This is a genomic window from Janthinobacterium silvisoli (genome assembly GCF_014200725.1).
Lineage (GTDB): Bacteria > Pseudomonadota > Gammaproteobacteria > Burkholderiales > Burkholderiaceae_D > Janthinobacterium.
Window position 1 is genome coordinate 573322 of sequence record NZ_JACHCL010000001.1, and the last position, 57671, is coordinate 630992.

Here is a 57671-nt window from a genome sequence, read left to right on the forward strand (position 1 = left end):
AAAAAATTCGCCGACCTGTGCGAAGCGAACGGCCAGAGCGACGTGCTGACCAAAACAGCCAACGTAGCCGGCGCCACCCTGTCCAATCCACCCGCCAGCTTCCAGTGCAAGTCGGCAGTGGGCAGCAGCCTTGGCGACATGAAGACGGTCGTGATCGGCCCGAACGGCACGCTCTACCTGACCGATGGCCACCATACCTTCACCAGCTTCTGGGATGCCGACAATGGCCAGAACCACCAGCTGAAAGTGTGGGTCAAGGTGACCGACAACTTCAGCAATCTCAGTGAATACGATTTCTGGGCGCAGATGAAGAAGGCCAACAAGGTCTGGCTGAAAGATGGCAGCAACAAGGCCATCGCCACCAGCCAGCTGCCGGCCGCCATCGGCCTGAAATCGCTGGGCAACGACGCTTACCGCTCGCTGGTCTACTTCACGCGCGACGCCGGCTACATCGTGCCAACGCCATCGACGGAATTTCTGGAGTTTTACTGGGGCGACTGGCTGCGCAACAAGCCGGTGGTCGATATGTCCAAAGTCGATACCAGCGATGTAACGAGCTATATGGCCGCCATTACGACGGCCTCGAAAGCCATGGCAGCGCTGCAAAAGACCGATATCGTCAGCAGCGGCATGACGGCAGCCAGTCTGGGCTGGAGCGGCGTTTTCAACCAGGCCGCGCTGGATGACCTGGTCACGCCGACGGGCAAGCTGACCTACGCCATCGCATACAAGAAATCGCTGGCAAAATAAAATCCGGCGCTGCTATGTAAAAAAGCCCGCTTATCGTGACGATAAGCGGGCTTTTTTGATTGATTCAGCAGCTTAGGCGATACGTTCGCCATTGGCCGGATCAAACATCGCTGCCTTCGACAGGTTGAACGACAGCTGCATCGATTGGCCAGGCTTGACGGCTTCGCGCGGATGCGTGCGGCAAGTCACGGCTGCGCCATTCAAACGCGTCGTCAGCAAGGTATCGGGACCGGTCGGTTCGACCAGGTCGACCAGGCAGCCCAGTTCCTGGCCCACGTCGCCATGCGCGCTGCTGGTGTCGGTGATCTGCTCCGGGCGCACGCCCAGGATCACGTCGCGGCCCACATAGGCGCGCAGCTTTTCAGCTTCGAATGGCAGCTTCAGGCGCAGGTTGTTACCCGCGTTTTCAATGCCGACAAATACTTCGCTGCCTTCGATCACAGGTTTCACCGTGATGAAATTCATCGATGGCGAACCGATGAAGCCTGCCACAAACAGATTGGCCGGATTGTCGTAGATGTCTTGCGGCGTGCCCAGTTGCTGCACCACCCCATCCTTCATCACGGCGATCAGGTCGCCCATGGTCATCGCTTCGATCTGGTCATGCGTGACGTAGACGATGGTGGCCTTCAGGCGCTGGTGCAGCAGCTTGATTTCGGCGCGCATTTCCACACGCAGCTTGGCGTCCAGGTTCGACAGCGGTTCATCGAACAGGAACAGCGAAGGCTTGCGCGAAATGGCACGCCCCATGGCTACGCGCTGACGCTGGCCGCCCGACAATTGCGCAGGGCGGCGGTCCAGCAAATGCGTGATCTGCAGGGTTTCAGCGACGCGGGCAACGATTTCTTCCTGCTCGTGCTTGGGCACCTTCTTCACGTTCAGGCCGAAGGCGATATTCTCGCGCACCGTCATCGACGGATACAGCGCGTAGGACTGGAACACCATGGCGATGTCGCGGTCCTTCGGTGGCAAGTCATTGACGACCTTGCCGTCGATCAGGATCTCGCCCGAAGTGACGCTTTCCAGGCCTGCCACCATATTGAGCAGGGTCGATTTGCCGGAGCCGGAGCCGCCGACGAGGATCAGAAACTGGCCATCCTTGATCTCGATGTCGATGCCTTTCAAGACTTCGACGCCGTTGGTGTACACCTTGCGGATGCTGCGTATCGATAAACTGGACATGTAGTATTTCCTTAACCTTTGACTGCGCCCGCGGTCAGGCCGCGCACAAAATAACGGCCTGCGACCATGTAGACCAGCAGGGTAGGCAGCGCGGCAATCACCGCGGCCGCCATGTTGACGTTGTATTCCTTCACGCCGGTAGACGTGTTGACCAGGTTGTTCAAGCCCACCGTGATCGGTTGCGAATCGCCGCTGGCGAAGACGATACCGAACAGGAAGTCGTTCCAGATCTGCGTGAACTGCCAGATGATGCAGACGACGAAAATCGGGCCCGAGATCGGCAGCACGATCTTGCGGAAGATCAGGAAGAAGCCGGCGCCGTCGATACGGGCCGCCTTGATCAATTCTTCCGGCACGCCGATATAGTAGTTACGGAAGAACAGCGTGGTGAAAGCCGTACCGTACACCACGTGCACGAACACCAGGCCGGTGGTGGTATTGGCCAGGCCGAAGTTACCGAGCAACTGGGCCATCGGCAGGATCACCACCTGGAACGGGATGAAGCAGCCCACCAGCAAGCCGGCGAACAGCACTTCCGAACCACGGAAACGCCAGTGCGCAAACACATAGCCGTTGAAGGCGCCCAGGAAGGTCGAGATCAGCACGGCCGGTATCACCATCTTGATCGAGTTCCAGAAGAACGGCTGCATGCCGTCGCAAGTCACGCCGGTGCAGGCGGAATCCCAGGCCTTGGCCCAGGAGTCGAATTGCCACACTTGCGGCAGTGCCAGCAGGTTGCCGCTACGGATTTCATCGAGCGACTTGAACGACGTCGACAACGTTACGTACAGCGGCACGATGTAGTACACCGCGAACAGAATCAGCAGCAGGTATAAAACCACCCGTCCCAGGGTGAGTCGGTTATTTCTTGTAGGTGTCATCTCATCGCCTTTGCGCTGCGCGTTTCCAGGTACATCAGCGGCACCAGCACGGCCACGATGGTGGCCAGCATCATCATTGCCGATGCCGAGCCCAGGCCCAGCTGGCCACGGGTGAAGGAAAACTGGTACATGAAGATGGCGGGTACGGAAGACGAATTGCCAGGTCCGCCGGCCGTCAGTGCAATGACCAGGTCAAAACTCTTGATGGCGATATGCGCCAGGATCAGCAGCACGCTGAAGAACACGGGCCGCATGGCCGGAATCACGATGCGCCAGTAAATGGTCGGCAGGGAGGCGCCATCGACTTGCGCCGCCTTGATGATTTCATCGTCGATGCCGCGCAGACCGGCCAGGAACAGCGCCATCACGAAGCCCGACGATTGCCACACGCCGGCGATCACCACCGTGTAGATGGCCATGTCGGAGTTGACCAGCCAGTCGAAGGTGAATGACGTCCAGCCCCAGTCGTGCATGACTTTTTCCAGACCCAGGCTGGGGTTCAGCATCCACTTCCAGGCAGTACCGGTAACGATGAAGGACAGCGCCATCGGGTACAGATAGATGGCGCGCAGCGCGCCTTCGGCGCGGATTTTCTGGTCCAGCAGGATGGCCAGGAACAGGCCAATCACGATGCTGCAACCGATGAACAGGAAACCGAAAATGCCCAGGTTCTTGAGCGAGGTCCACCAGCGCTCATTGCCGAACAGTTCGTAGTATTGCACCAGGCCGGCGAACTCGTAGTTCGGCAGCAGCCGCGATTCGGTCAGCGATAGCCAACCGGTCAAAATAATGAAACCATAGACGAATATGAGGCTGGCGATGAGCGTCGGGCCCAGCACCATCTGTGGTATCCATCGGTCAAAATGCTTGCGTAGGGACATAAGACAGCCGTAGAAGTAGAACTGCGTGTGGCTATCGCGCTGGCAGGCGCCGGGCGATAGCCTGCGGTGATGCAGAAAGCGCCGGCGGTGAGGCCGGCGCCGTCGTGATTACTTCACTTTTGCCGCTTTGGCCAGCTCGGCAACCGCGTCTTTCGAGCTCATGTTGGTGTTCATGAACTTGGCGATCACGTCAAAGATCGCGCCCTGGGTTGCCGATGGCAAAGCCATGCCGTGGGCAAACGATGGCACCAGCGCGCCAGTCTTGTTGGTCGCGTCCATGTCGTCCATCGACTTGATGGCGCAAGCATCGAACTTGTCACGCGACACACCCGAACGCACAGGGATGGAACCCTTGTTCAAGTTGAAGATCGACTGGAACTTCGGATTCATGATGGCGTTGGCCAGGGCGATCTGCCCTTTCTTCGCATTCGCATCCTTTTGCGTGAACATGGCAAACGAATCGATGTTGAAGGTGTAGGCTTTGTCGGTACCTGGTGCGGCGACGCACTGGTAATCCTTGCCCGGTACTTTGCCAGCGGCAGTGAACTCGCCCTTGGCCCAGTCGCCCATGAACTGGAAAGCTGCCTTGTTGTTGATGACCATGGCGGTGGCCAGGTTCCAGTCGCGGCCTGGTGCATCCTTGTCGATGTAGGTCTTGACTTTGCCCAGGGTGTCGAACACCTTGATCATGGTCGGGCCGGTCAGTTCTTTCTGGTCCAGCTTGAGGATGGCTTTTTTGTAGAATTCGGTGCCGCCCACGCCCAGCGCGACCGATTCAAACACGGTGGCGTCCTGCCATGGCTGGCCACCGTGCGCAATCGCGATGGCGCCCGATTTCTTGACCTTGTCAGCCGCTTCGAAGAAGGCTGGCCAGGTGGTTGGAATCGTGGTGACGCCAGCTTTTTTCAGCACTTCCGGGTTGACCCACATCCAGTTGACGCGGTGGACGTTGACCGGCGCGGCGACGTAATGGCCTTTGTATTTCATGATGTCGGCGACTACTTTCGGCAGCACGGCATCCCATTTGCCTGGAATGGCGGCGTCGTCGATATTGGCCAGCACGCCTTCAGCGCCCCATTCCTGGATCGATGGGCCCTTGATCTGGGCGGCGGTCGGAGGATTGCCCGAAATGACGCGGGTTTTCAGTGCGGTCGCGGCGTTTTCGCCAGCGCCGCCAGCCACGGCGAAGTCTTTCCAGCCAAAGCCGCTTTCCTTGACGATCTGTTGCAATTGACCCACGGACTTGGCTTCGCCGCCCGAGGTCCAGTAGTGCAGCACTTCGACGTCGGTCGCAAAAGCGTTACCGGCGAACGCCAGGGTTGTCAGTGCTGCCAGTTGGGTGATCTTGAATTTCAGTTTCATCTCCACATATCCTTTTTTTGATCAAGCTTTTAGGGGCTTCGGCACAGCAGGCCGAACAAGGTGAAAAATGCGCCTGTATCGGCGCTCTTGCGCACCTGCCCGTACACAAACGGGCAGGCGCATCAGTCGACAGTCGGCGCCGCAATCCATGACAGAGTTGCATAATAAATCATATGGTGGAGCGACGCCAAAAAGCGCATCCATCGGGATGCGCCGGGGTACTTAGAACCAGGTCTCGACCTGGAAGCCGTACGAGGTGCCGCTGGTATTGTTGTTATACACAGGACCCGAATTGTTGTTGGCATTGACCGAAGCGGTCGCTGCATCGTTCCATTTGCCGTAGGTGACAAAGGCGCGCAATTCAGGACGCGACCACAGGCCAGGACCTGCCGACAGCGTCGGTGCAAAGGTGATTTTGGTCAGGCGCTTGGCCGGGCCGTTCTCTTGCGTGACGCGGTCCGTACCCAGTTCGGCCACCAGCTTGAAGTTGTTGGTCAGTGCGTAGACAGGGCGCACACCAACCGTGGTCCAGACGGAAGAACCGGTCGCGTTCGATTGGTCTTTTTGCCACAGGGCCACGAATTCCATGCCGAAATTCCACAGTGGCTGGATCGCCATATCATTGAACACACGCGTGCGTTTCACGTCGGAGCCGAACAGGGTGCTGCCCGATGCGCCGAACTGGCCGTTGCTGGCGCCGCCGATACCAGGACCGACGCCGTATTGCACGCCGAAGGTGTTACCGCCGCCCCAGACTTTCGATTGACGGTGGAAGGCCGACAATTGCCAGCCATTGTGGCGCTCGCCCAGGCCATCGTTGTTTTTACCCTGGCCGCTGATGAAGGTGCCGGCGATATCGAGCGTACCGTTCACGTTCACAGGAATTTCACCGTAGATCAAGTTCTGGCGTACGGCCGACTGCGTGCTGACGGTGGTCTTGTTCGTGACCGGGTCGGTGAAGGTGTTGGTGACGTCGTTGTCCTTGAAGAAGGCATAGGACAGCTTGCCTGGGCCAAAGTTGCCGATACGATCCAGACCGGCACCAGTACCGTTCATGTTGATGTACTGCGTATCGAGCATATGGATGTCAGGACGGTAGTAGAAACGTTTACCGACCCAAGCCGTGCCGCCAGCGAGCGCATCGAGGCCTTGTGCTTCGACGTAGGCCTTGACGATGCCGACCTTGCGGTCGCCGAAGTCCGACGTAGGAGCAAAAGCGTTGACCCACAAGGTGGCCATATAGGTCACGTTGTCTGACTTGGCGATGGCTTTGGTGTAACCGAATTCCGTGTAGGCATCGCACTCATTGCCGAGGCGATATTTCGTGGTGTTGCCGCCCAGACCGTAGCAGCTTTGTGGGCCGCCGCCGTCAGCGGTCGTGCTGCCGGCGCCCGCGCGCAGGTAGCCGTGGAAACCTTCTGAGTCACTTGGGAACATGGGGTCGGCAGCAACGGTACCGCTGGCGATAGCTAAAACGATGGCAGCAGGCAGCGATTTCAATGCGGCCTTCAACATGGTGCGATGCAGCATGGTAAGTCTCCTCAGTAATTTATTTTTTATCTAGTAATTCGTGGCCGAATTTACTGGCCAGAATTCTTTCCAGCAGGGACATAGTAACTATACTACGAACAAATATCAACATATTATGTTGTAATCCTACGACTACTCTGAGACACTTTATTTGCCTGTTCTTTTTTCATGGAACAGGCATCCATCCACACCATCGGTCGGTCTGAAACAGGGAGGTGAATTTTTGGCACGCTTACCGTATACGAATTAAAATCCTTGGTTTTCGCCCATAACGACAGTTGCGCCGCAACGACGGCGCACGCATATGAGACAACAGCTACGCCATGAGAATTGATGAAAAAATAGAGATACCGGGCAGCGACCCGGCCGAACGCTTCAGCGATGGGCCGCGTCTGCTGGCCGATATCGGCGGCACCAATGCCCGCTTCGTACTCGAAACACGGCAGGGCCATCTGGAAGCGGTGGCCGTGCTGCCCTGCGACGATTACGCCTCGCTGCTCGACGCCATCAATGCCTATATGATGAGCGCCGAGGCGCGCGCTGCCGGTTCGGCGCGCGTGCGCCATGCCGCCATCGCGATTGCCAATCCGATCGACGATGACACCATCCGCATGATGAACCACCACTGGTTCTTCTCGATCGAGGCAATGCGCGCCGCGCTGGGCCTCGACACGCTGCTGGTGGTCAATGACTTCACGGCGCTGGCCATGGCCCTGCCCTATCTGCGCGCCGACCAGCGCCTGCAGATCGGCGGCGGCATGGCCCGCGCCGACAGCGTGATCGGCTTGCTCGGCTCGGGCACGGGCCTGGGCGTATCGGGCATGATCCCCGCAGAAGACCGCTGGATCGCGCTCGGTAGCGAAGGTGGCCATGTCAGCTTCGCGCCCTGCGACCAGCGCGAGATGGATGTGCTGTCGTATGCCTGGCGCGAATTGCCGCATGTTTCGGCCGAACGCTTAGCTTCAGGCCGCGGCCTGGAACTGATCTACCGCGCCCTGTCCGAACGGGCCGGCCGGCACGACGTGCAGCCGCTGCCGGCCGCCGAAATCACCAGCCGCGCCCTGAGTAATGAATGCGAAATCTGCCTGGAAGCGGTGGACTGCTTTTGCGCCATCCTCGGCTCCATCGCCGGCAACGTGGCCATGACCCTGGGTGCGCTGGGCGGCATCTATATCGGCGGCGGCATCGTGCCGCGCCTGGGGCCACTGTTTGAACAATCGCAGTTCCGCGCGCGCTTCGAACAGAAGGGCCGGCTGAACGAATACCTGGCGCAGATTCCCACCTTTCTGATCACGGCCGAACTGCCGACTTTCCTCGGCATTGCCGCCATCCTGGCGCAAAAGCTCAAGCGCGCCAATTCCGGCTCGCCCGTGCTCGAATCGGTACGCCAGGCGCGCGGCCGCATGAGTCCATCGGAATGCAAGGTAGCCGACTGGGTACTGAAAGAACCGAACGCGATGCTGACCTTGCCGATTGCTGAAATCGCCCAGCGCGTAGGCGTCAGCCAGCCGACCGTGATGCGCTTTTGCCGTTCGATCGGCGTGCAGGGCCTGGCCGATTTCAAGCTCAAGCTGGCCTCGGGATTGACGGGCGGCGCCATCACGGTATCGCACTGCCATGTGGAGATATCGGACTCCGACGCCGAACTGGCGCGCAAGGTGCTGGGCAATAACGCCTCGGCCGCGCTGGGCCTGCGCGACATGCTCGACGTAAAGGCCCTGACGACCGCCATCGACCTCTTGCGCGGCGCGCAGCGCGTGGAATTGCTGGCCGTGGGCAGCGCCCGCGTGGTGGCCGACGACATGCAGCAAAAGCTGCTCAATCTGGGCATCATCAGCAGCTTTTTTACCGACCAGCAAGCGCAGGAAATGAGCGCCGCCATGCTCAAGCCGGGCGATGTGGCACTGGTCATCTCACGCTCGGGCAGCCTGCCCGACCTGCTGCGCACGGTGAAGGTGGCGCAAGCCTGCGGCGCCAGCATACTGGCCATTACGGCCAGCGGTTCACCATTGGCCAAGCTGGCCGACGTGCTGCTGACACTGAACCATCCGGAAGGCAATCTGAATTTCGTGCCGATGATCGTGCGCCTGCTGCAGCTGATGATGCTCGATATCCTGTCGGTGGGACTGGCGCGGCGCGATACGGCCCAGCGCACCAGCGCCACCCAGCTGGAAGAAGGCCAGTTGCACGGCATGCGCATCAGCGGCAAGCTGAAATTCGGCGGCCACCTCGAATAAGATGAGCGCCTCCACTCCTCCGCGCCCCGATGCTGCCGGTGACGCCACCGTGCACGACGTGGCGCGCATGGCTGGCGTGTCAGCCATGACGGTGTCGCGCGTAATCAATGGGCGCGCCAGCGTCAGCGCCGTGACACGCAACAAGGTGGAAGCAGCGATCACCGCGCTGCGCTACCAGCCCAACCTGGCGGCCCGGGCGGCCCGCACCGGCACCTTGCGCATCGGCCTTTTATACAGCAACCCCAGCGCCGCCTTTCTCAGCGAATTTCTGGTCGGCGCCATGGATCAATGCCGCCAGGGCGGCGGCCAACTGCTGCTGGAGCGCTGCGACGACCTGGCCAGCCAGCGCAGCGCCATCGCCTGCCTGGTGGAAGCGGGCGTGGACGGTATCCTGGTACCGCCGCCGCTATGCGATTCGACCGAAGTGCTGGCGCAATTGAACCAGATGGGCGTGCCGGCCATTGCGGTCGCGACCGCCCGCCCCGCGCCTGGCGTATCGGCCGTGCGCATCGACGATTACCAGGGCGCACTGGCCATGACACAATATCTGATCGCCCAGGGCCACCGCGACATCGGCTTTATCGAAGGCGATCCCGCACACACGCCGGCGCTGCTGCGACGCCAGGCCTTCGAAGACGCCATGCGCGACGCCGGGCTGAAAGTGGACGCCCGGCGCCTGGCGCAAGGCTATTTTACCTACCGTTCAGGGCTGGACGCGGCGCGTGAGCTGCTTGGCGCGGACACCCTGCCGACCGCCATCTTCGCCAGCAATGACGACATGGCGGCCGCCACCCTGGCCGTGGCGCACGGCATGGGACTGCAGGTGCCGCAACAATTAAGCGTTTGCGGCTTCGACAACACACCCGTGGCCACCACCGTCTGGCCCGAACTGACCACCATCCACCAGCCGATCGCCGACATGGCGCGCGCCGCCGTGCAACTGGTAATCGATGAAATACGCCAGCGCCGCGCAGGCGAAACAGCCGCCACCACCCATCAGCTGATGGAATTTACGCTGATGGTGCGCGCCTCGTCAGGCGTAGCCCCCTGACTTTGTCCCATGCGTGCGCCTGCGCACAGACCGCCACGGCCACAGGGCGCATGGTGAGTTCTTCAGCGAGCCGCGGAGATACACACCATGCAATTTGCAATGATAGGCCTGGGGCGCATGGGCGCCAATATGCTGCGCCGCCTGTGCGCGGGCGGTCACGAATGTGTTGCCTATGATACGCACGCAGAAGCGCGGGCGGCCATCGCCGGACCCGGTGTCAGCACTGCGGCGACGCCTGAAGAGTTGATCGGCATGCTGGTGCAGCCGCGCGTGCTGTGGCTGATGGTGCCGGCAGGCGCGGTCGATGCGGCGCTGGCCAGCTTGACACCGCTGCTGTCGCCCGGCGATATCATCATCGATGGCGGCAATTCCTACTACCGCGACGACATCCGCCGCGCCGCAGAATTACGCCCGCGCCAGCTGCGCTACGTCGACGTCGGCACCAGCGGCGGCGTAGCCGGCTTTGAGCGTGGCTATTGTCTGATGATAGGCGGCGAAGCAGAGGTGGTTGATCACCTGAGACCACTGTTTGCCACCCTGGCTCCGGACAGCGCCTCCGCTCCGCGCACCCCGGGCCGGCGCGGCGCGACTGCCGGAGGCGCCGAACAAGGCTATCTGCATTGCGGCCCGCACGGCGCTGGCCACTTCGTCAAGATGGTCCATAACGGTATCGAGTACGGCATCATGGGCGCTTTTGCCGAAGGCTTCAATATCCTGCGCCACGCCGACGCCGGCCTGCATCACGACAGTGCCCACGCCGATGCCGAAACGGCGCCGCTCGAGCATCCCGAGTTTTACCAATATACGCTGGACTTGCCCGAGATCGCGGAACTGTGGCGGCGCGGCAGCGTCGTCAGTTCGTGGCTGCTGGACCTGGCCGCCGCCGCCCTGCTGCGCGATCCCTCACTGGACGGTTATGCAGGCAGAGTCGCCGATTCCGGCGAAGGACGCTGGACCCTCAACGCCGCCATCGATGAAGCCGTGCCCGCCCCCATCCTGAGCGCTGCCCTGTTTGCACGCTTCGGCTCGCGCGGCCAGGCCGACTATGCCGACAAATTGCTGTCGGCCATGCGCCAGGGTTTCGGCGGCCACCTGGAACAGGGAGCAGCACCACCCAAGCGAAATACATGATCAATGGGCATGCGCAAGCGGCCCAACCAACAGGAGTACACCACCATGAACGCAGCGATCAATTTGCATGAAATGGGCCAGAGCCTGTGGCTGGACAACATCACGCGCGGCCTGCTCGACGACGGGACCCTGGAGCGCTACCGGCGCGAACTGGCCATTACCGGCCTGACCTCGAATCCCACGATTTACCAGCATGCGCTGGCCGATACGGCGTTCTACGATACGGCCATCGCTGACAATAATGAACAATCGGGCGAAGCGCTGTTCTTCGACCTGGCGCTAAACGACTTGCGCCGCGCCGCCGACCTGTTCCGCCCGGATTTCGACGCCAGCGACGGCGCCGATGGCTGGGTCTCGCTGGAAGTATCGCCAGTGCTGGTGCACGACGCGCAGGCAACGATACGCATCGCCGCCGAACTGCATGCCAAGGCCGACCGGCCCAACCTGTTCATCAAGATTCCCGGCACGCCGGCCGGCTTGCTGGCGATCGAAGAATCGATCTTTGCAGGCATCCCGGTCAACGTCACCTTGCTGTTTTCTTGCGCGCAGTACCAGGCTGCTGCCGAAGCGTATCTGCGTGGCGTCGAGCGCCGCCTCGAAGCGGGACTTGATCCGGCGATTGCTTCCGTGGCGTCACTGTTCGTCAGCCGCTGGGACGCGGCTGTGGCTGAAAAGGTACCGGCCGAATTGCGCAACCGCCTCGGCATCGCCGTTGCCCGGCGTACCTATCACGCCTACCGGGAATTGCTGGCCTCACGTCGCTGGCGCCATCTGGCCGAAACCGGTGCGCGGCCGCAGCGTTTGCTGTGGGCCTCGACCGGCACCAAGGATAAAAGCGCCTCCGACGTGCTGTACCTGCAGGCGCTGGCCGCACCGAACACCATCAATACCATACCGGAAAAAACCCTGCTGGCCTTTGCCGACCATGGCGTCGTCAGCGGCAGCATGCCGGCCGATGGCGGCGACGCCGAGCAGACCCTGGCCGCCTTCGAAGCTGCCGGCATCGACCTCGATGCGCTGGCGCAGCAACTGCAGGACGATGGCGCCGAAGCGTTCGCCACCTCCTGGCACGCATTACTGAAAGTACTCGATAGCAAGCGCAGCAAGATCAACAGGTAGCAGATTAACCGCCCTGGCCTGCTGGCGCCTGGTCGCCCAGCAGAGCCTGGGCGCGCTGGCAAACATTCTCGACCGTGTAGCCGTAATGCTGCATCAGCACATCACCCGGGGCCGACGCGCCAAAAGTATCGATTGCGATCACATCGCCGTGATCACCGATATAGCGGTGCCAGCCCTGAGAAACGCCGGCCTCGATCGCCAGGCGCGCCGTTAACGCTGGCGGCAATACCGTATCGCGATAGTCCTGCGGCTGCGCATCGAACAATTCCCAGCTCGGCATCGACACCACGCTGGCGAACACCTTGCGCAGCGCCAGCGCCTCTTGCACGGCCAGCGCCAGGGTCACTTCCGAACCGCTGGCGATCAGCAGCACTTGCGCCTTGCCGCCAGCCGCGCCAGACAATACATAAGCACCGCGCAGCAAGCCTTCGGCCGGTGCGTATTTGCTGCGGTCCAGGGTGGGCAAATGCTGGCGCGTCAGGGCCAGCGCCACCGGTTGCTCGCGCGATTGCAGCGCCACCCGCCAGGCATACGCCGTTTCATTCGCGTCGGCGGGCCGTATCACGATCAGGCGCGGAATCGCGCGCAAGCTAGCCAGTTGTTCTATCGGCTGGTGCGTCGGACCATCTTCGCCCAGGGCGATGCTGTCGTGCGTGAAGACGAAGACCACACGCAGCTCCATCAGGGCAGCCAGCCGTATCGACGGACGCATGTAATCGGAAAAAATCAGAAAGGTGGCGCAGAACGGGATCGCGCCACCATGCGCAGCGATGCCATTCGAGATCGCCGCCATCGCATGTTCGCGCACGCCGAAATGCAGGTTGCGGCCCGCATAATTCCAGTCGCCGCCGTTCGATCCCTGGCGATCGGGTGCAAGCAGGGCCGGCGGCTGGAAGTCGCCGGTGTCTTTCAGCGCCGTATAGGTCGATGGATCGAGGTCGGCCGAACCGCCTATCAACGCCGGCAGATGCGCGGCGACGCCATTCATTACCAGGCCGGATGCGCTGCGCGTGGCCATGCCCTTGGCGTCGGCTGGAAACGCTGGGATTCCTGCATCCCAGCCATCGGGCAAGGCACAGCCGCCTGGCTGCATCAGCTGCCGCAATGCCAGCGCCAGCTCAGGATAGGCGCGCTCGTAATCATCGAGCCGCTGTTGCCACGCCGCATGTTCACGCCGGCCGCCCTGGCCCAGCGCCAGGAAGTGCTCGCGCACGGCGTCGGGCACATAAAACGGCGGCTCTTCCGGCCAGCCCAGCTTGCGCTTGGTAAGTCTCACGTTTTCCTCGCCCAAGGGCGAGCCGTGGGCCTCGAAACTATCCTGCTTGGGCGAGCCATAACCGAGATGGGTACGCACCAGTATCAGCGAGGGGCGCAAGGTTTCAGCGCGGGCAGCGCGCAGCGCCTGTTCCAGCGCTTCCAGATCATTGCCGTCGGCCACAGTGTGCGTATGCCAGCCATAAGCGGCAAAACGGGCCGCGCGGTCTTCGCTGAAGGTCATGTCGGTACCCGCCGACAAGGTGACGTTGTTGTCGTCATACAGATAAATCAGCTTGCCGAGTTGCAGATGGCCCGCCAGCGAGGCGGCTTCGGCCGCCACACCCTCCATCAGGTCGCCATCGCTGACCAGAGCGTAGGTGTAGTGATCGATCACCGTGTGGCCTTCGCGGTTGAAGCGCGCCGCCAGATGGGCTTCAACCATCGCCATGCCGACACCGTTGGCGAAACCCTGGCCCAGCGGCCCGGTCGTCAGTTCGACGCCAGGTGTCAAGCCCCGCTCGGGATGGCCGGGCGTGATGCTGCCCCACTGGCGAAACTGGCGCATCTGTTCCATGGGCAGCGCGTAACCGGTCAAATGCAGCAGGCTGTATAGCAAGGCCGAGCCGTGGCCGGCCGACAGCACGAAGCGGTCGCGGTCGAACCATTGCGGGTCATCCGGATCATGCTTGAGCAGGCGGGTCCACAAGATATAGGCCATCGGTGCGGCATCGAGCGGCAAGCCCGGATGGCCGCTATTGGCTTGCTGGACGGTGTCGATCGCCAAAAAACGCAGGGCATCGACACTTTGTTGATCAAGCGCTGAAGCGGAAAGCGGTGCGTTCATTTATGACTCCCTGGTGGCGCCGGCAGGCTAAGACTCTTCAGTCTAGTCCCCGCCAGCGCCACACTCCGTGCGCTGATCCACATAGCCGCCAGGTGCGCGAACGAATGCTGGCTCAGGCCTGCATTTCCGGCAAGGTGATTTCCGCCTTGCGCGCCGCAATCTGCCGGCCCAGGGCTGGCAGATCGAGTTTTGCGGCACGCGCTTTCGGGAACATGTCTTGCTCTTCTTCCTGCACGTGATGCTCAATCTGCTCGGACAGCACCTTGACCTTGGCATCGTATAAATCTTCGCCGGGCTCCATGGCGACGATTTGCGCGATCAAGTCCTTGGCTGATGCATGCTCGACCAGCGCTTCATCGACCAGATCCTGATTACCCTTGCTAGCTTCGCGTACAGCCGGGTAAAAAATCTCTTCTTCCGCCGTCGCGTGCTTGCTCAATTCCAGGCAGATTTTCAAGGCCAGCTTGCGCTTGCTGGCGAGCGACCTGTCGCTCAGTGCCTCGTACTGCTCGAACAGCTCCTTGACGTTTTGATGATCTTGCTTGAGCAGCGCTATCGCGTCCATCTCGGGGATGCCGGTGATTTTTTGGGAAACGGGAGCTGCCTGATGGGATTGGGTGGCCATATTCGTGTCTCCATGTGGTGTGAAGGGACGATACCGCTTGCGGGCATCGGAACTCACATTGTAGGCACGGCCAGAAGAAGGTCTTGTAGGACTTTCACTTATAGCAAGGTAGGCAAACTGAGCCTCCTCAGATTCGCCGCAAAGAAAACCAGTCCGCACCATGATAGCTGCGGACTGGAATGATTTCTAACAAGCAATTAGGCCAGCACGGTGCGCTCGACCAGCTTTTCTACCAGTTCCACCGATGGCGGCGAACCGCCGGCTGCCAGGCAGGCGCCCGCGCCGGCCGCAACGGCAAAGCGCAAGTGCTGGCCGCCATCCACGTCAGGGCGGTAAATCAGGCTGTACAGCAAACCGCCTATGCTGGCGTCGCCCGCCCCCACCGAATCGACCACGTCGATCACTGGTGGCGCCGCCCGCCATGATTGTTCGCCCTGATACAGGGCAGCGCCTTGCGCGCCACGCGTGTACAGATAGCTGGCGTGCGGATTCCAGCTGCGCAGGGTGGCAAACGCGGCGTCGATATCGGCATGGCGGAACAAGCCTTCCAGGTCTTCATCGGACACTTTGACCACATCGGCCAGTTCGGTCATGCGGCGCAAGGTGGCGTCGTAGCGCTCGTCCATCATGACGCGGAAATTCGGGTCATAGCTGATCTTCACGCCGGCCGCCTTCAATTCAGTGGCCAGGGCCACCAGCTTGCTTCCCAGCGGTTCGCGCGCCAGGCTGATGCCGCCGAAATGCACCCATTGCACCTGCTGCTGCCAGGTCGGCGGCAGCTGCGCCGCGTCAAAATGCAGGTCGGCGCTGTCATCGCCGATAAAGTAATACGTAGGCGGATGCAGTTCGTGCACGATCGCCAGCAAGGGGGATTTGGCATAACGCTGCAAAAAGCGCATGTCCAGGCCTGCGACTTCGGTCGCTTGCGCCAGCGCGTCGCCAAACACATCGCGGCTCACGGCGCCCGCAAACGCGCTGGGCACGCCCAGGCGCGCCATCACGCGCGCCACATTCCAGGTCGAGCCGCCAACCTGGCTGCTCCACTGGTCTGCGCTAGTGCGCAGCATATCGGTCAAGGCTTCGCCAGCCGACACAAAACGGGGAAACTGGGCGCTCATGCTGCACCGCCAATCACGTTCAGCACTTCATAGCAAGCGCCCATGGTGTGGTAATCGACCTTGCCGGCCGGGCTTTTCTCGGCGCTGATTTTTTGGTTATCGGGTGTCAGGATGCGGTACCAGGCGCCGTGGTCATGGTCGACAAAATGCTGCCAGCTATAGTCCCAGATCTTGTCATAGGTCTTCCAGTAACCCTCGCCGCCGGTGCGCGCAGCCAGCACGGCAGCGGCAGCAAAGCTCTCGGCCTGCACCCAGAAGTATTTGTCGCCGTCGCAGATTTCGTCTTGCGGACCGAAGCCGTAATGGATGCCGCCATGCTGGCCATCCCAGGCTTTCGCCAGCGCCGTGTCGAACAATTCACGCGCGCGTGGCAGCAGCCAGTCCGACGGGCCGGCCATGAATTTGGCATGGCGCTCCATGATCAAGAGCAGCTTGGCCCACTCGGTGAAATGGCCGGGCTGGTAACCCCAGGGGCGGAAGATATTGCTCTTGTCATGCAGGTTGTAGTCCCAGTCGATGGACCAGTCAGGGCGGTAGTGTTCCCAGATCATGCCATCGGCCAGCGCAGCCTGGCGCACGGTGACATTGTGCGCCAAGGTCTCGGCGCGGTGCAGGTAGCGCGCCTCGCCGGTCGCTTCAAACGCGGCCAGCATCGCTTCGCAGGCATGCATATTGGCGTTCTGGCCCCGGTAGCCGTCCAAGGTCGCCCAGTCGGCGCTGGCCACGTCGGCATACAGGCCGTGTTCGGGCAGCCAGAAACGCTGCTCCATCAATTCAAATGTCTCGTCCAGGTAGGCACGCGCTTCCTGCATGCCCGCTTGCAAGGCATGCGCGTAGGCCAGTAGCACGAAGGCCAGGCCGTAGCAGTGGTTGGCGCCGTCTTCCACCGTCTTGAGACCATCTTTCCACTTCAGCTGCCAGGCATAGCCGCCCGTGGCCGGATCGCGGTGCACCTCGCGCAAGAAGGCCACGCCATGGCGCAGCGCGGCCTGATAATCGTCGTCGCCGAACTGGCGGTAGGCCATGGCGTAATTGAAGATGAAGCGCGTGCTGCTGACCAGGTGGCGCGTCTCGCTATCGTAGATGCTGCCGTCATCGAGGAAAAAGTGATAAAAGCCGCCGGTGGGGTCGATGGCGCGCGGGTGATAAAAACGCATGGTGTGGGCGATATGCTCGACGAGCATGCGTGGTGAGCGAAAATCGGGTGTCATGATGGCGACTGTCTCATTAATTTGTTATCGATAACAAATATCATAGCATGCCGTATCAAGGCCGTCTCGCCAAATAAAGGCGCAGGAGTCTGGGCCAGCACAGGCAGCACCAGCGGCAAACTGGCGCACTGCACAGCAGGCATTTGACAGCCCAAGGGGCGCAGCTTACATTGCACTTTTCAACATAGACCCGGGACTGCCATGAAGCACTTATCGAAAACTGCCCTGATCTTGTTGCTCGCTGCCAGCGCCAGCAGCAGCGCTTACGCCGATGCGCCTCTCACCGGCTGCGCCGCCAAGCGCGACAGCATCAGCACCGAACTGCGGCTGGCCAGGGAAAAAGGCTATGCCGACAAGGTCACGGGCTTGCAGCGTGCGCTCGATGAAGTCAATGCCCACTGCCGCGACGATGCGCTGACCGAGCGCCGCCAGCAAAAACTGATCAAGGCACAGGCCAAAGTGAGCCAGACGGAGCGTTCGCTGCGCCTGGCCCAGGAAGCCAACAAGGAACCGAAGAAAATTGCCAAGCTGCAAGGCAGGCTGCAAAAGGCACAGTCTGAATTAGCGGCGCTGCAAGCGAAACAGCCTTAAGTCATCTCCAGCTCACCACAATCGCCTTACTTCATGGCGATGGTGGTATTCACACCGCTGCCGCCATCGTCGGGTGCAAACCAGCGGGCCGTGACGGTCTTGGTCTGCGTCCAGAAATACAGCGCCTGTTTGCCGTTCGGGCCCAGGTCGCCCAACTTGGAAGCGCGCGAACCCGTAAAACTGAAATAGGCGACCGGCACGGGAATGGCCACGTTGATGCCAACCTGGCCCACGTCGATCTCGTTCTGGAATTTGCGCCCTGCCCAGCCAGATGACGTAAAGATCGAGGTGCCATTGCCGTTCGGGTTGGCGTTGATGAAGGCAATCGCTTCATCGAGGGTCTCGGCTTCCACCACGCACATGGCGGGGCCGAAGATTTCTTGCGTATAGATGGAGTGGCTGGACTCAACGCCAGAAAAGATCGTCGGCCCCATGAAGTTGCCGCCCTCGTAGCCAGCCACCTGGTGGCCACGGCCATCGAGCAGCAATTGCGCGCCTTCATCGACACCGGCCTGTATCAGTTTTTCCGCGCGCTGCAAGGCGGCCTTGGACACCATCGGTCCCAGGTCGGCCTCGCGGTCGCTGCCCGGCCCGACTTTCAGTTTTTTTGAACGCGCAACGATTTCCGGCAGCCATGCCCGCGCCGTGCCCACCAGTACCACCACGGAATTGGCCATGCAGCGCTGGCCGGCCGCGCCAAACGCCGCGCCGATCAGGTTATTGATCGCCTGTTCCTTGTTCGCGTCAGCCAGCACCACGCAATGGTTTTTCGCCCCCATCATCGATTGCGCGCGCTTGCCCGCCTCGCTGGCGCGGCGGTACACATGCGTGCCCACGTGGGTGGAACCGATGAAGGACACAGCCTTGATGTCGGGATGGTCGCACAGCAGGTTGACGACGTCGGCGCCGCCATGCACCACATTGAGCACACCGGCAGGCAAGCCCGCCTGGTATAGCAATTCGACCAGGTACATGGTCGACGATGGGTCTTGCTCGGACGGTTTCAGCACGAAGGTATTGCCGCACGCGATAGCAATCGGGAACATGAAGCATGGCAGCATGACCGGGAAGTTGAAGGCCGTGATGCCGGCGCCCACGCCCAGCGGCTGGTAGATATTGTAGACATCGACACCAGTGGCCGCGTTTTCGGCGATCTCGCCCAGCTGCAGGGTGGCGATCGAACACGCGTGCTCCACCACTTCCAGGCCCCGCATCACCTCCCCTTCCGCGTCGGGCAAGGTCTTGCCATGTTCGCGCGTGATCAGTTCAGCCAGGGTGCCGATATTATCGCGTATCAGCTGCTGGTACTTGAGCATGATGCGCATGCGTGCCGCCAGCGGCGTATTGCGCCAGGTCTTGAATGCTTCCCTGGCGGTGGCAACCGCCAGCTCTACTTCCTCGCGCGTGGAAAACGGCACCATGGCGACGATTTCCTGCGTAGCCGGATTGATCACGTCGCGCCAGTCGGTGCTGGTGGATATATGCGGCTTGCCGCCGATGTGCAGGGCGATGGCGGGGACTTGGGTCAATGCTTGGTTCATGATTGCCTCCTTATTTTTTGACTAAGTTGCAGGCGTTCGCATCCATAGGCTTGAATGCCTGCTCGGCCGGAATGGTGGACAGCACCTTCAGGTAATCCCAAGGGCCTTTCGATTCGGCCGGGGTCTTCACCTGCACCAGATACATATCGTGGATCACCCTGCCGTCGGGGCGTATCGAAGCGTTGTGCATGACGGCGTCCTGGATCGGCAGCTGGCGCATTTTTTCGGCGACGATTTTCGAGTCGTCGCTCTTTGCGGCCGCCACCGATTTCAGGTAGTGGTAGACGCTGGAATACACGCCGGCCTGCACCATGGTCGGCTTGGCGCCCTTGTTCAGCGCCTCGAAACGTTTGGCAAACGCGCGGCTACGGTCGTCGAAATCCCAGTAAAAACCATCGGCATATACCAGGCCTTGCGCCGTTTCCAGGCCCAGCGCGTGCACGTCGGACAGGAACACCAGCAAGGCGGCCAGGCGCTGGTCCTTGCCGCTGCCGATACGGAATTCGCGCGCCTGCTTGATGGCCGACACCGTGTCGGCCCCGCCATTGGCCAGGCCGATTACCTGTGCCTTGGACGCTTGCGCCTGTACCAGAAACGATGAAAAATCGGAGGCGTTCAGCGGGTGGCGCACGGCGCCCAGCACCGTGCCGCCATTGCGCTTGACCACCTCGCTGGCGTCTTTTTCCAGCGAATGGCCGAAGGCATAGTCGACGGTGACGAAGTACCAGGTCTTTTGCCCAAGTTTGGTCAGTGCCGCTGCCGTGCCGGCCGCCTGCGAATAGGTGTCGAACATCCAGTGGAAGCCGTTCGGCGAGCAGTCTTCATTGGTCAGCCGCCCCGTGGCCGGGCCGCTGAACATGGCGATGCCGCCCTTTTCCTTCATCAGCTTTTGCACGGCCAGCGCCACCGAGGAATTGGTCAGGTCGACGATGGCGTCCACCTTGTCGCGGTCCAGCCATTCGCGCGCCTTGGAAGCGGCGACATCGGCCTTGTTCAAATGGTCGGCCGAGACGATCTCGATCTTCATGCCCTTGCATTCGGCCTTCAGGCAATCCTCGACTGCCATCTGGCTGGCGACGACGGAGCCGCGCCCGCCCATGGCCGAGTATGGCCCGGACATATCGGTCAGCACGCCTATCTTGACCAGACCATCGGAAATCTGCGCTTGGGCGGCGTTAAAAGTCAGGGCCAGCGCCAGCGCCCCCATGGCCAGGATGGTTTTTTTCATGCATGTCTCCTTATGTCATTCTGTTATAGGTATGGACGTATTTTGCATGTGTAAAAATATCTACTCAATCAGAATTAGCGCATAAGTCCTTTGCAAAAATGCACAAGAAAATCACCATAGTCAGCGAATTGAAGTTTCTATTAAAAAATAGTTTCCATTGACATATATTGTGCGCCACACACTGTAAATTTTGATTATGATCCCATACGCAACATTTCCATACGGCAATATCAAAGTGACGCGGGGCAGCGCTGAACAGCTGCGTGGTAGCGGTCGCCAACCACATATCACCATGAAAACTCAAGCATGAATGAACAGACATCAAGTTACAGGCCTGGCCTGGCCAGCGTGGCCAGTTCGGCCATACTGGCTTCCCTGCTGGCCGGCTGCGGCAGCAGCGGCGGAACGCCGGCGCAATCGGCCAGCCTGAAAGCCGACATCACGGCCAGCGCCGTAACGCCGGGCCACTACACGATCAGCAGCGTGTCCAGCAATCTGTGCCTGGCGCTTGCCGGCGACAGCACGTTGGATGGCGCCGCGCTGCAGCAAGCTACCTGCAATGGCTCCAAGGCACAGCAATTTGACGTGCAGCTGACGGACGACGGCAGCTACAGCATCATTAACCTGAACAGCGGCAAGAGCCTGGACGTGGCCGGTATTTCCCTCCTGAATGGCGCGCTGCTCCAGCAATGGAGTTACGGTGGTGGCCCCAACCAGCGTTTCAGCATCGCCCCGAAAAACCAGGCCTACACCATCAGCGCCCAAAACAGCGGCAAGTGCCTGGATGTGCAAAACTTCAGCACCGCAGCGGGCGGCGCGATCCAGCAGTGGGAATGCGGCAACAACACCAACCAGCAATGGACATTCACCTCAACCGATCCGGTATTGCCCGCCGACCCCATTCCCACCGGCCCGGTGGTTGACGCCAGCACGCTCGATAACAAGCTGATCTTCGGCTACCAGGGCTGGTTTGCCTGCGAAGGCGACGGTTCGCCGATCGACGTGGCCGGCAATGGCTGGCGTCACTGGGCGCCGAGCGCCACGCCCGTGGCCAGCAATGTCACGGTCGACATGTGGCCCGACATGCGCGACGTGCCCGCCGGCGAGCAGTGCAAGACAGGCTTCACGATGCCGGACGGCTCGCCCGCCGTGGTCTACAGCTCGTGGAACCGCGCCACCGTCAACCGCCATTTCGAATGGATGCAAAACTATGGCATCGATGGCGTGCTGCTGCAGCAATTCGTCACCGAGCTCGCGCCAGGCTCCGTCAACCGCCGCTTCCGCGATGGCGTGACGGCCAATGTGCGCGCCGGCGCGTCGGCCCATGGCCGTACCTGGGCCGTCGAATACGACACCAGCAACGCGCAGGATGCCGATATCGTCAAGAACATCAAGGATCACTGGGCCGCGCTGGCAGCCAACGGCTCGCTGTCGGCGCCATCGTATCTGCACCAGAACGGCTTGCCCGTGGTGGAATTGTGGGGCCTGGGTTTTAACGGCCAGCCGGCCACGCCTGCTGCGGCCAACGCCTTGCTGGACTGGTTCTTGCGCGATGCGCCCGCCAACCAGCGCGCCTACGTGATCGGCGGCGTGCCGTCGCAATGGCGCACCCAGGGTTCCGATTCGTCGCAAGATCCAGCCTGGGCGGCCGTGTACCGCCGTTTCGACGCGCTCAATCCATGGCTGGTAGGCCGTTTCGGCGACCAGCAGGGCGTGCGCAACTTCCGCCAGAACGTGATGGCGGCCGATATCGCCGAAACCACGCGCCTGGGCAAGCGCTACATGCCGATGCTGTTCCCTGGCGGCCATAATGAACACCGCATCGGCGGGCGTTTCTGGTGGACCCAGTTCTACGAAGCCCGTTCGGCCGGCGCGAATACCTTCTTTGGCGCCATGTTCGATGAAGTCGATGAAGCGACGGCGATGTACAAGGTGGCCCCGAGCAAAGCCTTCTTGCCGGTGGAAATCCCGACCAGCCCCAGCCCATATGTACCGGGCCAGCCGCGCGGTCCCTTCATCACGCTGGACGCCGATGGCGAAAACCTGAGCAGCGACTTTTACCTGCGCCTGGCAGGAGAAGCGAGCAAGGTATTGCAAGGCAAGAGCAGCCTGGGACCGGATCGTCCGATCAGCCAGTAAGGGAGTAAACGGCGTGCGCGTTAGTGCAAAAATGCCCATGCGATTGAAATCGATGCATAATCCTTTGCAAGAACGCAAAGGATACAAGCATGCTCGATTGGGACAATGTACGGGTATTTCTGGAACTGACGCGTAGCCAGGGCCTGGTCGATGCCGCCAGGAAGCTGGGCATCGACCATTCCACCGTCTCGCGCCGCATGCGCAAGTTTGAAGAACAGGTGGGCACGCAGCTGTTCGACCGCAATTACGTGGGCTACCAGCTGACGCCCGAAGGCCACCGCCTGATGGAATACGCGGAAACCATGGAAAGCACGGTGTACGCGGCCACCGAAGAATTGGGCGAACATAACCGGCTGCTGTCCGGGCAGGTAAGGCTGGGCGCCACGGAAGGTTTTGGCGCCGTCGTGCTGGCGCCCCACCTCGCGCACTTTTGCGGCCGTTACCCGCATATCAGCGTGGACCTGATCGCCGTGCCGCGTTTTGTCAGCCTGTCTAAGCGCGAAGCGGACGTGGCGATTTCCATCGAGCGGCCCCAGTCCGGCCCCTACGTGGTGACGAAATTGTCCGATTACCGTTTGAAACTGTATGCCACCCCCGCCTACCTGGCGCGCCATGCGACTATCAGCAGCGTGGCCGAGCTGGCCAAGCACCCCATCATCGGCTATGTGGACGACCTGGTGTTCAGCGCCGAGCTGCGCTATATGGACCACGTGGCGCCCGATTCCCTGCGCGCGTTTCGCAGCACCAGCGTGCTGGCCCAGTACCATGCGGCACGGGCCGGCCAGGCGCTGGCCATCCTGCCCTGCTTCGTTGCCCAGCAGTCGAACGAACTGGTGCCCGTGCTGGACGATCAGATCGACTTGCTGCGCGCATTCTGGATGGTCTCGCCCAGCGAGCGGCGCAATATCGCCCGCGTCAGCGCCCTGTGGAATTATTTGCGCGAAGTGATTGATTTAAACCACGGCTATCTGATGGGTGAAGAAAGCACGCCCCGCTGGCTGCCTTGACACTATAAGGAGACAAACATGCTGATGGATGCAAACCAGTCTGTACTCGTGATCGTCGATTTGCAGGGCCGCTTGATGCCGGCCATCCACGATGCCGGCACGGTGCTGGCGCAAAACCTGCGCCTGGCCCGCATCGCGCAGCTGCTGGAGATCCCTGTGCTGGGCACGGAACAAAACCGCCAGGGCCTGGGGCCTAACGTGGAAGAGATCGCCGCGCTGTGCCAGCAAACGCTGCACAAGACGCATTTCGGCGCCTGCTTTGACGGCTTGCAAGCCATCTTGCCGCCAGGGCGCAAGCAAATCGTCGTCACCGGCTGCGAAGCCCATGTCTGCATGCTGCAGACAGCCGTCGGCTTGCTGGAACTCGGCTACGACGTGATCATCGCCATCGACGCGGTCGGCTCGCGCCAGGCTGCCAGCCGAGATGCGGCCTTGCAACGCCTGGACCGGCTGGGTGCGCAATTGCTGACGGTGGAAATGCTGGCCTTTGAATGGTTGCGCGATTGCAAGCACCCGCGTTTCCGCGAGGTGCTGGCATTGATTAAATAGACTGAAGAGTTTAATCCAGATCAAGTCCATTTGATCCCCATTTGCTAGCTTGGAAACAGCGCCGCCATCCGAGCGGCGCACTTTCACAACAGCAAGGGGACTATCATGGCCTACATCCTACGCGGCAAGCTGTGCGGCTTGATCTGTGCCGAATGTCCCGAACCGCTATCGAACGTCATCGTGCGCCTGTACCGCATGCGCGATACGCAAAACGTGACGGCGCTGGCCGTGGCCAGCGCCAAGGAAACCTTCGCCATCCTCGGCGATGAAGAGCTCCAAGCCAAGGGGCCCTTCCTGCTGGCCGAGGCACGCACGGATGCCGACGGCAACTACAGTTTTAGCCTGGGCGAAAATGACGACTACCAGGGCGAGGCCGTCGAGGTGGATGTATTCTGCCCCAGCGTGCCCCATTTGAAACCGGGCGGCAAGGAACCGGCGCCGCTACAGTTTTCCATCACCACCATCCAGCCGCGCTGGCGCCAGGCCGGCGATGATTTCCTCGCCGTCTGGGACTATTGCTTGCCGCAACGTTTCTGGTGCCTGGTGCGCGCCCGCTTCGGCGCCTGGACCATCTGCGGCCGATTGCGCACCTGCGAAGCGCCGCAAACGCCGATCGCGGGCGCCACTGTGCGTGCTTTCGATGCCGACTGGCTGCAGGACGATGCGCTCGGCGACGCCGTCACCGATGCGACCGGCCGCTTCCGCATCGATTACCTGACGTCGGACTTCACGCTGACGCCGTTTTCACCGTTCATCAACGTGGAGTTTGCCAGCGGACCCGACGTGTATTTCACGGCGCAACTGGGCAGCGCAACCATCCTGTCGGAAACCCAGGCCACGGGCCGCCAGCCTGGCCGCGAAAACGTGGGCCACTGCTTTTGCGTGGAACTGTGTTCAAGCGCCGTCTTGCCGCCCGACGTGGAAGGCTTGCCGCACTGGCAGCAAGTGGAAATCTTCGATATCCACCCCGTCCCTTCCGTGGCCGGCTTTTCGCCGCAAGGGTATGCGGGCGGCCCGGCCGCATCCTACGTCTTCGCGGGTGGCGTTACACTGAAAGGCAATTGTCCTTTGCGCAATAGCGCGATTCCCGCCAACCCGCTCGAATACCGCTTTTTGATCGGCGAATGGGGCTGGAGCGGCGGCGCCGACGATCCCACCGGCTTGCCTACGGTGGCGCCCGGCAGCCTGGCGCCGCTGACGCAAATCCTCGGCACCCTGGTCGGTTATGTGTTTTACACCAATGGACTGGGCCTGGCCGATTCGGCACAAGTCATCATCGACACGGGCGACTTGCTGGCCGGTGGCTGGATACGGGTCGACAACAAGGCCGTCACCGTCGACATGCGCAATGGCAGCACGGCCGTCGTCAACGTCAACAACAGCAATTTCCTGCGCACCTTTGACTTGCTCACCGTCAATACGCCAGCCATCACCAGCCTGCATCCGGCCAAGCTGCCGGGCGGCTTGCCGATACTCGATGCAGGCCGCAGCCTGAGCACGGCGGAAAGTGAACCGGTGCGCCGCTACCGCCTGGGCTTCGAAGTACGCGACGGCACGACGTTAGCGCTGGTGGCGACCGACGGACTCGATGCCATCGTCTTCGACAATTCGCCCGTCATCGTGGCGCTGGACCTGGAAGAGCTGCGCAGCAATGCCTGCAACCCCATCGCGGGCGGCGTGGTACACATCCTGTACACGATAGACCATCCGCATCTGCGCTTTTTCAATCTGACGATTTCCAACAACAATGGCATCACCCACCCGCCGCCACCGCTGCCGGCAGCTAACTTCGCGCCACCGCCACCGACCGCCAACTACCTGTTCCGTGGCGGCGCGGGCGGGCCTCATTTATCGAGCAATAATGGCGGTTTCCCCGTCAACGTGGCGCTCGATCCACCCTGCGCCTACCGGGTAGCGATCAGTTGGCAGACGCGGCATTACCTGGCGTCGTCGCACAGCATTGATCGGCTCTATTGCAAGTAAAATCGTTCAACCCTGTTACTGGAACAGCTGTGGCACAAGCCAATGGCAGCGCGCGTGGCAAGCTGGTGCTTACCGCACAGCAATAAAAGCTATTTGGACTTTTTTTTCGACGCCGTGTTCAGCGCGACGGCGGCACATATCAGCGCGGCCAAGGCGGCCTCATCAACGATGTCGCCTTCATGAAAATCGATGGCGCGCCGGGTGTTGCCGTCCAGGCTGGCATTGAACAGGCCAGTAGGGTCAGCCAGCGCAGCACCCTTGGCAAAGGTCATTTTTACGGCGCGCTGGTAGGTTTCGCCCGTGCAAATGATGCCCGCATGCGACCACACGGGCACGCCGCGCCACTTTACCTCTTCCAGCACATCGGGGTCGGCCTGATGGATCACCTGGCGGATGGCCGCCAGGATCTGTCCGCGCCAGTCATCCAGTTCACGGATTTTCGCGTCGATCAGCCGCGACGGCGTCTCGCCACCGTTCTGCGTGCTTGTCATGGCTCCCCCTTCCCGGTCAAAGTGTCCAACGATTGTACCGCCCTTGCACAGCGTTTCAACGAGGTTACGCACGATACTGCGCAGCCATGCGCCAGGTACAGACTACAAAAATCAAAAAGCAGACTTGCGCCAGAAACGGGGCCAGGTCGATGCCGTACTGCCGTGCCACCCAGGAATTGATAGCGACATCGACGACAATAATAGCCAGCGTCAACACCACGCCTCCCCTCGGCCACACAAACAGCAGCACGATGGCCAGCGGGTCGATCAAGGTCAATGCCGTCCAGAAAATGGTCACACACTGAGGCAAGCCACCATAGTCCCATCCCCAGTCATACTCGGCAACGATCAGCACATGGTTGTAAGTCGCGCCGAGCAGGCACAGGGCATACAGTATGCGCAGCCACAATGAGCGAGAAGGCAGTGTCATGATGATGTGATTTTCATGGCTGTACTGTGGCCGGCAAGGCCTGCCATTCTGCAGGCGTATGCGCGTAGTTGGTGATATTCCAGCGTGAAGCGATACCAATGTTATAGCCAGACCTCAGACTGACGATAATCACTGGCTGGTGGCTCGCTTCGGGATAGTTGTTCAGTACCGTCTGTACCACGCCTTGCGCAAATCCTTGAGGGTCCTGCAACGATGCGTCGACAATCGCGTTAATCGATAAGTACTTCCTCGTCTCATTTCCTGCGTAGCTAGTCATGAGAGCAATACTTGCTCCCTGGATACTCGGCAGCTCCTGGAGCTTCTCAAGCGCGGAGACCAGGGGGCCAAGTTCCGTTTTGAATACCAGCTGCCTCGATACCAGTGCAATACCGGCAAACACGATGACTGCCGCAGCGATGAAAGCGGCATGGCCACGCCAGATCGATGTCTGAGGCAAACGAAGCTTGCCGGAACCGGCCCTGACGACAAAGGCGCCAACGGCCAGATCATGGGTGGATTGCCGCGTCCTGCGATTAAACATCAGCAAGTAAAAGATACTGAAGATCAGACCGAACATCAGCACCAGCAAGCCCATGTTAAGCCATTCCCATTCCTTGTTCGGGCCAAGATTGATGACGACCCCATTCAGGAAGAACACCAGGCAAAAAATGGCAGCGCGGAGACATGCTGCCGCGATCCCCAGCATTCCACCAGTAGCGGACACCACCTTCAATCCCGTAATCCGCATACCTGGCGACTGTCCACCGCCCAGGCTGCTTTGTGTCACGCCAAAATAAACCAGCGTAATAAACACGCCAACAAACACTCCCCAGGGCCCCAGCGCGGAAAACTGCTGGTACAAAACAAGGCCCGCAGCCTGGCCGATCAGGAATAGGAGAATGCCATCGATCAGGCAAGCACCTATCCTGCGCCACAGACCTGCGATCACCACATCGGGAGCATCGTCGGCAACAGGCTCGGTTTTGGCCTGTGCCGGAGATAATGCCAGGCTGGCCAGCCGTGCTTCGATTTCCTGCACGCGCTCAGGGAAACGGGCCGCGTCGATGCGGCCCAATATTTGCCGCAATTGCTGTTCTGTATGCTGGCTATAGTCTGGTGCGTCCATTTATTCCCCATGTTAAGCGCGTTGGCCGAGCACAAGACAATCTTGCCCTATGTGCAACTAGCTAGTATATGAGGAAACAACGAAGCATGTCTATTAGCAATTTCCCTTGCCCTATGCCACTGTCGCCGCCTTTCCTGCACTGCGCGCCGTGTTCTTCTGGCTGGCCAGCCACCAGAAAAACGAGGCCAGCAGCACGGCCGACATCTGGCCCAGCGCCAGCTTGATGCTGCTGTCAAACAGCAAGGGGGCGATGAAACCGGACACCAGCGCAAACAGCAGCATTTGCACAAAGTTTTGTAACGATGCCGCCAGGCCGCGCATCTGCGGGAAGATATCCAGGGTGGAAATCGTCATGCCCGGCAAGGCCAGCGACATGCCGAACGCGTACGTCATGATGGGGATGATGGCCCACGGTATGCTGGGCACAAACCAGTGGTTGTAGCCAATATTGCAGAGAGCCGTGGCCGCCATGATCAGCAAGCCCCGGCGCACCAGTTGCGGCATCGGCACCGTATGCGCCAGCTTGCCATTCAAGGCCGAGCCTGCCACCAGGCCACCGACCATGGGCACGAACATCCAGCCAAACGCCGTTTCAGGCAAGTGCAGCAATTCCATGACGAAATGCGGCGCCGAAGCGATATACAGGGCAAAACCGCCATAGGCACAAGCCACCGCCAGCGAACGCAGCTGGAAACCCCGGTGACGCAGCGCCTGCCAGTAGTTGGCGGCAATGGTACTTGGATGAAATGGCTGTCGTTGCGCGAGGGGCAGGCTTTCCGGCAAGCCACGCCAACTGATCAGCAATAGCAGCACGGTAGCAATAAAGGTGAATACAAACGTCGATTGCCAGCCATAGGCCACATGCAGCCAGCCACCAATGATGGGCGCGACGGCAGGCGCAATGCCGAACACCATCATGATATTGGCCAGCATCTTTTGCGCGGCAGCGCCCGTCAGGGTATCGCGCACGATGGCTTGCCCGATCACCCTGCCCGCGCCCACCGACGCGCCTTGCACGCCCCGGAAAAACAGCAGCCAGCCAAAGCTGGGAGCGAATGCGGCGCCGATCGAGCCCGCGGCAAACACAAACATGGAATACAGGATCACGGGACGGCGCCCGAAGGAATCGGACAAGGTGCCATAAAACAGGGTCATGAAAGCGTACGCTGCCAGATACACGCTCAGGGTCTGCTGCACCAGCAGGTAGCTGACATTGAAATGCGTGGAAATGGCGTGGAATGAGGGTAAAAAGGTGTCGGTGGCAAAAGGCCCCAGCATGGCCAGGCCGGCCAGCATAATGGTCAGGGTCCAGGCTTTCATGCTGACTCCCCTGCGCACAGATTGGCCAGCGCCGCCAGCGTAAAGCGGGAGATATGTGCGGCGATGGCGGCGATGCCCGCCTCGTCATAGCGCAGTTCCGGCGCCACCAGATCGTGCACGGTACGCGAACGTGCATAAAACACCACCTGGCCGATGACGCTGAAGACGCATTTTTGCACCACGTCATCGGGCCAGGATGGTCCCACCACACCGCGTATCAGCCGCGTGAATTGCGCGTGCTGCGGCAATACATGGCGCTCAGCCAGGCGGTGGATGGCAGCCGTCGGCTCGATCAGCTCGCGCGCCACCAGGCGCACGAACAGGGACGACGGTCCAGAACGCAGCATGGTGCAGACCAGTTCTTCGATCGCCAGGCGCAATTGCTCGGCCGGCGGCAAAGATGTGATAGCAGCATCGCTAGCGGAGACATGGGCCAACTCCCTGGCGTAGTCAAACGCGGCCAGGTGCAGCTCTTCCTTGCTTTTAAAGTAATAATTGACCATCGCCACATTCACTTGGGCAGCCTCACAAATCTTGCGCACCGACGTCGCCTTGTAGCCATGCTCGACAAACATCTCGACAGCCGTTTGCAGGATGCGCAAACGGGCCGGTTCCTGCGTATTTTCCTCAGTCATTCCAGTGCCATTGTTTAAACAGATGTTTAATTATATCAAACAGGCGTTTAATTTTCTTGCGGACGTAAAAAATCCCGGCGAACCGGGATCTGGCAATGCACCGTTTCAGCGATCAGTGCGACATCGCCGCGCTGCCCAGCGGACGGGCTACGGCCGTCACCTCGATGGTTTCGCGGTGCTTGTCCTCGCCTTCCACCACCAGGGTCAGCGGAATCTTGTCACCTGCCTTGACCTGGTTTTTCAATTCCAGCAGCATCACATGGTAGCCGCCTGGTTGCAGTTCCACTGCCTTGCCGGCAGGCAGCGGCACTTCCTTGACCTGGCGCATGCGCATCATATTGTCGACCGTGCTCATTTCATGGATTTCCGCTACGCCCGCGACAGTGGAACGCACTTCCAGCAAGCGCATGTTTTTCGGCGCCGTGATTTGCATGAAGGCGCCCGTGGCTTTTTGCTGCGGCACGGTGGCGCGCACCCACGCGTCCGTCACTTTCACGGTGTTTTGCGCGATGGCGGAAAAAGACAGCACGGTCAGGGCCGTTGCCAGCAGGGTTTTCAGATGGGTCATGATTGTTTCCTTTATATCTGTTTATAAGGTGTATTTCGATTTCATCAAGGTCTTGATGTCTTGCACGCACTCGTCACCGGTCAGTGTGTGCTTGAGGCCCAGGCGCATGCGGCCTTCCGGGTCGATCACATAGCTGATCGCCGTGTGGTCCATGGTGTAGGAACTGCCGCTCGGCACGCGGCGGTAAAACACCTTGTAGTTGAACGCCGTCTGGGCCGTGTTTTGCGGATCCGTGCGCAGGCCCAGGAAGCTGGGGTCGAAGGCGCGCATATATTCACCCAGCAAGGCTGGCGTGTCGCGTTCGGGGTCGATGCTGATGAAAATGACTTGCAGCTTGTCAGCGTCAAGCCCCAGCTTCTGGCGGATTTCCACGGCGCGCGACAAGGCCGTCGGACACACGTCCGGGCATTGCGTAAAGCCAAAGAAGACCATCACGTACTTGCCCTTGAAGTCGGCCAGGGTGTACACGCGGCCATCCGGGCCGCTGAGCTTGAAGTCCGGCTTGTAATCGCCACCGGTCAAATCGAGGCCGTTGTAATGGGGTTTGGGTTCTTGCTCGCAGGCGGCGAGCGTCAGCAATCCCGCCGTGCCGGCGAGAAGGAAAAGACGACGTTTCATGGTTTTAAAGCCCAATGGGCGTAATTAAACAAATGCGGAACGATGCCGCACGATGACGGCAACTTGAGCGGTACTCAGGAAAGTTGTGGCGGCCCGCGCGGCTGGGCGTCCATCCAGGCGAACTGGGGCTGGGGGGCCTGGTAAAACAGCGGCGGATAAAGATCGTGGCCCGTGACCAGGGACAACGGCGATGAGATAGGCGGCGGCAAGCCAAAGCTGCCCGCATGGCTCATGCAGAATGGGCAATGCTGGATATGGTGCAGCACGGAATCCGTGGTCGATTTCAGTTTGGGCGCCAGCTCCGCCTGCGTGTAGACAGTCCCGCTGGCCGAGCAGATCTCGATGGCGGCAGCGTTCATATTCACGTGCTGCGCAGCAACGGCATACGACAGGGTCGGCGACAGCACATTGAGCAGTATCGCCAGGCAGGCGAACCACCATTGCCAGCGCTTGCGCGCCGCCGTGCGTGTCATGAAATATCCCATGGCCCGATTATAACGCGGACTCCCGCCCGACGCCGTCCTGCCCGCGCAGGAACAGGGCTGGCCGCACGCCGGCCACATCGACGCAGGCATCGCAAAAAGCGGGAATCGAGGCAAAGCCGGAACCGGCCGCCACTTCGGCCAGCCCCCTTTCAGCCTCACCATCGGCTTGCGCGGCCGTATGCAAGGCATGCGCCAAACGCTGTTCGCGCACCAGGCTCAGCAATGCTTCGCCTTCGGCAAACAGGCGTGCCCGCGCCTTGTGCGGCGTTACTTGCCACAAGGCTGCCAAGCGGGCAGCCGTCCACTGGCCTTGCGGCGAATGGAAGATATGGCGTGCCAGCGCGCGGCTCCAGCGCTTGCCGCCATCAGCCGCCTCCGTGTCATCGTGTTCCAGCGCCAGGGTAAACACGGCCGGCTGGCCCCGGCCCGGCATCACGTCGCAGGCAAAACGCAAAAAGGCGGGCACGACAAAGCTTTCGCCGCTGCCCAGCTTTTTGGTGGCGATTTCATTGTGCAAGGTCACGTAGCCCTGCCGCACGCTCACGCGCAGCTTCAAGGGAAAACGCAGACCCAGCAAATACAAAGGATGATCGGAAACAAGCGCCATCGTGGTCAGTATAAAAAGTGCCAGGCATCAGCATGCCATGCTTGGCGCGGGTAGTCTGTCATCACAGCGACGCCACGCCATAACGGCGCAAGCCGTCCAGGTCCACAACGCGGATGGCCTGGTAGGCAATGCTGATCAAATTCAAATCGGCCAGGCGGCCCAGCGCCAGGTTGACGCGCTGGCGCGAAATACCAGTCAGCATGCCGATTTCTTCCTGCGACAGCTCAAGCACGTGCGAAGTGCGCGGATATAGCATCGGATGGAATAACTGCGCGATCGCCTGTGCCACTTGCGCATCGACGGCCAGCAGGCGCTGGTTCTGGATGGTGGCGATGAATTGCCCCATGCGCTCGTTGAGCTGGCGTATCACGAAGGCATTGAAGGACAGGCTTTCGGCCAGCAGGCGGTGGAACAGCTCGACAGGTACGAGGATCAGGCTCGATGCGCGCACGGCCACCACATCGTAGCGGCGCAATTCGCGCTTGATGACGCTGCCTTCGCCGAACCAGCCACCGGCCGGCACGCCGGAAAAAGTAGCGCCACGGCCTTCGGCGTCATACACGGCCAGCTTGATCAGGCCGGTGTGCACGCCGAACCAGTGCAAGGTCGGCTCGCCGCGCGGGGCAATGCAGGCGCCCGCTTCATAATGGCGCACGCTGGCGCCCTCGCGCAGCAACGCCTGGTGCGCAGGGTCCAGCGCCAGGAACCAGTCGTGCTCCAGCAGTGCCATACCCGTATCGCAGGGCAAGTCGCGGGGTAAATCTGTAACGTTCATTCCATCCTTGCATTGTTGCACTCAGTTGTCACCAGGATGACAGTGAAATATCACCACCGATGCTATGCTAACTTAAAAACATCACCCGGCAGGGTGCCACACCAGACAGAACATTAGCAGGAGACCGCCATGAGCACCGATTTCAACACTGGCCTGAGCAAAAACAGCGCCAATTACGCCGCCCTCACCCCGCTCGACTATATCGCCAGGGCCGCCGAAGTATATGGCAAGCGCCTGGCGATTGCCCATGGCGCGCTGCGCCAGGACTGGGCCAACACTTATGCCCGCACGCGCCGCCTGGCCTCAAGCCTGATCAAGCTGGGCATAGGCAAGGGCGACGTGGTGGCGACCATGCTGCCCAACACACCGGCCATGGTGGAAGCGAGCTTTGGCGTGCCGATGGCGGGCGCGGTGCTCAATGCCTTGAATATCCGGCTGGACCTGGCCTCGCTGGTGTTCATGTTGCGCCATGGCGAGGCCAAAGTCTTGCTGGCCGATACCGAGTTTGCCGAACTGGCGCGCCAGATGGCGGCGCAGATTCCAGGCTTGCGCGTGATCCAGGTCAATGATGTTCTAGGGCCGCAAGTCGATGCCTTTGCCGAACTCGACTACGAAAGCCTGCTGGCCAGCGGCGACCCCGACTACGCCTGGCAGCCGCCCGCCGATGAGTGGGAGGCGATCGCCCTGAACTACACCTCGGGCACCACCGGCGACCCGAAAGGCGTGGTCTACCACCACCGGGGCGCGGCCCTGAACGCGCTGTCGAATATCCTGGAATGGGACATGCCCAAGCACGCCGTCTATCTGTGGACCTTGCCCATGTTCCACTGCAACGGCTGGTGCTTCCCCTGGAGCATCGCCGCGCGCGCTGGCGTGAACGTGTGCCTGCGCAAGTTCGAACCGAAGCTGGTGTTCGACCTGATGCGCGAGCTGCACATCACCCACTATTGCGCGGCGCCCATCGTGCATGCAGCACTGGCCAATGCACCGGCCAACTGGCGCGAAGGCATCAACTGGACCGTGCGCGGCATGGTTGCGGGCGCCCCGCCACCGGCCGCCATGCTGGCCAAGATCGACGCCATGGGTTTTGATTTGATCCACTCCTATGGCTTGACGGAAGTGTATGGCCCGGCCGCCATCTGCGCCGAGCAGGATGAGTGGGCGGCACTGTCACAGGAAGAACGGGCCGTGCTGAAATCGCGCCAGGGCGTGCGCTACCACCTGCAAAGCGCGGTGGCCGTGCTCGATCCTGACACCATGCAGCCAGTGGCGGCCGACGGCGAGCAGATCGGAGAGATCATGTTCCGTGGCAATATCTGCATGAAGGGTTATCTGAAGAATGAAAAGGCGACGCAGGAAGCATTCGCCGGCGGCTGGTTCCACACGGGCGACCTGGGCGTCATGTATCCGGACGGTTATCTGAAACTGAAGGACCGCAGCAAGGACATCATCATCTCGGGCGGTGAAAACATTTCAAGCGTGGAAGTGGAAGATGCGCTCTATCACCACCCGCAAGTGCTGGCCGCCGCCGTGATCGCCCAGCCCGATGAGAAATGGGGTGAGACGCCATGCGCCTTCGTTGAATTACGCGAAGACGCCACCGTTACGGAAGCCGAGCTGATTGCCTTCTGCAAGAATAACCTGGCCGGCTTCAAGGTGCCGAAAGCAATTTATTTCGGCCCCCTGCCCCGCACCTCGACCGGCAAGATCCAGAAATTCGAACTGCGCAAACGCATGCAGTCCGGCAAGGCCATCGACGTCTGATCCTCGCCAGGAATCAGCCGGGCTTGCCAGGCAGGCCCGCTGGCTGCGCCACCACCAGGCGCGAAAAACTGGCGATGCTGGCCATGGCGGCGAAACCGGCCGCCAGACACAGCGCATAGGTAGTGCCGCGGGTGGCGGATACCGTGAAGCAATACGCTACCAGCGCGGCGCCGCTGGCCTGGCCGATCAGGCGCGAAGTGGCGACCACGCCGCTGGCGCCACCGCTGCGTTCCGGCGGCGCGGCACCCATGATGGCTTTCAGGTTCGGCGCCTGGAAGAAGCCAAAACCGACGCCGCACAACGCCATGCGCCAGCAGATATCGAACACGCTCGGATGGGCTGGTATCCAGATCAAGGTCAGCAAACCGGAAGCCAGGGCCGCCAGGCCGATGCCGCCCAGCACGCCCGGCGAATAGCGGTCGCTGAGGCGGCCAGCGACCGGCGCCATCACGGCCACCAGCACCGCCCACGGCGTCATCAAAAAGCCCGTTTCAACCGGCGAGCGGCCCAGGGTCACTTCAAAATAAAACGGCAGCGACACAAACGCCAGGCCTTGCGCGGCAAACGTGCAGATCGCCGTCAAAGAGGAAAGCAGGAATAGCGGACGGCGGAACAGGTCGATAGGAAACATTGGCGCCTGATGTCCGGCTTGCCGGCGCAGCAGCAAGACAAAGAAAATCACCACCGCCGCCACTTCCGGTAGCAAGGTGGAGAGCGATTCATGATGGGCAGCATCGCCGAACAGCAAGATCAACAAGCCGAAAGCGCCCACGTTGTACAGCGCCGTGCGCGCATCCAGGGTATGTCCGGAAAGCCGGGTGGCCGGCAAGAAGCGGCGGGCCAGGAAAAAGCCGATCACGCCCAGCGGCACGTTAATGGCGAACAGCCATGGCCATGAAGAAGTGGCCAGGATCAGCGAAGCGGCCGTGGGGCCGATGGCGAACGCGACGGCCACGATCAGCGAGTTATAGCCGAAGGCCCGGCCCAGCAAATGCTTGGGGTAGACGGCGCGCAACATCGCCGTATTGACGCCCATCACGGCACTGGCGCCTACCCCCTGAAAGAAACGCGCGACCACCAGCGATGGCAGCGACCAGGCCATGGCGCAAGCGAGCGAGGCGATGGTAAACAGGCACAGGCCGGCAATCGATACGCGGCGGTAACCGACGATTTCACCAAGCGCCGACAGCGGCAGCAAGGTTGCGACCATGGCAAGTTGATAAACATTGACGATCCAGACGGAGGCCGCTGGCGTGGCGTGCAGTTCGCTGGCGATGGCTGGCAATGCGGTATTGGCGATGGCCGTATCGAGGGACGCCATACCGACGCCGATGGCCAGTGCAAACATGGCCCAGATACGCGCATTGGGCGGCAAGCCCTCCTCACCAACCAAAGTGGGCTGCACTCTATTTTGCTGCTTGAACATTCTTCTATCCGATACGAAAGACCATGCCGCATCGCCAAAAAACCGCCGTTGACGGTGAGCATCTTATTGTTGTGTTACAGGCGCTAGAGTATCACGGATAGCACTCGCCTGCCGAGCAGGCAACCAAACAATGATTGGCAGATTGGCTGATCGGCAAGACTAAATATCAACAAATAAGCGCATTCATAACATTACTGCTTGCAATCGATGACCTTGAAGTCTTTTGAGTAGCAGATGCGCAATTCGCCCGAGTGTTTTTCATAGCCCAGCCAGCGGCCTTTCAGTTGCGGATTATGCTGTTTCATCCACTGGAATAACTGATTCTTGGGCAGGCTGGTGGCCGGCAATTTCAAGGCTTGATACAGCTCGCGCTCTTTTTCAAAATACTGCTTGGCCGTATCGAAATCGCAAGCGCCATGTTTTTCCCATTCGCCTTGCAGCAGGGCTTCACCTGGTTGCATGCACATATACGGCAGGATTTCCGCTGGAGACAATTTCGGCAAGTCACCCTTGCAATAGCGAGGATGCAATTCCGTCTTGCGCGGCGGCGTCACGGAAATATCTTCACAGGTGGCGGGATTATCGGATTGGGCCCACAAGCCATGCACGATCCAGCCGAAGTGATTACTTTCCGAACACTGGAAGGCGGCCTTCTTTGAAATTTCGCCGCGCCGGCGCTGGCTATCGCAAAAACCGGGTGACCAGGACAGCGCCAGCACGAAGGAATCGGTGGGCACATTCGTGCTTTTCTTGTAGCAGGTGTTTTTTTCGTCCGACGGTTTCACGTCGTAATCGTAATAACTGACATTGCGCGGTACGCTGCAGGTGGCGCCTTGCACGGCAGCATCGGGGGCGGCGGCAAAGACGGTGGCAGGCAAACTCAGCAAAGCGGCGGACAGGAGGGATAATAGCAGGCGCATGGGTTTTCCTCTCTAAAAATAAAAACGCCGGCAACACAGTGCCGGCGCAGTGACTCACATCATTTCACTTCAGCAAACCTTGTGCATCCAGCCGTGCTTGTCTTCGGCCGTACCGTGTTGCAGGCCCAGCAAGGCTTCGCGCAGCGCCAGGGTGACGGCGCCGTTTTCGTTATTGTTGATGGTCATTTCAAAGCCATTGGCCTTGGCCAGACCCACCGGCGTGATCACGGCAGCCGTGCCGCAGGCAAACACTTCGATCATGCGGCCCGAAGCGATGTCGTCGCGCCATTGCTGGACCGACAATTTACGCTCTTCGGTTGCATAACCGAGTTCGCGCGCCATTTCCAGCAGGCTGCGGCGGGTAATGCCTGGCAACAAGGTGCCCGTCAATTCCGGCGTGGCCACGGTGATCTTGTCGCCATCCTTGTAGACGAAGAACAAGTTCATGCCGCCCATTTCTTCGATGAACTCGCGGTGCACGGCGTCCAGCCAGACCACCTGGTCGCAGCCTTTTTCCTGCGCTTGCGCTTGCGCCATCAGGCTGGCCGCGTAGTTGCCTGCGCACTTGGCTTCACCGGTGCCGCCAGGCGCGGCGCGCACGAAGTCTTCGCTGATCCACACGGTAACCGGTTTCACGCCTTTCGGGAAATACGCGCCCGCAGGAGAAGCGAACAGCACGAACAGGTATTCATCCGATGGACGCACGCCCAGGTAAGGATCGGTGGCGATCATCAGCGGACGCATGTACAGGCTCTCGCCCGTGTTTTTCGGCACCCAGTTGCGGTCTTGCGAAATCAGCGCATCGCCTGCTTCCAGGAACAGTTCCACGGGAATTGCCGGCATGGCCAGGCGCGCGGCGCTGCGGTTGAAACGCTCGGCATTTTGTTCTGGACGGAAAGTCTTGATACTGCCATCAGGCTGGGCAAAGGCCTTGTAGCCTTCAAAGATGGCTTGACCGTAGTGCAGCGAGGAAGCGGATGGGTCCAGGCTCAGCGGGCCGTAGGCCTTCAGTTCGCCTTGCTGCCACTTGCCGTCGCGGTAAGGGATGACCACCATGTGGTCAGTGAACACGCGGCCAAAGGCCGGGTTGGTCATGCGCTCGGCGCGCTGGGCGTCGGATAAAGGATGAGCGGACGGAGTAACAACGATATTCGGTGTGGAAGTGGTCATGTCGGCTTGGTAACAAGTAAAGAGTGTCCCCTATTGTAGCGCCTAAAGCGGCGTACGAGCCAGCCTGTCGGCCCGGCGGTTTGCCCGCCCCTCCTGACTGCAATGGCTGCAGCACATTTGCATGGACACCACATTGCCGCCGGCCTGCATGCCATGCACCTGCGCCACCTGGCGCAACTGTTGCATCAGCGCCTCGTCCTGTACCAGCACCTTGCGTTCGCAGACGCGGCAAACAAAATAACAACTGCCCTCTTCCGCATGCTCGGGCCTGAGCCAGTAGCGCGCCTTGTTGCCGCTCGCACTATCTTCACGCTCACGCAGCAGCAAGGCCACCGCTTCCAGTTCCCTCAGCACGCGGTAGATCGTGCCCAGGCTGACGGCAATCCCGTTCTCCTGCAACTGCTGGTAAATATCTTCCGCATTCAGGCTGGTCTGCCCCCCACCACTCAACAATTGCAAGATGCAGATGCGGGCGCTGGTGGGACGCAGTTGCACGGCGCGCAAACGTTCAACGATGCGAACTTCGCCCTGGGCTGTGGTCGCCGGTATGGCCATCTGCATGGTGCTCTCCGTGATGCACCGCCCGTTTGACGGGGCGGTGCGTTTTTAGCATTAACTCATCAGCTAATCAAAACTTGATATTTGCCGTCAAGGTTGCCGTACGGCCCGGCGCCACACCGGCGTAATGCGGCGAGGAAACCTTGTCGAAGTACAGCTTGTCCGTCAGGTTCTGGATATTCAGCTGCAGAGTAACATTGCGGCTGAGCACATAGCTGGCCATGGCGTCGAAACGCGTGTAAGCCGGCGCGAACTTGTTATTGGCGACCGAAGCGTAGACCTTGTCGACATAGTTGATGCCGCCGCCGATAGTGATCGCTGGTGTCACCGTATAAGCCGTCCACAGCGAGGCGCTGTTTTTCGGAGTGGTCGGGAACTGGTTGCCGTTGTACGGCGATGGTGCATATTGCGTCACGCCATTGACCACACCGGTGCTGACAAAACCATTGTTTTCCACTACCGCGTTCAAATGCGTGTAACCGCCGAAGACCGACCATTCCTTGGTGAAGTTGCCGCTGATACCCAGCTCGACACCCTTGACTTGCTTGCTGCCTACGTTTTGCGTATTGCCGTCCGGCGCCGTGACACGCGCGTTATTCATATCGCTCTGGAAATACGCACCGCTGAGCGACAAGCGTCCGCCCGGCAACACTTCCCATTTCGTGCCCAGCTCAAAACTCTTGCTGTCTTGCGGCTGCAGGTTTTGCACGGCTGCCGACAAGCCATCGAGGCCATCGCCGCCATCATTGCCCGGTGGCGTGGAGGAAGTGCCATAGGAAATATACACACTGCTATTGGTCGACGGCTTGTACACCAGACCGGCTTGATAATTGGCAAACGTGGAATGCACATTCAGATTGCTGGCGGCGGTGGTGGTGTTATTCAGCGTGTATTGCGGCACATTCAGGGAACTCTTGTAGTCATCCCAGCGGATACCCACGTTCAGCAGCCATTGCGGGGTAAATTCGATGGTGTCGAAACCATAGACGGAACGCGTGTTGGTGACTACCGTCGTGCGTGCCGGCGACACCGTGCGCGTGTAGACCCATGGGTCATTGGCGTTCGGGTTGATCAACGGTGCGCAGTTGTACAGGGTGGTGGCGCCCGAAGTCGGACAGGTAAAGGTCTTGGTCAGCGGATTATTCGTGCCTGGCGTAAAGATGTACGAGCTGCGGTTGGTTTCTTCGCGGCTCAGTTCCAGGCCCAGGGTATAGGTATGCTTGAAGCCACCGGCCAGGAATTCGCCGCCCAGACTGGTCGCATTGGCCACGGCCGAGGTATCCGTCACGCGCGTGTTGGCGCGGCGCCAGACGGTGCCGTACAACATGGTATTACCCTTGGAATCATCAGGCTGGGTCCACACGTAATCGTTGCCCGACTTGCCGTAGCGCGTGACGTTGCGCAAGACCAAGTTATTGCCAAAGTCGTGGCGCACGTCGATGGTGCCGATATCGGTCTTGGTGTCGCGGAAGTCGCGGTTCACCAGGCCATAAAAAGTGCTGCGCGGCACGTCGACGGGCGTGCCATTGCCATTCTTGGCCACGTTGGCGCCGGACGAGAATGGATTGTTGAATGGCAAGCCTGTATCGGGCAATTCGCTCGATTGCATATGGTAGTAGCTGAGCGTGGCTTGCGTGGCCGACTTCAAGCCAAATGTGATCGATGGCGCGATGCCCCAGCGGTCGCCATGGATAAAGTCGCGACCCGCCACGTGGGCGTCGTGAAACATCAGGTTCAGGCGCACGGCCACGTCATCGCTGATGACACGGTTCACGTCGGCCGTGGCGCGGCGGTACTTGGCATTGCCCAGGCCGACTGTGGCGTTGGTGAAATTTTCCGTTTTCGGGCTTTTGCTGATCAGGTTAATGCCACCGCCTGCCGACGAACGTCCACCGTAGGCCGAGTTCGGGCCTTTTATCACTTCGATTTGTTCCAGGTCAAAGATTTCACGCGATTGCGAACCCGTATCGCGGATGCCATCGATATAGGTATCGGTTTGCGCGTTGTAGCCACGAATAAACAGATTGTCGCCTACCGGATTGCCGCCCTCGCCAGCGCCGATGGTAATGCCCGGCACGGTGCGCAGCGCATCCGTCAGCGACACCGCGCCCGTTTGCGCGATGATTTCTGCAGGAATCACAGTCACTGATTTCGGCGTATCGAGCAGCGGCGCGGTCAGCTTGTCGTTGGCCGAGCGCACGGGCGCTTGCACCAGGCGTTCGGTGCTGGTAGTGGCCGTGACCTTGACTTCAGGCAACTGCGACGCCTTGTCCGCCGTTTGCGCATGCAGTGCCAGAGGCATGGCCAGGGTAGCAAAAGCGGCCAGGGCCGTACCGCCATGCAGGCGCGGTGCGGACGACGGCGTATGTTTGCGGCTCTGGATGGCGCCGGCCGGTGCACTGTTCTTCTGTTTCATCTCTTCTCTTTCAGTCGTTTGGATGGATGCAATCGGCTGGCTTGCCGCCCTGTGTGGAGAGGGGGCGGCTGGCTGGCTAAGTTGAGGTCAAAAATTTAAAAAAACCACGATGCCGACACGCGCAGAAAGCGCGGCGTGCCGGGGGCAATGTTGTCGTTGCTATGTGCCGAGGCGTAATACTGTTGGTTGAACAGGTTGTCCAGATTCAGCTGCAGCGCAAAGTGGGGGCTGGGCCGGTAATACAGGGCGCCATCGAGCCGGCCATAACCGGGCAGGCTGACCGTATTCGAGACGGCCGCGAATACGGGGCTGCGCACGATCAGCCCCAGAGCCGCCCCCCAGGCTGGCGTAAAGTCGTAACGGCTCCACAGCGACAGGCTGTGGCGCGGCACGTGGGCCACGCTGGCGCCAGCGACGGCGCCCGACGATTGGGTGGCCGTCAATACGGCTTGCTGCCAGGCATAACCACCGGCGATCTGCCAGGACGGCGTCAACTTGCCATGCAATTCCAGCTCCAGGCCCCGGCTGCGCTGGCCATCGACCAGCACGGAGCGCTGGCTGTCGGCCGGATCGATCACGGCGACATTGCTGCGTTCCAGTTGATACACGGCGGCGCTGGCAGATAAAGCCGGCGTCGCTTCCCACTTCGCCCCCACTTCCACGTTGCGGAAACGCTCGGGTTCGAACGCCTGGTTGTCTGGTGTCAGCGAGGCCAGCTGTTCACCGGCACGCGGCAAGAAAGCCTGGCTGAGGCTGGCATATAGCGAGACGGCCTCCATCGGTTTGTAGACCAGCGCGGCGCGCGGCGACCATGGGCTATCGCTGCGCTTGAGGCGTTCGCCCGTGCGGCGTTTCAAAAAATCCACCGTGAAACGCTCATGGCGTAAGCCCACGATGGCTTGCCAGTGCGGCGAAAAAGTCAGCTGGTCTTGCAGATAGACAGCAGCCGTGTCCGCCACGCCATGGTTATCGGCATCGCTGGCGCTGGGACGAAACGTGATCGGCAAATCAGTGACCGGGCGCGACGTGGGGAGGCTGATGCGGGTGACGTTGTCACCCAGGCTCAAAAAATAGCCGGTGTTACGCAGGTTGTCCGTGCGCTGGCGCCCCAGTTCCAGGCCCGCGCCCAGCTGGTGGCGCATCCCGCCGCCCTCCACTGCCCAACTCACATCCGTCTGGTTGAACAGGTTGCGCCGCACGGTAGCGCTGTTGTAGGCCAGCACGGTCACGCTGCTCCCATCGGCGCTGATGGCCGAGGGAAAGGCATTCTGGTAAAACTTGTCGTAATCGGCGTAGCGCGTGCGGTTGCGCAAGGTCGCGCCGTACCCCAGATCGTGTTCGACCAGGGCGCTGAAGGCATCGATGCGCACCCAGGATGGGCTGGCGCCCGCGTTGCCGAAAAAGGTGGATGGATCAGTGGCGAAAGGCCGGCCCCGATATGATGGCACGCCGCGGTCCGTCACCCGGTCGTCGCGAAAATGTTCATAGCCGATCGCCACGCGGGTCGCCGGCCCGGCGCGCCAGGCGAACGTGGGGTTGATGCCGGCCCGGCGCAGTTGCACGCCCTGGCGAAACGAGGCGCTGTCTTCGACCATGGCGTTGACGCGCACAGCCGCGTTCTCGCCCACGGTGGCTTGCGCGTCGACTGTCGCGCGGCGTGCTTGCCAGGCGCCCAGGCTGACGGTGGCGGACGCTGCATCGGTCCAGAGCGGCTGCTTGCTCACCCGGTTGATGATGCCGCCCGCGCCACCACGGCCAAAGATCATGGCGTTCGCTCCCTTGACGGCTTCGACGCTGTCGACGTTATAAAAGTCGCGGTAGTACTGCACGTCGTCGCGCATGCCGTCGATATAAAAATCGGAGGTGCTGCTATTGCCGCGAAAGATGGCCGTGTCGCGGTTGCCCTCGCCTGCCGCCGTGCCCACGCCCGGCATATAGCGCATGGCGTCGGCCATGCTTAACATGGCCTGGTCGCGTATCAGCTGGCCCGTGACGATGCTGACCGCTTGCGGCGTATTGATCAAAGCCTGCTCGCTGCGGTTGGCTGTGCTGGAGCTGAGGCGCCGATAAGCATCATCGGCAAGACCCGTCACTTTGACCGGCGCCAGGGTTTGCCACTGGCCGTCAACGGTAGCGACTGGGGGCGCCAGGCGCACAATATAACTGCCATCGGCCAGTTGCACCGCGATCAATCCCGTTCCGGCCAGCAATTGCTGCAAACCGGCGCTGATCGAGACGGTGGCGCGCAAGCCGCCACTGGTCTTGCCCTGCGTCAAACGCCCTTCCGCCGACAACAGTATTCCCGCCTGCCCCGCGAACTGGCGCAGCGCCTGGCCCAACGGCGCGGCAGCGACCTGGAAGTTGCGCGCAGTCTCGGCAGCAACTGCGATGACCGGCACGCCCAGCAGCATAGACGCCGCCAGGCACAAGGCCAGCGGGCGCAGATACCAGCGTGAAGGAAAAGCGAGGTTAAAGGGCACGACGGTTATCTATCCTGTTCGAATGGTCAGCAAGGTGTATCTCTCCTTGCCAAACGAGATTTCAAAAAGGGAACCGCAAACTGAAAATAAGTTGAAAATGAGTTGAATTATTTTTCCAGAGGCGCCGCTTCCACCGTCACCCACCAGGCATGCAAGCGGCGCACGCGCAAGGGCAAGGTGGCTTCCAGGGCTGCCAGGATGCGGTCGGTGTCGGCCAGCGGATAACTGCCGACCAGGCGCAGATGGGCCACTTCGGGTGCGCAGCCCAGATGGCCGCGCCGGTAGCGCGACAATTCAGCGAGAAAATCATCGAGCCTCATCTGGTCCGGCATCAAGCGGTGTTCGGTCCAGGCCGTGGCGTTGTCATCAGCCGCATAGGGCTGGCCGATGGATGCCGCATCGAAACGCAGTTGCGAGCCTGCCGCCACGATGCGCGTGCCGCTGCCATCGCGCGGTTCGACCTGTACACTTCCCTCGTAGACGGAGAGCAAGGTGGCATCCACACTGGTGCGCACGGTAAAGCGTGTACCCAGTGCGCGCAAGCGGCCATGCACCACGTCGACCACCAGCGGACGTGGGGGTATCTGGCTGTCTTGCGCTGTCGTGATCAGGATTTCACCCGAGTACAGGGCGATGCGGCGCAGGGCCGGCGTGTAATCGATGTCGAGGGAAGTGTTCGTGTTGAGCCACAAGGCGCCGCCATCGGTCAGGGCCATCTGGCGGATATCGCCCACCTTGGTCGCCTGCTGCGCGTTCAGGCCGGCGAGCCAGTTGCGCGTATCGCGCCGCCCGAATACCGCGCCGCCCAGGCCGGCAGTCAGACACAACAGCAACACGCCCTTGATGGCGGCGCGTCGGCCATCATTGCGTGCGCGCGGCCCCACTTCATCGAGTGCGATACGGGCCGGTTCGCCGGGCAGTAACTGAAATTCAGCGCTGACCGCTTCCACTTTACGCCAGGCGGCGCGGTGGGCTGGCGAAGCGTCGTGCCAGCGCTGCCATTCCAGTTGGTCGGCCAGCGCCGCATCGTCTGCGCGCAGCACGGCAAACCATTCCGCCGCTTCCTGCAAGACCAGATAGTCACTATCCGAGTCGGCCCGGCGCGCGCTGTTCACCCGGCGTCATCCATGCTGAGCATGCATTGCAGCATCGCCTGCGCCATGTATTTTTTGACCATCCGTTCCGATACTTCCAACTGCGTGGCGATCTGGGCATAAGTCAGGCCATCGATCTGTGCCAGCAGGAAAGCCTGGCGCGCACGCGGCGACAAGGTATCGAGCATGGCGTCGATGCGGGTCAAAGTTTCCACCACCAGCGCCCGCTCCTCGGGCGACGGCGCCGTCAGTTCGGGACGGCTGGCCAGCGCAGCCAGAAAACTGCGTTCCAGGCTCAAGCGACGCCAGTGATTGACCAGCAAACCATGGGCCACCGTGCTCAGGTAGGCGCGCGGTTCGTGCAAGCTATCGGCCGACTGCGTGGCCAGCATGCGCACAAAAGTGTCTTGCGCCAGATCGGCAGCGCCATCGCGGCAACCGAGCTTGCGCCACAGCCATTGATACAGCCAGCCATGGTGGCTGCTATACAAATTGGCAAACGCGGCGTTGGGAGACAGGGCGATGGACACAGACGGGCGGATAAAAAAGATAATGAATGAGAATGATTTTCATTTTCACACATAATTGGCGGATTGTAAATTACTCCTATTGAGAATGAGAGATGATTTGCGAATGGTTCTCATTTGCGATACTATGCGCGACTCAGCCTGGCCTGCGCCGTGGCAGCTTCAAATAGAAAAATTGAAAGCCGATCGATGAATACCGCCTCCACCGCCGCCAGCCTGCCTGCCGCCCGCGCCAGCGATACCGCCACTCTATCCACCGTGCAGACAGAAAAGCGCCAGCTGAAAGCGCGATGGAACTGGAGCTGGAAGCAGGTCTGGTTTCAGCTGCACTGGTTTATCGGCATCACGGCCGGCACGGTGCTGGTCATCATCGGCCTGAGCGGCGCCACCCTGGCGTTCAAGGATGAAATCCTCGATCTGCTCAACCCTGGCGTGCGCCATGTCGCGGTGGAAAACAAGGCGGCATTGACGCCAAGCCAGCTGAGCCGGATCGCCGAACGCGAACACGGCCAGAAAGTGGCCTCCATCACCATGTATGCGCAAGCTGGCGCCGTGCCGCGCCTGTTCTTTGCGCCAAAAGAGGGACAGCGTCGCGGCGAGTCGATTTATATTCATCCTTACACGGGAGCAACGCAACCTGCGCTGCAGGGCGCGGCATTCTTTGAATGGACGGAAAACCTGCACCGCTGGCTGCTGCTGCCGCGCGAACCGGGCCGCAAGGTGGCTGGTGCGCTGGCCCTGTGCCTGCTGGGCCTGGCCCTGTCGGGACTGTATATGCGCTGGCCCCGCCGTCCACTGGACTGGCGCACCTGGCTCACTTTCGATCCTGCATTAAAAGGCCGCTCCTTCTTGTGGAATCTGCACGCCGTGGCCGGCACCTGGTGCTTGCTTGTGTATCTGGCGCTGACCACGACGGGCATTTACTGGAGCTACGACGTGGTGCGCGACAATATCGACGCCTGGGCTGGCAAGCCGCCGCGCGAGGCGCCGGCGCAAACCAAAAAAGGCCCGCCCAAAGTCAAGAAGGCGGCGGAAGCAGTCGATGTCAGCGTGGCCTGGGATGCGTTTCAGGCCAAGGCGGGAGCCTGGACCCTGGCTACTGTGCGCATGCCAGCCCGTGCTGGCGAAGCCGTGCAAATGACCTGGCTGGCCGCCGACGCGCCGCATGAGCGTGCCCGCAACACCATGGCCTTGATGCCGCAGGATGGCCGCATCACGAAAGACGAACGCTACGGACAACAGGCGCTCAGTTCCCGCCTGGTCAGCATTATTTATCCGCTGCACATGGGCACGTATTTCGGCTTGCCGGGCCGCATCATCATGATGCTGGCCGCCCTCGGCCTGCCCCTGTTCGCCATCACCGGATGGATGTTATACCTGGGCCGCCGCAAGGCCAAGCGCGCCGTGCAGGCGCAGCGCGCCATGCTGGGCGCCGCAGCACCAGACTGCGCGGGAGCGGGCTTGCCGACCCTGGTGGCGTACGCGAGCCAGTCGGGCCAGGCCGAACGCCTGGCGCTGGAAAGCGCGCGCGCCCTACAACAGGCCGGCGTGCCGGTGGACGTGCGTGCGCTCGATCAATTGGTTCCCGCGCAACTGCGCCAGTATGAACGGGCGCTGATCGTCGCCAGCACCTTTGGTCAAGGCGAAGCGCCGGATGGCACGCGCCGTTTCGCGCGCCTGCTGCAAACAAACAAGGACACCCTGGCTGGCCTGGAGTTTGGTTTGCTGGCCCTGGGTGACCGCCATTACAGCCAGTTCTGCGGTTTTGGCCACGCGCTGAACCAGCAGTTGCTGAGCCTGGGGGCCACTTCCCTGTTCCCGCTGATCGAGGTGGACAAGCACGACCCGGCTGCACTGGCGTTGTGGTCGCAGGCGCTGGCGCAATGCAGCGGCAGCCCCATCGACGCCATAGTGGTGCAGGAAGAAGCATCGTATGCCACCTGGCGTTTGACACGCCGCGTACTGCTCAACCCAGGCAGCCAGGGCGGCCAGTTGTATGAAATCGCCTTGCAAGGCCCTGCCGGCGCGACCTGGGAAGCCGGTGCGCTAGCCGAAATCGTGCCGCCTGGCGACAAGGAAGCAGCACACGCGCCACGCAGCTATTCGCTGGCCTCGCTGCCCGGCGATGGCGAAATCCAGTTGCTGGTACGCCAGCAGCGCCATGATGGGCTTGACAATGGCGGTTATGGCCTCGCTTCGGGCTGGCTCACGCATTACGCGCCTGTCGGCAGCGAACTGTCCTTGCGCCTGCAAGCCAATCCCGCCTTTGCCCCCGCGCTGGACGATGTACCGTGCATTTATCTGGGCAATGGCTCCGGCCTGGCCGGCCTGCGTTCGCACTTGCGCGCCCGCAAGGAAGCGGGGCAAGCGCGCAACTGGCTGATCTTCGGCGAGCGCCAGCAAGCAGCCGACAGCATCTGTGCGGCCGAACTGGAAGGCTGGCTGGCAGAGGGCCATCTGGCGCGCCTGGACCGCGTCTTTTCACGCGATGGCGCGGCGCAAAAATACGTGCAGGATTGCCTGCGTGCCAATGCGAGCGAATTGCACGCCTGGCTGGCGGACGGCGCCATCGTCTACGTTTGCGGCAGCCTGCAAGGCATGGCGGCCGGCGTTGACGCAGTCTTGCTGGAACTGCTGGGACAGGATGGGCTGGACGCACTGATGGCCGAAGGGCGCTACCGCCGTGACGTCTATTAATCTGCAGCATCACAGACCGCAAATCTTGCGGCAGCGCAACACAGCATTCTGTTGACGTTTACATCAGGCGCACTACACTGAAGACGTGGTAAGTAATTGGAATGACCGGCAAGCGCCGCACCCCGCGCCGCCGCCGGCAAACCAGGAGACGATCATGTTGACGCTCAAAGTGCTGGCCTGCCTTGCCCTGTCTGCGCTGATGCTCTTGCCCGTGATACTGCGCGGCCCTCTGCAAGGTCAAATCGTCCAAAACATCCCTATCCCGAATGTCGATGCCCACGCCATGTGGAGCCGCTGGCCACAGCGCTAACCCAGCATCGTCACCAGTGGAAGATAGCGCAGGCTGAACACGCATCAGCATGCGTAGCATCTGTCACACTTTTGATATAGATCATCGTTTTATGTGTACGCGAGACGCACACTGGCATGGCTCAGTCAGCATCATGATGAACCCAAGCAGGAGCCTGTCATGGACACATGGAACGAAGAGATGGCGCTGGGACTGCCCGCCATCGATGAAACGCACGCAGCACTGTTTTCAGCCATCGCGCGCCTTGAGCAACTGGACGACCAGCAATTTACTACCGCGTTTCGCGATCTGATCGCGGCGGTCGAGCGCGATTTTCGCGACGAAGAAGCGTTGATGGAAGAAATCGGTTTTCCTTCCTTGGCCAGTCACCGCGAGCAGCATGCACGCGTGCTGTGCGGCTTGCACCACGCCTGGGCCGCCGTCGATGAAGGCGACCTGGCGCAAGGCCGCCATGCGCTGACCTTGTTGCCGCAATGGCTGCTGTTTCACCAGGCCACGATGGACATGGACATGGCCCTGGCGGCCGCGCTGGAACTGGCACAGCAGCATGCCAACTGATCTGGCTAAAGCAGCAAGACCGTCGTATGCTCCGGCAACACCATGCGGTAGTGATCCGGATACTTATCCTCGCCATCGAATATCTTGCAAAACACGGGCGCATTGATATCGTTGACGGCTGGCTCACTCATCGGCAAGGTGGCGATCAATTGTTCGCCCTCCATCAGTTGCAGGGAGCTGCCCTGCTCGGTCGCACAAAATGCCAGCGATTGCACTTCCTTGGCGAACGGCCGCTTGTACCATGGCGTGATGGCCCGCACGGCGCGCTTGGCATCATGCAAGACTTGCGCTATCCGTGCGATGTTCCACGCATCGCGCTCCACAGCTGGCTGGATCACCATGCTGGCCGTCAACTCGCCTCTTTCCTTGTTCACCAGAAAGATTCCATCTTGCGCCGCAACATCCGCGTTCAGTGGCACGACAAACACCCCGCCCGGCGACACCTTGACGGGAATCGGCGCGCCATTGCCCTTCAAGGCCACTCGCACATCATCAATGGTGGCATTCAATTTGGCGGGTATCAGGCGCAAGGCCATGACCACGCTGCCTTTTGAGACTTCCCACACTTTCTTGGCCGTCTGGTAACTTTCCTCATAGGCCGTGAAACGCACGCGCGGCGCCCTGGCGTCGCTGGTCGCCGTAACCGTCACGGTTTGCTGCGCCGCTTCCGTTACCTCTTGCTGCGGCGCTTGCACTTCGGCAGACGCACTGGCTACCGGGACGGCAGGCGGCACGGGCAGCGGCGTCTCGTGCTCCTGGGTATGGCCCAGCAACACGACACAGCACAATCCGGCACCCGCTATCCATGTACGCATGCATTTCTTTCTCTGTAAGAATATTTTTACCTGCCCGCATTATGGCAGAAGCACAAAAATTCCGTTCAGCGACACCTCTGCCAGTAGTCATCCCAGGGGGCACGCTTGCTTTGTAAAAAAATAAGAAGTATATTGATAATGATTCTTATTCACAAATTTTGAAGACCCTCACCCCCACGTCAACGCCAAGCCAGACTTCAGGGCGCCACCGCCCTCCAGCAAACGAGACAGGAAATCACCACACAGCCAGGAAAATAATGCCTTCGATGTCAACATCCGCTCCGTATTTCAGCACTCCCTCATCCCACCTCCGCCTGCGTCCACTACCCCGTTTGCTGCATCTGGCTTTGCTGACCATCGCTGCCAGCAGCCTGTCCGCACACGCGGCCGGCGCCGATAACGACGTCACCATGCCAGCCGTCACCGTTACGGGCCAGGGACCGGCCGCCACGGAGGGCACGGCTTCCTATACGGCCGGCGAAATGCGCAGTGCCACGCGCATGGATTTGTCGCTGCGCGAAACGCCGCAATCGGTCAGCGTCATCACGCGCCAGTTGCTTGACGACCTGGGCGCAGTGCGCCTGGACCAGGCGCTGGCACAAACAACGGGCATCCAGGTAGGCCAGAATGACACGGAACGCACGACATTTTACGCGCGCGGTTTCGGCATCAATAACATCCAGGTTGATGGCATGCCACGTGGCGGCAATGCACCGCTGCAAGACACGATACTGTATGACCGCATCGAAGTGATACGCGGCGCAAGCGGCTTGATGGGCGGCAAGGGCGACCCGTCGGCCACCATCAATATGGTGCGCAAGCGCCCCACCAAAACCTTCCAGGCCAGCGCCGGCCTGATCGTAAGCCGCTGGGACGACCAGCGCGTGGAAGCCGATGTGTCCACGCCCTTGAACCAGGATGGCAGCGTGCGCGGCCGTGCCGCCCTGGCCAAACAGCGGCGCGATTCCTATCTGGACATGTACCATGAGGACAAGACAGTCGGCATGGCCATCCTGGAAGCGGACTTGCGCCCAGGCACCATGCTGACCTTCGGCTTTGACTTCCAGGACAACACGCCGACAGGCGCCACTTGGGGCGCTGTGCCTTACTGGAATGCGGATGGCAGCCTGGCCCATATGCCGCGCAACACCAGTTTCACGACGCCCTGGAGCACCTGGGCCAATAAACAGCATACGATTTTTACCTCGGTTGACCAGCGCCTGCCCGGCAACTGGACTGTCCACCTCGGTTATGCGCGCACGGAAAGCAGCAACCGCACCACCGTCGCCTATGCGGGCGCAGGCTACCCCAACCCGGCCACCGGAACAGGCATGCGCTTGTGGACGGGCGCCTGGGGTGTAGGCAAAACGGACAATGATAATTTCGATGTCTACGCCAGCGGACCATTCACCTTGCTGGGCCGCAAACATACCGCCATCATCGGCTGGAATGGCGGCAACCAGCGGGCGCGCTCGCTCGGCGGCGAGGCCGAGATCAATTACCCGGCACAGATTCCCGATTACCGCAGCTGGACGGGTAATATCCCCCGCCCCATCTTCCACCCTGACGGTTCCCGCAGCGAAACGGTAACGCGCCTGGCGGGCGGCTATGTGGCAACACGGCTGAGCCTGGCCGATCCTTTACATGTGATCGTCGGCGCGCGCAGCAGCACCTACCGCAGCGACACGCGCAATTACGATACGCAAGGCAAATTCATCGATACCAGCGACTTTGCGGAGACGCGCAACGAAGTCACGCCTTATGCGGGTGTCGTATTCGATATCAACAAACAATATTCCCTGTATGCCAGTTTCACCCAGCTGTTCAATCCGCAAACCAGCAAGGACCGCAACAACAAATTCCTGCCACCGGAAACCGGCGACAATGTCGAAGTGGGTCTCAAGGGAGAATTCTATGACGGCAAGCTGAACGCCTCGGCCGCCCTGTTCCACACCAAGAAAAAGAATTTGGCTGAGCTGGACCGCACGGTGCCGCCCGGCTTCCTCTTGCCCGATGGCGGCCAGGCCATGGTCGCCAATGGCGACGGCATCACGGCCAAGGGCATCGAGTTCGACCTGTCTGGCCAGATCACGCCCGCCTGGGAAGCGAACGGCGGCTACACGTATTTGCATGCAGCCGAGGCAGATGGCCGGCGCGCGGCCACCACCCAGCCACGCCATTTGCTGCGCATGGCTAGCAGCTACCGCTTCGATGGCGCCTTGCACGGCTTGCGGGCGGGCGCCAGCATGACGGCGCAAAGCGCCACCTACAGCGAAGCGTGGTATGGCCGGCCGCCAACGGGCGCGACGACGAATATCCCGCAAGGCGCGTATGCGCTGTTCAACCTGATGGGCAGTTATGCCCTCGGCAAACATGCCAGCGTGCAGCTGAACGTCAACAACTTGCTGGACAAGAAGTACTACCGCAACGTGGGCTTCTTTGATGGCGTATTCTGGGGTGAGCCGCGCAACATCAGTCTGGCGCTGCGCAGCACGTTTTAATCAGTCTGCCGGACTGCGCCAGTGTGCTGGCGCCGGCAGGCTGTGTCCGTGAAGCAAGGGACCACCGACCGGCGCCAGCACGCTGGCGGCCAGTTGTGCGTACGCCTGCTGGCCAGCTTCCAGATCGCTGGCCACCAGACGCAGCGCGCTATCGAGCTGTTCAGCAACAACCGCATCAAAAGCGTGCAGCCGTCGATACAAATGCTTGCCGCCACCACTCCACTGACCCGCCGCCCGCAAGCGCAGGTCGGCCAGCTTTTCGTACAATCGGCAAGCCACGGCCAGCGCCTCGCCTGGGTGGCGGCTGTCGGCCAGGTCTTCCAGCAAGGTGGTGATTTCATAACGGCGCCGCTGCAAGTCCACCGCCGCCAAGGCAGGCGGACCCGCCGCATGGATGGACTGGGCCAACGCCTGCAGCCTGGCATAGTGCTCGCCCGAAGCGACGATATTCTCGCCTTCGACCACCATCATCACCAGCGGCACCGTGCCGCTGGGCGCATCGAATTCGCGGCAAAAATAAGTGTAGGTAGCCAGGTCGTGCGCAAACAGTTCGACCGTGCGTCCTTCGGCGACGATGGTGGAACGCCAGGCGTGCTCTACGTAATCGAACAACAGCAGCAAGTCGATATCGGAGCTGGCCGTCTGGCGGCCAGTGGCGAACGAGCCGCCGATAATGGCCGCCACGGCGCCCGGATAATGTTCGTGTACCAGCCGCTCGGCAATGCCGCGGATCTCGTCATAAGTAGCCAGTGCATTTGCCAGTGCTGTCATCGTCGCATCCCGCCATCAGTAAGTTGCCAAAAAGAAAAACTTATGCCACTATGCGGCCCAGTCAATTATTATAGATAAATCATGTATTACGTGGAATTAACATTACTTGCATTGGCAGCCGTCGTCATTATCGGGGGATATAAAAAGAACCACCGCAACACCATGCTCGGCGGCGTCTTCCTCCTGCTGATCTCTGGCTGGGGCATCCAGGCCGCCAGCGACTTTGCGCAAGGTTTTCAGGAAGCTGAAAGCCGGTATGTACAAGCCGCTGGCAAATAACTTTTCAGCGCCTGCCGCATCACGCTATTTCACAGCCTGATAAACTGCATGCCATTGCAGTCCAATCAATGGCAGAGTCCACGAGGTGCGACATGGAATATCGGTATATGGTGGTGCCCTCGCCCGTCGGCGAACTGACCCTGGTCGCCCGCGTGGTGGCGCATCAAGCGGGCCTGGCAGCCATACTATGGCAAAACGACAAGCCCAACCGCGTGCGCCTGGGCGAGATGCTGGAAGACAAAACCCATCCCTTGTTGCTGGAAACGGCGCGCCAGTTAAGCGAGTATTTCGGCGGCACGCGCCAGCAATTTGACGTGGTGCTGGACTTTGCCGGCACGACCTTCCAGCAGCAAGTGTGGCAAGCGCTGCTGACCATCCCGTTTGGCCAGACGCGCAGCTACGGCGAGATCGCGCGCCAGATCGGCCGCCCCGCCGCCGTTCGCGCCGTGGGCGCCGCCAATGGCAAGAATCCCATTTCCATCATCGCCCCCTGCCACCGCGTGATCGGCGCCACGGGTGAGCTGACGGGTTTTGCCGGCGGCTTGCACGCCAAGGAAACCCTGCTGACCCTGGAAGGCATCTCCCTTTCGAGCGACCGGGAAGCACAAAAGACGGGCCACGCCCGCCGCCGCGCTGTGCAGATTGATACGGCGCAAGGCTGTCTGTTTTAGGCGGCCTGGAGCCAGATTCAAGGACACGCTATGATGCTGTCCGTCTCCGTCAAACCCAAGCAAGTACATCGAGTAAATCATGCCTTATCTTTCCATCCTGTTTTTTGTCCTGCTGTATCTGGCAGCGACCTTCTTTTTTCATATCCCCCCTTTTGTCGCCCTGCTGTATACCGCGCTGAGCCTGGGCTGTTTCGTCGCCTACGCGCTCGACAAGCGCGCCGCCAAGACCGGCAACTGGCGCACCTCGGAACGCACCTTGCTGCTGCTCGGCTTGCTGTGCGGCTGGCCCGGCGCGGTACTGGCGCAGCAATGGCTGCGCCACAAGTCCAGCAAACGCTCGTTCCGCATCCTGTTCTGGATCACGGTGGCCATCAACATCGCCGCCTTCATCTATTTCTGCCTGCACTATTCGGCCCCCGATATCGGCACCGACGTGGCGCCGATCGAGATCTAAACCGAGCAACTTGCCAGAATAGCGGAAGCTGCCTATAATAGCGGCCTTTCCCTGATAGCTCAGTCGGTAGAGCGACGGACTGTTAATCCGCAGGTCCCTGGTTCGAGTCCAGGTCGGGGAGCCAAAATTCTTCAAGCAAAAAGCCCAGCCTTACGGTTGGGCTTTTTGCGTTCCAGAGGATAAAACTCAATGGCTCATTAAGGCCGTAATCTATTAACGGCTGCATACGGCTAGGAGCAGCAATTCGCGTTGGCGTGACAATACGTGACTTTTCTCGTGCGGCAATTCGTTATGCTCATGTACCGCTGGCGACCAAGAGCGGACGGCCCTTGCCACGAAGAGCATCTATACTGATGATGAAATCATTAAAATGCAACATAAAATTCGAATAGCAGCCGATGGAAACACGCTTGCTCCTACATTGGGAGTCTTGCAAAAACTTGGCTATGCGGTGACTCGAGACAAGACGGCTGAACAACAATATCAAGCGGAAGATGACACTTGTATTTTTGTCGCTAATGATCCATTGAGTCTACTGGGGCTAGTAAAGATTTACGAGGAACGTGGTACTGACTGGCAGCCGAGTGACGAAGAAGTACAGCGCTTGCTTTTGCTCGGCAAATGTGAGGAATAACGGCCGAGTTCGGCCAAGAGCCGACTGTCGCTGGTACGGTGCAAATTTCTATGGATTGAAAAAATGTGTTGATACTTCAAGAAGGCCAAGAAGTCATTAAGACTGGCACATTTCTATATGACGGACAAATCACTTGTGACGTCGTAATTGTGCGAGGGCCTATTAGCTATGGTTCCGGCGATTACGAAGATTCTCCAGAATTCGCGGATGACCATGAGCGGGAAACGTTCTACATTCATTACGGCAGTACAACTGGGCGCGACCGCTACAATGCTGGTTCGGCCGCTCGTCCAACACTGTTGGAGGCGATGGCCGCGGTAGAAGCGGCACCAGGATTTGGCCCCACCGTAAAATGGGTTGACTGAATCCATTGTCTGGATGCGGCCAGAAGCTGCCGGTCGACATCGGCGCTTTTATTTGAATTTGTAGGAAAAATATGAAGCAAATCTTGCCCCATATTCAAATTGGATTTCACAATAATGAGCATGTCATCGTCGTTGTGGGCGACTATGAACTTGCTGACTTCATCGAAGACTACCTCGGTGATGATTGCGATCTACCTTACGATTACCGGACTACCGTCGAACGGCCAGGCGGTGAGATTGTCACCTTACATTTTCCAGCATCTGCCCTGTTGCAAGAAATAGAAGGTGGCCTTACAAAGCTGTCCTTGGACGAAGTTGAGCGCATCTATCGCCTCAACAACTAGAACATGACTCGTACCCGCCAGAAGCGATCCTCCAAGTCCAGCTGTGACGCAATCTACAAAAAAGGATGCCACATATAACTTTTCAAATCCCGCTCTGACCGACACTTGGTTTCCAAGCGAACGCTTCGCCCCTACTTTCTGAAGAAAATGCTACGAAGATGGCCAAAAAAACAGGTCGAAATGATACTTGTACTTGCGGCAGCGGGTTCAAGTTTAAGAAGTGTCATGGTTCTTTCGTTATTGTCGACAGTGTGCGGATTTTGGAGAGTGCAACTTTTCGTCAGGATTTGAAGACAAAAATTGACCGTCACAAGGCTCAAGAATTCCAACGACGTGAACAGCAGGGTCTTGGCAAGCCGATCATTTCAGAGCAATTTCTTGGTCACAAGATAGTAGCGGTTGGTTCAAAAATCCATTATTCGATGCACTGGAAGACATTTCATGATTTCCTGTCTGACTATCCGAAGATCGTATTAGGCAAAGACTGGTGGATGGCGGAGGCCGGTAAGCTTCCGGAAGAACAGCATTGCATACTCACTTGGGCCACTCGCAGCAACGAGCAACGGAAGGCCTATACGGAACAGAAGGGAAGCGATGCCGCTCAACCTGCTACAGGGGCTTCGGCAAGCTACATGCGCTTTGCGTACGATCTCTACAGCCTGCAACATGCGGTTGAGGTCGAAAAGCTTTTGATCGACCGCATCAAATGTCCCGGCAACTTTCCTGGTGCGCTGTACGAGGTACGTGTGGCCGCTGCTATGCTCCGCGCCGGTTTCAATTTGCAGCATGAGGACGAATCTGCCAGGGGCTCAACTCACGTTGAGTTCATAGCTACCCATCCAACGCTAGGGGCAACATATGCGGTCGAGGCTAAGCGACGCGAAGGCAAGCGACTCAATATCAACAGCTTGATGTATGGGGCCCTTCGCAAACATTCGACTCACCCACGCATTGTCTTTATCGACACAAATGACAAGCGCCTGGAATCAGGAAGAGATCAGCATTATCCCGTCCCACTCGTCGAGGCCGAGAGAATGCTCAAGCGCTACGAGCAAGACCCAATTGGGAAGACACTTCCACCTGCATATGTCATAACAACTTACGAATCGGAGGAGCATCATCTTGACGCCACAGACTTACCTTCCGGGCTGTTGTTATGGGGCTTTCACCACGAAGATTTGAAGCCTGGGCTGGCGACGTTGTCACAACAAGTGGAATTGAGACGACGGCATGCACCAATCTTTGCACTGATTGACTCCATGCAGAAGCACCGCCACATACCTGCCACATTCGACGGCGAGGCTGAGGCCTTTGCAATCTGCGCTTCTAAATCAAGGCTACAGATTGGCCAGCGTCTGAATGTCGCCGGACCAGAGGGAGCGCAGATTGAAGTGACGTTAGAGAGCGGGCTTGTTATTCCCGAACGGGAAGTGGCAATGTGTTCGGTATGTAGCGATGATCAGCAGCGATTCTTCGTGCAAATCCCGTTGACGAAGAAGGAGTTGCAGGCCTATGCACAACATCCTACAACGTTCTTCGGCGTCATTGACCGCAACGCTGATCGATCACCCGTAAAGTCTGCTTTGGATTGGTTCAACTTTTTCTGGGAAAATTACTCCCTCACTTCAAAAGAGAAGCTAATCGA

General features: G+C 60.3%; 52 protein-coding genes and 1 tRNA gene (2 of these 53 only partly in view). 22 read left to right on the forward strand and 31 right to left on the reverse strand.

All coding sequences use genetic code 11. The annotated features are described in order from the left end of the window. Positions 1–750 carry the final stretch of a ParB/Srx family N-terminal domain-containing protein gene (locus tag HDE75_RS02505; protein WP_183676377.1) on the forward strand. It extends 897 nt beyond the left edge of the window, so the window shows 750 of its 1647 coding nt (coding positions 898–1647); the start codon falls outside the window, past its left edge; it ends in the stop codon at positions 748–750. A 72-nt stretch (positions 751–822) separates the two neighbouring features. Here the strand turns inward: HDE75_RS02505 and HDE75_RS02510 are convergent, their stop codons facing one another. The 5 genes from HDE75_RS02510 to HDE75_RS02530 form a co-directional block, all read right to left on the reverse strand. Next, the gene (locus HDE75_RS02510; protein ID WP_183676376.1) at positions 823–1932 is read right to left on the reverse strand and encodes an ABC transporter ATP-binding protein; all 1110 of its coding nucleotides are present in this window, start codon (positions 1930–1932) and stop codon (positions 823–825) included. A gap of 11 nt (positions 1933–1943) precedes the next feature. Next, positions 1944–2813 (reverse strand): carbohydrate ABC transporter permease, encoded by an 870-nt coding sequence (locus HDE75_RS02515; RefSeq protein WP_183676375.1) that lies wholly within the window; start codon positions 2811–2813, stop codon positions 1944–1946. Continuing rightward, a complete protein-coding gene (locus HDE75_RS02520) occupies positions 2810–3694 on the reverse strand; it encodes a carbohydrate ABC transporter permease (protein WP_183676374.1) in 885 nt (294 codons plus the stop codon). The genes HDE75_RS02515 and HDE75_RS02520 overlap by 4 nt, the downstream gene beginning before the upstream one ends. A 108-nt stretch (positions 3695–3802) precedes the next feature. Continuing rightward, positions 3803–5056, reverse strand: coding sequence for an ABC transporter substrate-binding protein (locus HDE75_RS02525; RefSeq protein WP_183676373.1), 1254 nt, complete (start codon positions 5054–5056; stop codon positions 3803–3805). A 222-nt stretch (positions 5057–5278) separates the two neighbouring features. Then, entirely contained in the window at positions 5279–6586 is a 1308-nt protein-coding gene (locus HDE75_RS02530) for a maltoporin (RefSeq protein WP_183676372.1), read from the reverse strand. 323 nt (positions 6587–6909) lie between these two features. Here HDE75_RS02530 and HDE75_RS02535 point away from each other — a divergent pair, with 323 nt between their 5' ends. The 4 genes from HDE75_RS02535 (at position 6910) to tal (ending at position 12124) form a co-directional block, all read left to right on the forward strand. Next, the gene (locus HDE75_RS02535) at positions 6910–8823 is read left to right on the forward strand and encodes a glucokinase (protein WP_183676371.1); all 1914 of its coding nucleotides are present in this window, start codon (positions 6910–6912) and stop codon (positions 8821–8823) included. A gap of 1 nt (position 8824) precedes the next feature. Continuing rightward, positions 8825–9874, forward strand: coding sequence for a LacI family DNA-binding transcriptional regulator (locus HDE75_RS02540; protein WP_183676370.1), 1050 nt, complete (start codon positions 8825–8827; stop codon positions 9872–9874). 87 nt (positions 9875–9961) lie between these two features. Then, a complete protein-coding gene (gene gnd / locus HDE75_RS02545) occupies positions 9962–11005 on the forward strand; it encodes a phosphogluconate dehydrogenase (NAD(+)-dependent, decarboxylating) (RefSeq protein ID WP_183676369.1) in 1044 nt (347 codons plus the stop codon). Between the two features lie 45 nt (positions 11006–11050). Next, a complete protein-coding gene (gene tal, locus HDE75_RS02550; RefSeq protein WP_183676368.1) occupies positions 11051–12124 on the forward strand; it encodes a transaldolase in 1074 nt (357 codons plus the stop codon). Between the two features lie 4 nt (positions 12125–12128). Here tal and tkt read toward each other — a convergent pair whose 3' ends face one another. The 4 genes from tkt to HDE75_RS02570 all read right to left on the reverse strand — a co-directional run bounded on the left by tkt (position 12129) and on the right by HDE75_RS02570 (position 17179). After that, on the reverse strand, positions 12129–14225 hold the full coding sequence (gene tkt, locus HDE75_RS02555; protein ID WP_183676367.1) for a transketolase: 2097 nt from the start codon (positions 14223–14225) through the stop codon (positions 12129–12131). Positions 14226–14337: 112 nt separating this feature from the next. Next, entirely contained in the window at positions 14338–14850 is a 513-nt protein-coding gene (locus HDE75_RS02560) for a hemerythrin domain-containing protein (RefSeq protein WP_183676366.1), read from the reverse strand. Between the two features lie 197 nt (positions 14851–15047). Continuing rightward, entirely contained in the window at positions 15048–15968 is a 921-nt protein-coding gene (locus HDE75_RS02565; protein ID WP_183676365.1) for a carbohydrate kinase family protein, read from the reverse strand. Continuing rightward, positions 15965–17179: an AGE family epimerase/isomerase gene (locus HDE75_RS02570; protein ID WP_183676364.1), complete on the reverse strand. Its 1215-nt coding sequence runs from the start codon at positions 17177–17179 to the stop codon at positions 15965–15967. The genes HDE75_RS02565 and HDE75_RS02570 overlap by 4 nt, the downstream gene beginning before the upstream one ends. A 201-nt stretch (positions 17180–17380) precedes the next feature. Between HDE75_RS02570 and HDE75_RS02575 the strand changes: the two genes are divergently transcribed. Next, a complete protein-coding gene (locus tag HDE75_RS02575) occupies positions 17381–17770 on the forward strand; it encodes a DUF1090 domain-containing protein (protein WP_183676363.1) in 390 nt (129 codons plus the stop codon). A 26-nt stretch (positions 17771–17796) separates the two neighbouring features. Here the strand turns inward: HDE75_RS02575 and HDE75_RS02580 are convergent, their stop codons facing one another. Both HDE75_RS02580 and HDE75_RS02585 read right to left on the reverse strand, forming a co-directional pair. Beyond that, a complete protein-coding gene (locus HDE75_RS02580; RefSeq protein ID WP_183676362.1) occupies positions 17797–19311 on the reverse strand; it encodes a CoA-acylating methylmalonate-semialdehyde dehydrogenase in 1515 nt (504 codons plus the stop codon). 10 nt (positions 19312–19321) lie between these two features. Continuing rightward, entirely contained in the window at positions 19322–20539 is a 1218-nt protein-coding gene (locus HDE75_RS02585; RefSeq protein ID WP_183676361.1) for an ABC transporter substrate-binding protein, read from the reverse strand. Between the two features lie 306 nt (positions 20540–20845). Here HDE75_RS02585 and HDE75_RS02590 point away from each other — a divergent pair, with 306 nt between their 5' ends. The 4 genes from HDE75_RS02590 (at position 20846) to HDE75_RS02605 (ending at position 26217) form a co-directional block, all read left to right on the forward strand. Continuing rightward, on the forward strand, positions 20846–22678 hold the full coding sequence (locus HDE75_RS02590; protein WP_183676360.1) for an RICIN domain-containing protein: 1833 nt from the start codon (positions 20846–20848) through the stop codon (positions 22676–22678). 89 nt (positions 22679–22767) lie between these two features. Beyond that, complete coding sequence (locus HDE75_RS02595) at positions 22768–23685, forward strand: LysR family transcriptional regulator (protein WP_183676359.1); 918 nt, start codon at positions 22768–22770, stop codon at positions 23683–23685. An 18-nt stretch (positions 23686–23703) separates the two neighbouring features. Beyond that, a complete protein-coding gene (locus HDE75_RS02600; protein ID WP_183676358.1) occupies positions 23704–24234 on the forward strand; it encodes an isochorismatase family protein in 531 nt (176 codons plus the stop codon). Positions 24235–24339: 105 nt separating this feature from the next. Then, positions 24340–26217 carry a transthyretin-like family protein gene (locus HDE75_RS02605; protein ID WP_183676357.1) on the forward strand — a complete coding sequence of 626 codons (1878 nt, stop codon included), beginning with the start codon at positions 24340–24342 and terminating at the stop codon, positions 26215–26217. A gap of 89 nt (positions 26218–26306) precedes the next feature. Here the strand turns inward: HDE75_RS02605 and HDE75_RS02610 are convergent, their stop codons facing one another. From HDE75_RS02610 to HDE75_RS02655, 10 genes are all read right to left on the reverse strand, one after another. Beyond that, a complete protein-coding gene (locus HDE75_RS02610) occupies positions 26307–26708 on the reverse strand; it encodes a DUF1801 domain-containing protein (RefSeq protein ID WP_183676356.1) in 402 nt (133 codons plus the stop codon). Between the two features lie 64 nt (positions 26709–26772). Next, positions 26773–27138 carry a hypothetical protein gene (locus HDE75_RS02615; protein ID WP_183676355.1) on the reverse strand — a complete coding sequence of 122 codons (366 nt, stop codon included), beginning with the start codon at positions 27136–27138 and terminating at the stop codon, positions 26773–26775. Positions 27139–27151: 13 nt separating this feature from the next. After that, positions 27152–28264: an RDD family protein gene (locus HDE75_RS02620; RefSeq protein ID WP_183676354.1), complete on the reverse strand. Its 1113-nt coding sequence runs from the start codon at positions 28262–28264 to the stop codon at positions 27152–27154. A 111-nt stretch (positions 28265–28375) separates the two neighbouring features. Then, a complete protein-coding gene (locus tag HDE75_RS02625) occupies positions 28376–29584 on the reverse strand; it encodes a multidrug effflux MFS transporter (RefSeq protein ID WP_260173605.1) in 1209 nt (402 codons plus the stop codon). Continuing rightward, the gene (locus HDE75_RS02630) at positions 29581–30219 is read right to left on the reverse strand and encodes a CerR family C-terminal domain-containing protein (protein ID WP_183676353.1); all 639 of its coding nucleotides are present in this window, start codon (positions 30217–30219) and stop codon (positions 29581–29583) included. The genes HDE75_RS02625 and HDE75_RS02630 overlap by 4 nt, the downstream gene beginning before the upstream one ends. Positions 30220–30331: 112 nt before the next feature. Continuing rightward, positions 30332–30787 carry a copper chaperone PCu(A)C gene (locus tag HDE75_RS02635; protein ID WP_183676352.1) on the reverse strand — a complete coding sequence of 152 codons (456 nt, stop codon included), beginning with the start codon at positions 30785–30787 and terminating at the stop codon, positions 30332–30334. A 21-nt stretch (positions 30788–30808) separates the two neighbouring features. Beyond that, positions 30809–31405, reverse strand: a complete 597-nt coding sequence (locus HDE75_RS02640; RefSeq protein ID WP_183676351.1) for an SCO family protein — start codon at positions 31403–31405, stop codon at positions 30809–30811. Positions 31406–31479: 74 nt separating this feature from the next. Further along, the gene (locus tag HDE75_RS02645) at positions 31480–31878 is read right to left on the reverse strand and encodes a DUF2946 domain-containing protein (protein ID WP_183676350.1); all 399 of its coding nucleotides are present in this window, start codon (positions 31876–31878) and stop codon (positions 31480–31482) included. A 19-nt stretch (positions 31879–31897) separates the two neighbouring features. Further along, complete coding sequence (locus HDE75_RS02650) at positions 31898–32497, reverse strand: hypothetical protein (RefSeq protein ID WP_183676349.1); 600 nt, start codon at positions 32495–32497, stop codon at positions 31898–31900. A gap of 61 nt (positions 32498–32558) precedes the next feature. Continuing rightward, complete coding sequence (locus HDE75_RS02655) at positions 32559–33272, reverse strand: Crp/Fnr family transcriptional regulator (RefSeq protein WP_260173607.1); 714 nt, start codon at positions 33270–33272, stop codon at positions 32559–32561. A 129-nt stretch (positions 33273–33401) separates the two neighbouring features. Here HDE75_RS02655 and HDE75_RS02660 point away from each other — a divergent pair, with 129 nt between their 5' ends. Continuing rightward, a complete protein-coding gene (locus tag HDE75_RS02660) occupies positions 33402–35036 on the forward strand; it encodes an acyl-CoA synthetase (protein ID WP_183676348.1) in 1635 nt (544 codons plus the stop codon). A 13-nt stretch (positions 35037–35049) separates the two neighbouring features. On the opposite strand, the gene HDE75_RS02665 is transcribed toward HDE75_RS02660, so the two are convergent. The 8 genes from HDE75_RS02665 to HDE75_RS02700 all read right to left on the reverse strand — a co-directional run bounded on the left by HDE75_RS02665 (position 35050) and on the right by HDE75_RS02700 (position 45630). Further along, positions 35050–36462 (reverse strand): MFS transporter, encoded by a 1413-nt coding sequence (locus HDE75_RS02665; RefSeq protein ID WP_183676347.1) that lies wholly within the window; start codon positions 36460–36462, stop codon positions 35050–35052. A 191-nt stretch (positions 36463–36653) separates the two neighbouring features. After that, positions 36654–37382, reverse strand: a complete 729-nt coding sequence (locus tag HDE75_RS02670) for a ribonuclease T2 family protein (RefSeq protein ID WP_183676346.1) — start codon at positions 37380–37382, stop codon at positions 36654–36656. A 69-nt stretch (positions 37383–37451) separates the two neighbouring features. Then, entirely contained in the window at positions 37452–38552 is a 1101-nt protein-coding gene (locus tag HDE75_RS02675; protein ID WP_183676345.1) for a branched-chain amino acid aminotransferase, read from the reverse strand. A gap of 42 nt (positions 38553–38594) precedes the next feature. After that, positions 38595–39113 carry a Fur family transcriptional regulator gene (locus tag HDE75_RS02680; RefSeq protein WP_183676344.1) on the reverse strand — a complete coding sequence of 173 codons (519 nt, stop codon included), beginning with the start codon at positions 39111–39113 and terminating at the stop codon, positions 38595–38597. A gap of 67 nt (positions 39114–39180) precedes the next feature. Next, a complete protein-coding gene (locus HDE75_RS02685) occupies positions 39181–41526 on the reverse strand; it encodes a TonB-dependent receptor (RefSeq protein ID WP_183676343.1) in 2346 nt (781 codons plus the stop codon). 95 nt (positions 41527–41621) lie between these two features. Beyond that, positions 41622–44006, reverse strand: a complete 2385-nt coding sequence (locus tag HDE75_RS02690; protein WP_221291743.1) for a TonB-dependent siderophore receptor — start codon at positions 44004–44006, stop codon at positions 41622–41624. Between the two features lie 107 nt (positions 44007–44113). Beyond that, on the reverse strand, positions 44114–45121 hold the full coding sequence (locus HDE75_RS02695; protein ID WP_183676342.1) for a FecR domain-containing protein: 1008 nt from the start codon (positions 45119–45121) through the stop codon (positions 44114–44116). Continuing rightward, the gene (locus HDE75_RS02700) at positions 45118–45630 is read right to left on the reverse strand and encodes a sigma-70 family RNA polymerase sigma factor (protein WP_183676341.1); all 513 of its coding nucleotides are present in this window, start codon (positions 45628–45630) and stop codon (positions 45118–45120) included. The genes HDE75_RS02695 and HDE75_RS02700 overlap by 4 nt, the downstream gene beginning before the upstream one ends. Before the next feature lie 186 nt (positions 45631–45816). On the opposite strand from HDE75_RS02700, the gene HDE75_RS02705 reads away from it, so the two are divergent. From HDE75_RS02705 to HDE75_RS02715, 3 genes are all read left to right on the forward strand, one after another. After that, on the forward strand, positions 45817–48324 hold the full coding sequence (locus HDE75_RS02705) for a PepSY domain-containing protein (RefSeq protein ID WP_183676340.1): 2508 nt from the start codon (positions 45817–45819) through the stop codon (positions 48322–48324). Positions 48325–48478: 154 nt separating this feature from the next. Beyond that, positions 48479–48634, forward strand: coding sequence for a hypothetical protein (locus HDE75_RS02710; RefSeq protein ID WP_183676339.1), 156 nt, complete (start codon positions 48479–48481; stop codon positions 48632–48634). A 159-nt stretch (positions 48635–48793) separates the two neighbouring features. After that, complete coding sequence (locus HDE75_RS02715; protein WP_183676338.1) at positions 48794–49192, forward strand: bacteriohemerythrin; 399 nt, start codon at positions 48794–48796, stop codon at positions 49190–49192. A gap of 5 nt (positions 49193–49197) precedes the next feature. Here the strand turns inward: HDE75_RS02715 and HDE75_RS02720 are convergent, their stop codons facing one another. Beyond that, complete coding sequence (locus HDE75_RS02720; protein ID WP_183676337.1) at positions 49198–50007, reverse strand: hypothetical protein; 810 nt, start codon at positions 50005–50007, stop codon at positions 49198–49200. A gap of 266 nt (positions 50008–50273) precedes the next feature. Here HDE75_RS02720 and HDE75_RS02725 point away from each other — a divergent pair, with 266 nt between their 5' ends. Next, positions 50274–52508: a TonB-dependent siderophore receptor gene (locus tag HDE75_RS02725; protein ID WP_183676336.1), complete on the forward strand. Its 2235-nt coding sequence runs from the start codon at positions 50274–50276 to the stop codon at positions 52506–52508. On the opposite strand, the gene HDE75_RS02730 is transcribed toward HDE75_RS02725, so the two are convergent. After that, positions 52509–53279 (reverse strand): nucleotidyltransferase domain-containing protein, encoded by a 771-nt coding sequence (locus HDE75_RS02730; RefSeq protein WP_183676335.1) that lies wholly within the window; start codon positions 53277–53279, stop codon positions 52509–52511. Between the two features lie 81 nt (positions 53280–53360). Between HDE75_RS02730 and HDE75_RS02735 the strand changes: the two genes are divergently transcribed. The 7 genes from HDE75_RS02735 to HDE75_RS02765 form a co-directional block, all read left to right on the forward strand. Further along, on the forward strand, positions 53361–53558 hold the full coding sequence (locus HDE75_RS02735) for a hypothetical protein (RefSeq protein ID WP_183676334.1): 198 nt from the start codon (positions 53361–53363) through the stop codon (positions 53556–53558). Positions 53559–53650: 92 nt separating this feature from the next. Continuing rightward, positions 53651–54229 carry a methylated-DNA--[protein]-cysteine S-methyltransferase gene (locus HDE75_RS02740; RefSeq protein WP_183676333.1) on the forward strand — a complete coding sequence of 193 codons (579 nt, stop codon included), beginning with the start codon at positions 53651–53653 and terminating at the stop codon, positions 54227–54229. A gap of 79 nt (positions 54230–54308) precedes the next feature. Then, entirely contained in the window at positions 54309–54683 is a 375-nt protein-coding gene (locus HDE75_RS02745; protein ID WP_183676332.1) for a DUF1294 domain-containing protein, read from the forward strand. Positions 54684–54731: 48 nt separating this feature from the next. Continuing rightward, positions 54732–54807, forward strand: a tRNA-Asn gene (locus HDE75_RS02750). A gap of 246 nt (positions 54808–55053) precedes the next feature. Continuing rightward, a complete protein-coding gene (locus HDE75_RS02755) occupies positions 55054–55317 on the forward strand; it encodes a hypothetical protein (protein ID WP_183676331.1) in 264 nt (87 codons plus the stop codon). 436 nt (positions 55318–55753) lie between these two features. Next, complete coding sequence (locus tag HDE75_RS02760) at positions 55754–56026, forward strand: hypothetical protein (protein WP_183676330.1); 273 nt, start codon at positions 55754–55756, stop codon at positions 56024–56026. Positions 56027–56184: 158 nt separating this feature from the next. Beyond that, a protein-coding gene (locus HDE75_RS02765) for a YecA family protein (RefSeq protein WP_183676329.1) crosses the window boundary here: on the forward strand, positions 56185–57671 show its 5' portion. 136 nt of this gene lie beyond the right edge of the window; only the first 1487 of its 1623 coding nucleotides appear in the window; its start codon is at positions 56185–56187; the stop codon falls past the right edge of the window.

What these genes read in the sequence shown, in the direction of transcription:
- HDE75_RS02530 (WP_183676372.1), bottom strand. Translation starts at nt 6,586, where the DNA reads ATGCTGCATCGCACCATGTTGAAGGCCGCATTGAAATCGCTGCCTGCT.
- HDE75_RS02670 (WP_183676346.1), bottom strand. Translation starts at nt 37,382, where the DNA reads ATGCGCCTGCTATTATCCCTCCTGTCCGCCGCTTTGCTGAGTTTGCCT.
- HDE75_RS02540 (WP_183676370.1), top strand. Translation starts at nt 8,825, where the DNA reads ATGAGCGCCTCCACTCCTCCGCGCCCCGATGCTGCCGGTGACGCCACC.
- HDE75_RS02675 (WP_183676345.1), bottom strand. Translation starts at nt 38,552, where the DNA reads ATGACCACTTCCACACCGAATATCGTTGTTACTCCGTCCGCTCATCCT.
- HDE75_RS02705 (WP_183676340.1), top strand. Translation starts at nt 45,817, where the DNA reads ATGAATACCGCCTCCACCGCCGCCAGCCTGCCTGCCGCCCGCGCCAGC.
- HDE75_RS02570 (WP_183676364.1), bottom strand. Translation starts at nt 17,179, where the DNA reads ATGACACCCGATTTTCGCTCACCACGCATGCTCGTCGAGCATATCGCC.
- HDE75_RS02745 (WP_183676332.1), top strand. Translation starts at nt 54,309, where the DNA reads ATGCCTTATCTTTCCATCCTGTTTTTTGTCCTGCTGTATCTGGCAGCG.
- HDE75_RS02585 (WP_183676361.1), bottom strand. Translation starts at nt 20,539, where the DNA reads ATGAAAAAAACCATCCTGGCCATGGGGGCGCTGGCGCTGGCCCTGACT.
- HDE75_RS02715 (WP_183676338.1), top strand. Translation starts at nt 48,794, where the DNA reads ATGGACACATGGAACGAAGAGATGGCGCTGGGACTGCCCGCCATCGAT.
- HDE75_RS02760 (WP_183676330.1), top strand. Translation starts at nt 55,754, where the DNA reads ATGAAGCAAATCTTGCCCCATATTCAAATTGGATTTCACAATAATGAG.
- HDE75_RS02605 (WP_183676357.1), top strand. Translation starts at nt 24,340, where the DNA reads ATGGCCTACATCCTACGCGGCAAGCTGTGCGGCTTGATCTGTGCCGAA.
- HDE75_RS02600 (WP_183676358.1), top strand. Translation starts at nt 23,704, where the DNA reads ATGCTGATGGATGCAAACCAGTCTGTACTCGTGATCGTCGATTTGCAG.
- HDE75_RS02740 (WP_183676333.1), top strand. Translation starts at nt 53,651, where the DNA reads ATGGAATATCGGTATATGGTGGTGCCCTCGCCCGTCGGCGAACTGACC.
- HDE75_RS02615 (WP_183676355.1), bottom strand. Translation starts at nt 27,138, where the DNA reads ATGACACTGCCTTCTCGCTCATTGTGGCTGCGCATACTGTATGCCCTG.
- HDE75_RS02660 (WP_183676348.1), top strand. Translation starts at nt 33,402, where the DNA reads ATGAGCACCGATTTCAACACTGGCCTGAGCAAAAACAGCGCCAATTAC.
- HDE75_RS02580 (WP_183676362.1), bottom strand. Translation starts at nt 19,311, where the DNA reads ATGAACCAAGCATTGACCCAAGTCCCCGCCATCGCCCTGCACATCGGC.
- HDE75_RS02635 (WP_183676352.1), bottom strand. Translation starts at nt 30,787, where the DNA reads ATGACCCATCTGAAAACCCTGCTGGCAACGGCCCTGACCGTGCTGTCT.
- tal (WP_183676368.1), top strand. Translation starts at nt 11,051, where the DNA reads ATGAACGCAGCGATCAATTTGCATGAAATGGGCCAGAGCCTGTGGCTG.
- HDE75_RS02630 (WP_183676353.1), bottom strand. Translation starts at nt 30,219, where the DNA reads ATGACTGAGGAAAATACGCAGGAACCGGCCCGTTTGCGCATCCTGCAA.
- HDE75_RS02590 (WP_183676360.1), top strand. Translation starts at nt 20,846, where the DNA reads ATGAATGAACAGACATCAAGTTACAGGCCTGGCCTGGCCAGCGTGGCC.
- HDE75_RS02625 (WP_260173605.1), bottom strand. Translation starts at nt 29,584, where the DNA reads ATGAAAGCCTGGACCCTGACCATTATGCTGGCCGGCCTGGCCATGCTG.
- HDE75_RS02665 (WP_183676347.1), bottom strand. Translation starts at nt 36,462, where the DNA reads ATGTTCAAGCAGCAAAATAGAGTGCAGCCCACTTTGGTTGGTGAGGAG.
- HDE75_RS02685 (WP_183676343.1), bottom strand. Translation starts at nt 41,526, where the DNA reads ATGAAACAGAAGAACAGTGCACCGGCCGGCGCCATCCAGAGCCGCAAA.
- HDE75_RS02565 (WP_183676365.1), bottom strand. Translation starts at nt 15,968, where the DNA reads ATGAGCGCCCAGTTTCCCCGTTTTGTGTCGGCTGGCGAAGCCTTGACC.
- HDE75_RS02645 (WP_183676350.1), bottom strand. Translation starts at nt 31,878, where the DNA reads ATGACACGCACGGCGGCGCGCAAGCGCTGGCAATGGTGGTTCGCCTGC.
- HDE75_RS02720 (WP_183676337.1), bottom strand. Translation starts at nt 50,007, where the DNA reads ATGCGTACATGGATAGCGGGTGCCGGATTGTGCTGTGTCGTGTTGCTG.
- HDE75_RS02520 (WP_183676374.1), bottom strand. Translation starts at nt 3,694, where the DNA reads ATGTCCCTACGCAAGCATTTTGACCGATGGATACCACAGATGGTGCTG.
- HDE75_RS02560 (WP_183676366.1), bottom strand. Translation starts at nt 14,850, where the DNA reads ATGGCCACCCAATCCCATCAGGCAGCTCCCGTTTCCCAAAAAATCACC.
- HDE75_RS02620 (WP_183676354.1), bottom strand. Translation starts at nt 28,264, where the DNA reads ATGGACGCACCAGACTATAGCCAGCATACAGAACAGCAATTGCGGCAA.
- HDE75_RS02730 (WP_183676335.1), bottom strand. Translation starts at nt 53,279, where the DNA reads ATGACAGCACTGGCAAATGCACTGGCTACTTATGACGAGATCCGCGGC.
- HDE75_RS02595 (WP_183676359.1), top strand. Translation starts at nt 22,768, where the DNA reads ATGCTCGATTGGGACAATGTACGGGTATTTCTGGAACTGACGCGTAGC.
- HDE75_RS02755 (WP_183676331.1), top strand. Translation starts at nt 55,054, where the DNA reads ATGCAACATAAAATTCGAATAGCAGCCGATGGAAACACGCTTGCTCCT.
- HDE75_RS02680 (WP_183676344.1), bottom strand. Translation starts at nt 39,113, where the DNA reads ATGCAGATGGCCATACCGGCGACCACAGCCCAGGGCGAAGTTCGCATC.
- HDE75_RS02650 (WP_183676349.1), bottom strand. Translation starts at nt 32,497, where the DNA reads ATGGCGCTTGTTTCCGATCATCCTTTGTATTTGCTGGGTCTGCGTTTT.
- HDE75_RS02710 (WP_183676339.1), top strand. Translation starts at nt 48,479, where the DNA reads ATGTTGACGCTCAAAGTGCTGGCCTGCCTTGCCCTGTCTGCGCTGATG.
- tkt (WP_183676367.1), bottom strand. Translation starts at nt 14,225, where the DNA reads ATGAACGCACCGCTTTCCGCTTCAGCGCTTGATCAACAAAGTGTCGAT.
- HDE75_RS02725 (WP_183676336.1), top strand. Translation starts at nt 50,274, where the DNA reads ATGTCAACATCCGCTCCGTATTTCAGCACTCCCTCATCCCACCTCCGC.
- HDE75_RS02525 (WP_183676373.1), bottom strand. Translation starts at nt 5,056, where the DNA reads ATGAAACTGAAATTCAAGATCACCCAACTGGCAGCACTGACAACCCTG.
- HDE75_RS02735 (WP_183676334.1), top strand. Translation starts at nt 53,361, where the DNA reads ATGTATTACGTGGAATTAACATTACTTGCATTGGCAGCCGTCGTCATT.
- HDE75_RS02655 (WP_260173607.1), bottom strand. Translation starts at nt 33,272, where the DNA reads ATGAACGTTACAGATTTACCCCGCGACTTGCCCTGCGATACGGGTATG.
- gnd (WP_183676369.1), top strand. Translation starts at nt 9,962, where the DNA reads ATGCAATTTGCAATGATAGGCCTGGGGCGCATGGGCGCCAATATGCTG.
- HDE75_RS02535 (WP_183676371.1), top strand. Translation starts at nt 6,910, where the DNA reads ATGAGAATTGATGAAAAAATAGAGATACCGGGCAGCGACCCGGCCGAA.
- HDE75_RS02515 (WP_183676375.1), bottom strand. Translation starts at nt 2,813, where the DNA reads ATGACACCTACAAGAAATAACCGACTCACCCTGGGACGGGTGGTTTTA.
- HDE75_RS02610 (WP_183676356.1), bottom strand. Translation starts at nt 26,708, where the DNA reads ATGACAAGCACGCAGAACGGTGGCGAGACGCCGTCGCGGCTGATCGAC.
- HDE75_RS02640 (WP_183676351.1), bottom strand. Translation starts at nt 31,405, where the DNA reads ATGAAACGTCGTCTTTTCCTTCTCGCCGGCACGGCGGGATTGCTGACG.
- HDE75_RS02510 (WP_183676376.1), bottom strand. Translation starts at nt 1,932, where the DNA reads ATGTCCAGTTTATCGATACGCAGCATCCGCAAGGTGTACACCAACGGC.
- HDE75_RS02575 (WP_183676363.1), top strand. Translation starts at nt 17,381, where the DNA reads ATGAAGCACTTATCGAAAACTGCCCTGATCTTGTTGCTCGCTGCCAGC.